Source organism: [Clostridium] ammoniilyticum (assembly GCF_025566905.1).
GTDB classification, from domain to species: Bacteria; Bacillota_I; Bacilli_A; order Erysipelotrichales; family Coprobacillaceae; genus Faecalibacillus; species Faecalibacillus intestinalis.
Window position 1 is genome coordinate 99,494 of record NZ_JAOQJR010000001.1, and the last position, 57,671, is coordinate 157,164.

General features: G+C 28.8%; 66 protein-coding genes and 2 riboswitches (1 of these 68 cut by a window edge). Of the genes, 61 read left to right on the forward strand and 5 right to left on the reverse strand.

Going from position 1 to position 57,671, the window contains the following annotated elements; translation table 11 throughout:
* Positions 1–361: 361 nt before the first annotated feature.
* Positions 362–961 (reverse strand): YigZ family protein, encoded by a 600-nt coding sequence (locus tag OCV55_RS00455; RefSeq protein ID WP_032090574.1) that lies wholly within the window; start codon positions 959–961, stop codon positions 362–364.
* A gap of 86 nt (positions 962–1,047) precedes the next feature.
* Between OCV55_RS00455 and OCV55_RS00460 the strand changes: the two genes are divergently transcribed.
* The 47 genes from OCV55_RS00460 to pyk all read left to right on the forward strand — a co-directional run bounded on the left by OCV55_RS00460 (position 1,048) and on the right by pyk (position 44,556).
* Positions 1,048–1,914: a DegV family protein gene (locus OCV55_RS00460; RefSeq protein ID WP_032090573.1), complete on the forward strand. Its 867-nt coding sequence runs from the start codon at positions 1,048–1,050 to the stop codon at positions 1,912–1,914.
* A gap of 13 nt (positions 1,915–1,927) precedes the next feature.
* The gene (locus tag OCV55_RS00465) at positions 1,928–2,398 is read left to right on the forward strand and encodes a MarR family winged helix-turn-helix transcriptional regulator (RefSeq protein WP_147579489.1); all 471 of its coding nucleotides are present in this window, start codon (positions 1,928–1,930) and stop codon (positions 2,396–2,398) included.
* A 103-nt stretch (positions 2,399–2,501) separates the two neighbouring features.
* On the forward strand, positions 2,502–2,693 hold the full coding sequence (locus OCV55_RS00470; RefSeq protein WP_022002966.1) for a YabP/YqfC family sporulation protein: 192 nt from the start codon (positions 2,502–2,504) through the stop codon (positions 2,691–2,693).
* Entirely contained in the window at positions 2,690–3,598 is a 909-nt protein-coding gene (locus OCV55_RS00475; RefSeq protein WP_147579490.1) for a sporulation protein YqfD, read from the forward strand. Before OCV55_RS00470 ends, OCV55_RS00475 begins: the two co-directional genes overlap by 4 nt.
* Complete coding sequence (locus tag OCV55_RS00480) at positions 3,595–4,548, forward strand: PhoH family protein (RefSeq protein ID WP_022002964.1); 954 nt, start codon at positions 3,595–3,597, stop codon at positions 4,546–4,548. Before OCV55_RS00475 ends, OCV55_RS00480 begins: the two co-directional genes overlap by 4 nt.
* Positions 4,541–5,215, forward strand: coding sequence for a response regulator transcription factor (locus OCV55_RS00485; protein ID WP_147579491.1), 675 nt, complete (start codon positions 4,541–4,543; stop codon positions 5,213–5,215). The genes OCV55_RS00480 and OCV55_RS00485 overlap by 8 nt, the downstream gene beginning before the upstream one ends.
* A complete protein-coding gene (locus OCV55_RS00490) occupies positions 5,208–6,461 on the forward strand; it encodes a sensor histidine kinase (protein WP_147579492.1) in 1,254 nt (417 codons plus the stop codon). Before OCV55_RS00485 ends, OCV55_RS00490 begins: the two co-directional genes overlap by 8 nt.
* Positions 6,462–6,506: 45 nt before the next feature.
* A complete protein-coding gene (locus OCV55_RS00495; protein ID WP_052010913.1) occupies positions 6,507–7,715 on the forward strand; it encodes a S1C family serine protease in 1,209 nt (402 codons plus the stop codon).
* Positions 7,716–7,776: 61 nt separating this feature from the next.
* Positions 7,777–8,544: a glutamate racemase gene (gene murI, locus OCV55_RS00500; protein ID WP_022002960.1), complete on the forward strand. Its 768-nt coding sequence runs from the start codon at positions 7,777–7,779 to the stop codon at positions 8,542–8,544.
* A gap of 1 nt (position 8,545) precedes the next feature.
* Complete coding sequence (locus tag OCV55_RS00505; protein WP_147579493.1) at positions 8,546–9,316, forward strand: Cof-type HAD-IIB family hydrolase; 771 nt, start codon at positions 8,546–8,548, stop codon at positions 9,314–9,316.
* Between the two features lie 121 nt (positions 9,317–9,437).
* Positions 9,438–10,052 (forward strand): hypothetical protein, encoded by a 615-nt coding sequence (locus OCV55_RS00510; RefSeq protein WP_107028877.1) that lies wholly within the window; start codon positions 9,438–9,440, stop codon positions 10,050–10,052.
* Entirely contained in the window at positions 10,053–10,643 is a 591-nt protein-coding gene (locus OCV55_RS00515) for a thioredoxin domain-containing protein (RefSeq protein ID WP_147579494.1), read from the forward strand.
* Between the two features lie 95 nt (positions 10,644–10,738).
* Positions 10,739–11,377, forward strand: coding sequence for a hypothetical protein (locus tag OCV55_RS00520; RefSeq protein ID WP_147579495.1), 639 nt, complete (start codon positions 10,739–10,741; stop codon positions 11,375–11,377).
* A gap of 324 nt (positions 11,378–11,701) precedes the next feature.
* Positions 11,702–12,628 (forward strand): hypothetical protein, encoded by a 927-nt coding sequence (locus OCV55_RS00525; protein WP_147579496.1) that lies wholly within the window; start codon positions 11,702–11,704, stop codon positions 12,626–12,628.
* A 205-nt stretch (positions 12,629–12,833) separates the two neighbouring features.
* A complete protein-coding gene (locus tag OCV55_RS00530; RefSeq protein WP_107028881.1) occupies positions 12,834–13,604 on the forward strand; it encodes a hypothetical protein in 771 nt (256 codons plus the stop codon).
* A 278-nt stretch (positions 13,605–13,882) separates the two neighbouring features.
* Positions 13,883–13,999, forward strand: a riboswitch (FMN riboswitch).
* Positions 14,000–14,077: 78 nt separating this feature from the next.
* On the forward strand, positions 14,078–14,719 hold the full coding sequence (locus OCV55_RS00535; protein ID WP_147579497.1) for an ECF transporter S component: 642 nt from the start codon (positions 14,078–14,080) through the stop codon (positions 14,717–14,719).
* Positions 14,720–14,731: 12 nt separating this feature from the next.
* Complete coding sequence (locus tag OCV55_RS00540) at positions 14,732–15,187, forward strand: pyridoxamine 5'-phosphate oxidase family protein (RefSeq protein WP_147579498.1); 456 nt, start codon at positions 14,732–14,734, stop codon at positions 15,185–15,187.
* A gap of 54 nt (positions 15,188–15,241) precedes the next feature.
* A riboswitch (FMN riboswitch) is annotated at positions 15,242–15,356 on the forward strand.
* A 70-nt stretch (positions 15,357–15,426) separates the two neighbouring features.
* A complete protein-coding gene (locus OCV55_RS00545) occupies positions 15,427–16,086 on the forward strand; it encodes an ECF transporter S component (protein WP_022002956.1) in 660 nt (219 codons plus the stop codon).
* Positions 16,087–16,144: 58 nt separating this feature from the next.
* Entirely contained in the window at positions 16,145–16,888 is a 744-nt protein-coding gene (locus OCV55_RS00550) for a hypothetical protein (protein ID WP_032090565.1), read from the forward strand.
* 40 nt (positions 16,889–16,928) lie between these two features.
* A complete protein-coding gene (gene cmk / locus OCV55_RS00555; protein WP_147579499.1) occupies positions 16,929–17,597 on the forward strand; it encodes a (d)CMP kinase in 669 nt (222 codons plus the stop codon).
* A gap of 1 nt (position 17,598) precedes the next feature.
* Positions 17,599–18,903: a ribosome biogenesis GTPase Der gene (gene der, locus OCV55_RS00560; protein ID WP_022002953.1), complete on the forward strand. Its 1,305-nt coding sequence runs from the start codon at positions 17,599–17,601 to the stop codon at positions 18,901–18,903.
* A gap of 53 nt (positions 18,904–18,956) precedes the next feature.
* On the forward strand, positions 18,957–19,199 hold the full coding sequence (locus OCV55_RS00565) for a stage VI sporulation protein F (protein ID WP_117346626.1): 243 nt from the start codon (positions 18,957–18,959) through the stop codon (positions 19,197–19,199).
* Positions 19,200–19,345: 146 nt separating this feature from the next.
* A complete protein-coding gene (locus OCV55_RS00570; RefSeq protein WP_022002951.1) occupies positions 19,346–19,846 on the forward strand; it encodes a YceD family protein in 501 nt (166 codons plus the stop codon).
* 12 nt (positions 19,847–19,858) lie between these two features.
* The gene (gene rpmF, locus OCV55_RS00575; RefSeq protein WP_022002950.1) at positions 19,859–20,026 is read left to right on the forward strand and encodes a 50S ribosomal protein L32; all 168 of its coding nucleotides are present in this window, start codon (positions 19,859–19,861) and stop codon (positions 20,024–20,026) included.
* Positions 20,027–20,201: 175 nt separating this feature from the next.
* On the forward strand, positions 20,202–20,627 hold the full coding sequence (gene mraZ, locus OCV55_RS00580; RefSeq protein ID WP_022002949.1) for a division/cell wall cluster transcriptional repressor MraZ: 426 nt from the start codon (positions 20,202–20,204) through the stop codon (positions 20,625–20,627).
* A gap of 11 nt (positions 20,628–20,638) precedes the next feature.
* The gene (gene rsmH, locus OCV55_RS00585) at positions 20,639–21,574 is read left to right on the forward strand and encodes a 16S rRNA (cytosine(1402)-N(4))-methyltransferase RsmH (RefSeq protein ID WP_032090541.1); all 936 of its coding nucleotides are present in this window, start codon (positions 20,639–20,641) and stop codon (positions 21,572–21,574) included.
* Positions 21,571–21,858 (forward strand): hypothetical protein, encoded by a 288-nt coding sequence (locus OCV55_RS00590; RefSeq protein WP_022002947.1) that lies wholly within the window; start codon positions 21,571–21,573, stop codon positions 21,856–21,858. The genes rsmH and OCV55_RS00590 overlap by 4 nt, the downstream gene beginning before the upstream one ends.
* The gene (locus OCV55_RS00595) at positions 21,858–24,008 is read left to right on the forward strand and encodes a penicillin-binding protein (RefSeq protein ID WP_032090540.1); all 2,151 of its coding nucleotides are present in this window, start codon (positions 21,858–21,860) and stop codon (positions 24,006–24,008) included. The genes OCV55_RS00590 and OCV55_RS00595 overlap by 1 nt, the downstream gene beginning before the upstream one ends.
* Before the next feature lie 48 nt (positions 24,009–24,056).
* Positions 24,057–25,961 (forward strand): penicillin-binding transpeptidase domain-containing protein, encoded by a 1,905-nt coding sequence (locus OCV55_RS00600; protein ID WP_147579500.1) that lies wholly within the window; start codon positions 24,057–24,059, stop codon positions 25,959–25,961.
* A 141-nt stretch (positions 25,962–26,102) separates the two neighbouring features.
* Positions 26,103–26,507: a hypothetical protein gene (locus OCV55_RS00605; protein WP_267309748.1), complete on the forward strand. Its 405-nt coding sequence runs from the start codon at positions 26,103–26,105 to the stop codon at positions 26,505–26,507.
* A 6-nt stretch (positions 26,508–26,513) separates the two neighbouring features.
* Positions 26,514–26,900: a hypothetical protein gene (locus tag OCV55_RS00610; protein ID WP_267309749.1), complete on the forward strand. Its 387-nt coding sequence runs from the start codon at positions 26,514–26,516 to the stop codon at positions 26,898–26,900.
* 30 nt (positions 26,901–26,930) lie between these two features.
* Positions 26,931–27,092, forward strand: a complete 162-nt coding sequence (locus OCV55_RS00615) for a hypothetical protein (protein WP_267309750.1) — start codon at positions 26,931–26,933, stop codon at positions 27,090–27,092.
* 59 nt (positions 27,093–27,151) lie between these two features.
* Complete coding sequence (locus OCV55_RS00620) at positions 27,152–27,751, forward strand: class I mannose-6-phosphate isomerase (RefSeq protein WP_267309751.1); 600 nt, start codon at positions 27,152–27,154, stop codon at positions 27,749–27,751.
* Between the two features lie 95 nt (positions 27,752–27,846).
* Complete coding sequence (locus tag OCV55_RS00625) at positions 27,847–28,167, forward strand: PadR family transcriptional regulator (RefSeq protein WP_147579501.1); 321 nt, start codon at positions 27,847–27,849, stop codon at positions 28,165–28,167.
* The gene (locus tag OCV55_RS00630; protein ID WP_267309752.1) at positions 28,157–29,443 is read left to right on the forward strand and encodes a DUF2812 domain-containing protein; all 1,287 of its coding nucleotides are present in this window, start codon (positions 28,157–28,159) and stop codon (positions 29,441–29,443) included. The genes OCV55_RS00625 and OCV55_RS00630 overlap by 11 nt, the downstream gene beginning before the upstream one ends.
* A 90-nt stretch (positions 29,444–29,533) precedes the next feature.
* Entirely contained in the window at positions 29,534–30,805 is a 1,272-nt protein-coding gene (locus OCV55_RS00635; protein WP_032090536.1) for a hemolysin family protein, read from the forward strand.
* Positions 30,806–30,833: 28 nt separating this feature from the next.
* On the forward strand, positions 30,834–32,141 hold the full coding sequence (locus tag OCV55_RS00640; RefSeq protein WP_147579503.1) for a TRAM domain-containing protein: 1,308 nt from the start codon (positions 30,834–30,836) through the stop codon (positions 32,139–32,141).
* A 15-nt stretch (positions 32,142–32,156) separates the two neighbouring features.
* Positions 32,157–32,402 (forward strand): TIGR03905 family TSCPD domain-containing protein, encoded by a 246-nt coding sequence (locus OCV55_RS00645; protein ID WP_022002938.1) that lies wholly within the window; start codon positions 32,157–32,159, stop codon positions 32,400–32,402.
* A gap of 43 nt (positions 32,403–32,445) precedes the next feature.
* Positions 32,446–32,751, forward strand: a complete 306-nt coding sequence (locus OCV55_RS00650) for a hypothetical protein (protein WP_032090534.1) — start codon at positions 32,446–32,448, stop codon at positions 32,749–32,751.
* Between the two features lie 53 nt (positions 32,752–32,804).
* A complete protein-coding gene (gene dnaE, locus OCV55_RS00655; protein WP_147579504.1) occupies positions 32,805–35,870 on the forward strand; it encodes a DNA polymerase III subunit alpha in 3,066 nt (1,021 codons plus the stop codon).
* A 1-nt stretch (position 35,871) separates the two neighbouring features.
* Positions 35,872–38,484 carry a DNA polymerase I gene (polA, locus tag OCV55_RS00660; RefSeq protein ID WP_032090532.1) on the forward strand — a complete coding sequence of 871 codons (2,613 nt, stop codon included), beginning with the start codon at positions 35,872–35,874 and terminating at the stop codon, positions 38,482–38,484.
* A gap of 8 nt (positions 38,485–38,492) precedes the next feature.
* Positions 38,493–39,302 carry a DNA-formamidopyrimidine glycosylase gene (gene mutM / locus OCV55_RS00665; protein WP_032090531.1) on the forward strand — a complete coding sequence of 270 codons (810 nt, stop codon included), beginning with the start codon at positions 38,493–38,495 and terminating at the stop codon, positions 39,300–39,302.
* Positions 39,299–39,895 (forward strand): dephospho-CoA kinase, encoded by a 597-nt coding sequence (coaE, locus tag OCV55_RS00670; RefSeq protein ID WP_117347849.1) that lies wholly within the window; start codon positions 39,299–39,301, stop codon positions 39,893–39,895. The genes mutM and coaE overlap by 4 nt, the downstream gene beginning before the upstream one ends.
* Positions 39,873–41,126 (forward strand): DnaD domain protein, encoded by a 1,254-nt coding sequence (locus tag OCV55_RS00675; RefSeq protein ID WP_147579505.1) that lies wholly within the window; start codon positions 39,873–39,875, stop codon positions 41,124–41,126. Before coaE ends, OCV55_RS00675 begins: the two co-directional genes overlap by 23 nt.
* Positions 41,127–41,137: 11 nt before the next feature.
* Entirely contained in the window at positions 41,138–42,025 is an 888-nt protein-coding gene (locus OCV55_RS00680; protein ID WP_119363707.1) for an ATP-binding protein, read from the forward strand.
* Positions 42,026–42,123: 98 nt separating this feature from the next.
* Positions 42,124–43,083, forward strand: a complete 960-nt coding sequence (gene pfkA / locus OCV55_RS00685) for a 6-phosphofructokinase (RefSeq protein WP_022002930.1) — start codon at positions 42,124–42,126, stop codon at positions 43,081–43,083.
* Positions 43,084–43,122: 39 nt separating this feature from the next.
* Positions 43,123–44,556 (forward strand): pyruvate kinase, encoded by a 1,434-nt coding sequence (gene pyk / locus OCV55_RS00690; protein ID WP_032090528.1) that lies wholly within the window; start codon positions 43,123–43,125, stop codon positions 44,554–44,556.
* Positions 44,557–44,605: 49 nt separating this feature from the next.
* Here pyk and OCV55_RS00695 read toward each other — a convergent pair whose 3' ends face one another.
* Positions 44,606–45,229, reverse strand: a complete 624-nt coding sequence (locus OCV55_RS00695) for a LexA family protein (protein ID WP_022002928.1) — start codon at positions 45,227–45,229, stop codon at positions 44,606–44,608.
* A 377-nt stretch (positions 45,230–45,606) separates the two neighbouring features.
* Here OCV55_RS00695 and OCV55_RS00700 point away from each other — a divergent pair, with 377 nt between their 5' ends.
* Positions 45,607–46,470: a DegV family protein gene (locus OCV55_RS00700; protein WP_119363705.1), complete on the forward strand. Its 864-nt coding sequence runs from the start codon at positions 45,607–45,609 to the stop codon at positions 46,468–46,470.
* Between the two features lie 33 nt (positions 46,471–46,503).
* Here the strand turns inward: OCV55_RS00700 and OCV55_RS00705 are convergent, their stop codons facing one another.
* A complete protein-coding gene (locus tag OCV55_RS00705) occupies positions 46,504–47,097 on the reverse strand; it encodes a cytidylate kinase-like family protein (RefSeq protein WP_032090526.1) in 594 nt (197 codons plus the stop codon).
* 102 nt (positions 47,098–47,199) lie between these two features.
* Between OCV55_RS00705 and OCV55_RS00710 the strand changes: the two genes are divergently transcribed.
* Positions 47,200–48,489 carry an alpha-amylase family glycosyl hydrolase gene (locus tag OCV55_RS00710; protein WP_147579506.1) on the forward strand — a complete coding sequence of 430 codons (1,290 nt, stop codon included), beginning with the start codon at positions 47,200–47,202 and terminating at the stop codon, positions 48,487–48,489.
* Positions 48,490–48,511: 22 nt separating this feature from the next.
* Here the strand turns inward: OCV55_RS00710 and def are convergent, their stop codons facing one another.
* Complete coding sequence (gene def / locus OCV55_RS00715) at positions 48,512–49,081, reverse strand: peptide deformylase (RefSeq protein ID WP_117480217.1); 570 nt, start codon at positions 49,079–49,081, stop codon at positions 48,512–48,514.
* A 53-nt stretch (positions 49,082–49,134) separates the two neighbouring features.
* Entirely contained in the window at positions 49,135–49,323 is a 189-nt protein-coding gene (locus tag OCV55_RS00720) for a hypothetical protein (RefSeq protein ID WP_022002922.1), read from the reverse strand.
* Between the two features lie 124 nt (positions 49,324–49,447).
* Here OCV55_RS00720 and OCV55_RS00725 point away from each other — a divergent pair, with 124 nt between their 5' ends.
* The 12 genes from OCV55_RS00725 to secA form a co-directional block, all read left to right on the forward strand.
* Positions 49,448–49,708 (forward strand): UPF0223 family protein, encoded by a 261-nt coding sequence (locus tag OCV55_RS00725; protein WP_032090522.1) that lies wholly within the window; start codon positions 49,448–49,450, stop codon positions 49,706–49,708.
* A complete protein-coding gene (locus tag OCV55_RS00730; protein ID WP_227408287.1) occupies positions 49,708–50,934 on the forward strand; it encodes an FtsW/RodA/SpoVE family cell cycle protein in 1,227 nt (408 codons plus the stop codon). Before OCV55_RS00725 ends, OCV55_RS00730 begins: the two co-directional genes overlap by 1 nt.
* 29 nt (positions 50,935–50,963) lie before the next feature.
* Positions 50,964–51,251: a spore coat protein YlbD gene (gene ylbD / locus OCV55_RS00735; RefSeq protein WP_022002919.1), complete on the forward strand. Its 288-nt coding sequence runs from the start codon at positions 50,964–50,966 to the stop codon at positions 51,249–51,251.
* Positions 51,251–51,430 (forward strand): YlbE-like family protein, encoded by a 180-nt coding sequence (locus OCV55_RS00740; RefSeq protein WP_022002918.1) that lies wholly within the window; start codon positions 51,251–51,253, stop codon positions 51,428–51,430. Before ylbD ends, OCV55_RS00740 begins: the two co-directional genes overlap by 1 nt.
* On the forward strand, positions 51,427–51,774 hold the full coding sequence (locus OCV55_RS00745; protein WP_022002917.1) for a YlbF family regulator: 348 nt from the start codon (positions 51,427–51,429) through the stop codon (positions 51,772–51,774). Before OCV55_RS00740 ends, OCV55_RS00745 begins: the two co-directional genes overlap by 4 nt.
* Entirely contained in the window at positions 51,771–52,319 is a 549-nt protein-coding gene (gene rsmD, locus OCV55_RS00750; protein WP_022002916.1) for a 16S rRNA (guanine(966)-N(2))-methyltransferase RsmD, read from the forward strand. The genes OCV55_RS00745 and rsmD overlap by 4 nt, the downstream gene beginning before the upstream one ends.
* A gap of 3 nt (positions 52,320–52,322) precedes the next feature.
* Positions 52,323–52,808, forward strand: coding sequence for a pantetheine-phosphate adenylyltransferase (coaD, locus tag OCV55_RS00755; RefSeq protein ID WP_022002915.1), 486 nt, complete (start codon positions 52,323–52,325; stop codon positions 52,806–52,808).
* 87 nt (positions 52,809–52,895) lie between these two features.
* Complete coding sequence (locus tag OCV55_RS00760) at positions 52,896–53,579, forward strand: LytR/AlgR family response regulator transcription factor (RefSeq protein ID WP_147579507.1); 684 nt, start codon at positions 52,896–52,898, stop codon at positions 53,577–53,579.
* 91 nt (positions 53,580–53,670) lie between these two features.
* Positions 53,671–54,786: a DEAD/DEAH box helicase gene (locus OCV55_RS00765; RefSeq protein ID WP_147579508.1), complete on the forward strand. Its 1,116-nt coding sequence runs from the start codon at positions 53,671–53,673 to the stop codon at positions 54,784–54,786.
* On the forward strand, positions 54,735–55,364 hold the full coding sequence (locus OCV55_RS00770) for a ComF family protein (RefSeq protein WP_147579509.1): 630 nt from the start codon (positions 54,735–54,737) through the stop codon (positions 55,362–55,364). Before OCV55_RS00765 ends, OCV55_RS00770 begins: the two co-directional genes overlap by 52 nt.
* Positions 55,365–55,605: 241 nt before the next feature.
* A complete protein-coding gene (locus tag OCV55_RS00775; protein WP_032090560.1) occupies positions 55,606–55,803 on the forward strand; it encodes a cold-shock protein in 198 nt (65 codons plus the stop codon).
* Between the two features lie 112 nt (positions 55,804–55,915).
* Positions 55,916–57,671 carry the 5' portion of a preprotein translocase subunit SecA gene (gene secA / locus OCV55_RS00780; RefSeq protein WP_032090518.1) on the forward strand. The gene runs 878 nt beyond the window's last position, so 1,756 of the gene's 2,634 nt are visible here — the first part of the coding sequence; the start codon lies at positions 55,916–55,918; the stop codon falls past the right edge of the window.

A 57,671-nucleotide genomic window follows, 5' to 3' on the forward strand; every position in this document is an offset into this window, starting at 1 on the left:
ATTCTTTTAATTCTTCTGGTATATCCAAATAGTCACTTAATGTTAAAGGTCCTTTCCATTTCTTTGGCCCTGTATAAAAGACAATCATAACTTGAGAAACTAATCTTTTAAGTTTTTTGTTTTTTAATTATTTTAAATACTCCGTCATTTCATAGTTGCCACATCGTATCACCATGTTCTTATCGATCGTACTTTGGTGTTCGATACTGAAGATACAACAGACACCATAGACACCATCAACATCTGTTTTTACGACAATGTCCCTTTTTCTTTCAATGGACGGATAGTCCATTGAATAATTGTTTCTTATACAATAAAGGCCTGTCAACAAAATTGTTTTGTCAACAGGCTAAATACATATTTATTTTACAGGAACATATTCTTTTTTTATAAATTCTTTACTGTAACGATTACTTGTTAAATCTTGAATTGTATCAAAGAAAGACAAATCATCAATATAAAGACGATAAGTGACTTGTTCATCGTATTCTTTATTTATACAATCAATGTCATTTACTTTTAATAGATGCTCAAATTTTTTAGTAAAACTATAATCAAGAGAAACATCATAGACATCGATTAAATGTTTTTCAACAATATTAGCTTCTTTTAAAGCATCAGCCACAGCTTGACTATAGGCGCGTGTTAAACCTCCAGCTCCTAATTTAATGCCTCCAAAATATCTTGTAACAATTGCAATGATATTACTGAGTTCTTGTTTTTTTAAAACATTGAGCATTGGAAGACCTGCAGTACCTGATGGTTCTCCATCATCATTGGCTCTTTCTTTTGTACCTACAAGATAGGCAACACAATTATGTGTAGCATCTTTATATTTTTCTTTATAATAATCAATAGTTTCATTGATTTTTTCTTCATCATTTAAAGGAATGAGCGTACAAATAAACTCTGATTTTTTAATGACTAATGTGTGTTCAGTTATTTTTTCAATAGATTTCATTTTTTCACCTTCCGACTTTTATGATAACATAAAACTTTAAAAATAATCCATAATTTGTTATATTATATGAGGAAGAGGTGGAGAGTATGGAAAAAATTGCTATATTAGCGGATAGTGGATGTCAAATTCCTGTAGATTCAAGAGAAAATGAAGGAATATTTATTGCACCACTAACAATCACTATGGAAGGTAAAAGTTATTTAGATGATATTGAAATTCATAGTATAGATGTTTTTAAACGTATGGAAAAAGACGATATTATGGTGATGACTTCTCAACCATCAACAGGTTCACTGCAAGAAGCAGTTCAAAAAATCAAAGATCAAGGATATAGTCATGTTATTGGGTTACCTATCGCTACAGGACTTTCTTCAACCATGAATGGAATGAAGCTTGCGTGTGATATGTTAGAAATGCCAGTAACATTAGTGGATACAAAAGGAACAGCGAGTAATCAAAAATATCTTGTAGAAGTTGCAGCAAAACTTGCTCGTGAGGGAAAATCACCAGAAGAAATAAAAGATATTCTAGAAAAACTTGTAGAAGATTCAGCAACGATTATTATGGTTCCTAATTTAGAGCATTTAAAAAAGGGAGGACGTATTACTCCTGCTGTTGCAGCGTTAGCTGGGCTTTTAAAAATTGTACCAATTATGAAATTAAACTATAGTTTAGGTGGTAAAATTGATAGTTTTGGTAAAGTAAGAACGACTAAAAAAGCAAATTTAAAAATTATTGATCACATGGTCAATGAATGTAAGGTTAACAATAAGGATTATGTTTTTGCAATCGAACATGTTTTAAATGAAGAACTAGCATTAGAAATGAAACAAAAATTGATTGAACAAATTGGAGAATGTGAAATACTTGTAAGAGAATTACCAGCTGTAGTTGGAGCTCATATGGGTATTGGTGGTATCGGTTATCAGTATATTAGAAAATACGAAGAGTAATAAGGAGAAAAAGATGACACAAAGAGTAGATACGATAGAAACAGTTGTTGATGTTTTTAATATTGCGATGGATATACAGGAATTATATTTAAAACAAGGACCTTTTAAACAACTTTCGATGTCTGAAATGCATGTTTTAGAAGCTGTTGATAAAGAATCAAGTCCCTCAATGTCAGCTGTTGCGAATCATTTGAATGTAACACTTGGAACTCTTACGACAGCTGTTAAAAAAATTGTAGAAAAAGGTTTTCTTATTAAAGAAAAATCTACTCAAGATCAACGTATTTATTACTTAAGATTAACAGATCAAGGGAAAGAAGCTTTGAAAGTTCATGAACAATTTCATCATGAATTAGACTCTATTTATAGAAATCGTATTCCTGATGAAAGAGTAGAATGGTTTTTTTCAACATTAAGTGATATTTATAAAGATCTCGTTGTTTATCGAAATGAATTATTAAGAAGAAAAGATCAAAATAAGTAAAGTCAACATTACAAGTTGACTTTTTTGATGTTATAAAAAGATCGAATCATAAAATTCTATACATAATGAAAAGGAAATATCATAGCTTATAATAGGTGATAGAATGCTTTGTATACAAAAAAATAGAATTTTAATTAAACATTATCAGTTGATTATTACATTAGAATCAACGATTTTTGAATGTAAAATGAATCAACAAATTATTTCAATAAAAGGAAAAAATATTGAAATACGTTACTATAGTCAAGATGAAATTATGTTAATGGGTGAGTTTACATCAATTATATTTTCATGAATTTAGGCTATGATTATATTGTTATTGAAACAAATGATATTGTTTCATTTTTAAAAGAAACCAAAAAACATCAGCTCACACTTTTTCATTTACATCAACTTGATGCATTACGTTATTCATTTTACGTTCCTATTTATCAAAGATATATCACATCTTCTATGCATTTACCTATTCAAAAAAGTATAGGCCTACTTCATTATTTATTTCTTATCTTTAAATTTCCACAAATCATTTTTACACTTGCTTTTATAAGCACACTTTTTATTTTACCACATTATATTTATGACTATAAAATAACAGGCTCTCTTTCTATCGTGAACAATCAACTTCAAAAAGACCTCAATAAACAAATACAAATGATGCATCCTAAATTGACTTATCCTCAAATCAATAAACTTTATGATCATTTAAAAAGAAAATATCAAAGCAAAATTGATTATTTAAATGTTTATCAAAAGGGAAGTGTTTTACATGTTGAATATACACCCGCTAGTCATAATCAAAAGACGGTCTTAAAATATCAAGATTATATCGCTAAAAAAGATGGGGTTATTCGTCAATTGGATGTCAAACAAGGAAATGTTTTAGTTAAAGTGAATCAGTATGTAAAAAAAGGAGATGTTTTGATTTCACATCAAATTGAAGATACGAAACAACAAATAAAAATGATTCCTACTTTAGGAAGTGTAGAAGCTTATACTTATCAATATATAGAGGCTTCGTCATCAAATGTTAAAGATAAAGATATATTTGCGTATTTGCTTTTTAAAATAAGAAGTCAATTACCAAAGGATGTAAAAATTGACAGGGAAAAAGTACTATCATATGATATAATAGAGAAGAAATATGTATTAAAGATGCAATATGTTTTTATAGAGGATATTGCAATTAGGGAGGATTCATGAAAGAAATTGTTAAGTTAGAAGCTTATAACATTGAACAACTTGTTAATTTATCTGGAGTAAAAGATGAAAATTTAGAAGTTTTAGAAGATCATTTTCAAGTTGAAATTTCTTTAAGAGGAGATGAAATGTCAATTGTTGGAAGTCAACAACAAATTGAAAAAACTAAAAAAGTCATTTATTCTTTGTTAAAACTGATTGTTTCAGGGGTTTCTATTTCAAGAAGAGATGTTATTTATGCTCAAAAACTTGTAGAAAAAGATAAGTTGGATCAATTATCTGAACTTTATCATATAAAAATAGCTAGAACATATAATGGAAAACTTATTTATCCTAAAACATTAGGACAAAAGAGTTATTATTATGCTTTAAAAAATAATGATGTGGTTTTTGGAATAGGACCTGCGGGAACAGGAAAAACTTATTTAGCTGTTGTTTTTGCAGTAGCAGCTTTAAAAAATAATGAAGTTAAAAAAATAATTTTAACAAGACCAGCTGTTGAGGCAGGAGAAAATTTGGGATTTTTACCAGGAGATTTAAAAGAAAAAGTAGATCCTTATTTACGCCCTTTATATGATGCTTTATACGATATGTTAGGTGTTGAACAAACTGAAAAGCTTATGGAAAAAGGTGTTATTGAAATTGCACCTCTTGCTTATATGAGAGGTCGTACTTTAGAAGATGCTTATGTTATTTTAGATGAAGCGCAAAATACAACAGATAATCAAATGAAAATGTTTTTAACACGTTTAGGATTCAGATCAAAAATGATTGTAACAGGAGATATTTCACAAATCGATTTACCAAGAAATACAACTTCTGGACTTATTCGTGCATTAGATATTTTAGAAGGGGTCAAAGGAATTTCATTTATTCATTTATCAGCGATGGATGTCGTAAGACACCCTGTTGTTCAAAGAATAATAGAAAGATACGATGGGAATAATGAATAATATATTATTAATTGAAGATGATATGTCCATCAATAAGATACTTGCCTATGAACTTAGAAAAAAAGGTTATTTAGTAGATAGTTTATATGATGGAAAAGAGGCTGTTTCGAAGATTTTAGAAAATGATTATGATCTTGTTTTGATTGATTGGATGCTTCCATATAAAGATGGTGTCTCTATTATTAAAGAAGTAAGACAAAATGATTATGTTAAACCACTTATTTTATTAACGGCACGCAGTGAACAAGAAGATATTATTAAAGGATTAGAAGCAGGGGCAGATGATTATTTAACAAAACCATTTCAATCAGCAGTTTTAATAGCGCGAATTGAAGCTCATTTAAGAAGACATCATAAACATTTTTTAGATGAAATTAAATTTGAAGATGTTATGATGAATACTAAAAATCGAGAAGTGACAATTGATAATCATGTTATTGTTCTAACAAAAGTAGAATATGATTTATTAAAAATGTTTATGGAACATCCTAAAGAAGCTGTTTCTCGAGAAACTTTATTACAGTCTATATGGGGATTTCAATATGATGGAGATACACGTATTGTTGATGTTCATGTTTTTAAATTAAAAGGAAAGTTAAAAGAAAGTCGAGTTTCTTTTAAATCTGTAAGGGGAGTTGGATATAAGTTGGTGAAAAAAGATGACTAAAAGTTATTTGAAAGTTGTATTGATGGGAGTTGTTGCTTTATTACTTTGTTATTTTAATAAGGCTTACAGTCTTTATATCATGCTTCTTTTTATCTTTGTATGTGCAATCAATGCTTATCAATTAGAAAGTCATTATCAACGAATGGGACGTTTTTTTCAAAGAGAAAAGGATAATGAAATAAAGGAAGTAGAAATTGAAAATAAATATCATGAAAAGATATTAAGTCAATTGATTCGATCAATGAATTTACCGATGTTATTTATTGATAAAGAAGGGAAAATAGCTTTTACCAATCAAAGTTTTAGAAAAGGCTTTGAAATACCACATTTAAAAGGAAGATATTATAAAGATATATTTGTAGGTGAGATGCTTGATTTAGTAGATCAATGCTATGTTTTTGAAAGACCGTTATCGTCGGTTGTAAAAATACAGTCGAGATATTATCAAGTAGAATCTTCACCTGTTTTTTCTGATAAAGAACATCTTATTTTTGATGGAACGATTGTTTTATTTACAGACGTTTCTAAAATGAAAGAAATTGAAGATATGCAAAAACAATTTTTGTCAGATGTTTCTCATGAACTTAAAACACCGATGTCAGCTATTATTGGAAGTGTAGAAATATTAAAAAGGGATGGTTTAGATTCACCAGAAATATTTCAAGAGTTTATGGATATCTTGTTGAAAGAAAGTTATCGTATGCAAAATATCATTAATGATATTTTAGAATTATCACGATTAGATCAAACAAGAGTTAAATTGGATTTTAAAGAATTAGATGTCAAAGCTGTTGTTAAAGAAAGTATTGATTTATTTGAGCCAATGGCTAAAGAAAAACATATTTCTCTTATTTATCATAATAAAATAGAAAAACCTGTTATTTTAGATTATTCAACGGTTAAAACAATTTTAAGTAATTTTATTTCTAATGCAATTAAATACTCTAATGAGGGTGTTATTACAATTAAAACTAAAAAAGAAAATAATATGTTTGTTTTAAGTGTACAAGATGAAGGAATGGGTATACCTAAAAATAAGTTGAATTATATTTATGATCGTTTTTATCAAGTAGATAAATCAAGAAGTTCAAAGATATCAACGGGACTTGGTTTAAGTATTGTTAAAAAAATCGTCGAATTGAATCAAGGAACGATCGATGTTGAAAGTACTTTAGGGATAGGTTCGACTTTTACTGTCAAGTTGCCTATAAATCCCAAAGTTTCCCACAATGAGGATATAATTTAGACATATTTATTTTTTATGATAATAGCATCAAAAGGAGGAAATATTATGAACGAAGATAATAACAATAATTTTATATTAGTTGATGAAGATAAACCTAAAGAAAAGAAATGGAAAAAAATAGTAAAAATTTTATTAGTAGTTGCTATTGTCTGTTCCTTTGTAATGAATGGCTATGTTTTTTATAATATGATGTCATCATCGAATGATAGTACAACGACCGTTACAAATAAAGGAACTGTAAAACAAGTCAATTATGATGTTAAAACAGATACAACAAGTGTTGTAGAAAAGGCGAGTGATAGTGTTGTAGGAGTTGTTGTTTATAAAAATACAACAAATAATGCTTTTGGATTTGGTGATAATTCAAGTTCTTCGAGTGAAACACAATCTGGAAGTGGTAGTGGGGTCGTTTATGATCAAACTGGTAAATATACCTATATTATTACGAATCACCATGTTATTGATGGTGCAAACAAAGTACAAGTTGTATTTTCAAATAATGAATATGTAGATGCAGAAGTTGTAGGTAGTGATGAATATAGTGATGTCGCTATTTTGAGATGTCAACCAAGCTTTGATGTAAGTGTTATTGATTTAGGAGATTCTGATTTATTAGATAAAGGAGAAACAGTTTTAGCGATTGGTTCACCATTAGGAATTCAATATTCAGGAACTGTTACTCAAGGTATTGTTTCAGCAACAGATCGTACAGTTTCTGTTGATTTAAATGATGATAATGTTGATGATTGGGATATGAATGTTATCCAAACAGATGCAGCTATCAACCCAGGTAATAGTGGTGGAGCGCTTGTTAATATGAAAGGTGAACTTGTAGGTATTACGAACATGAAGTTCTCTGATGAAAGCGTTGAAGGTATGGGATTTGCGATTCCTATTAATGATGTTATTACAGTTGCAGAACAAATTCGTACAAATGGTAAAGTATCTCATCCAGTTATCGGTATTTCAGGTGTTTCTTTAAATGATTATTCTTCATATGAACTTCAAAGATATGGTGTTAAAGTATCTGTTGATGAAGGTATCTATGTTGTTAAAGTAACAAGTGATGGTGCTGCAAGTAAAGCTGGAATCCAACAAGGTGATGTTATTGTTAAATTAGATGGTAAAGATATTACTACTTATAAATCGTTCTTAACAGCACTTTACTCACATAAAGCAGGAGATAAAGTAAAAGTTGTTGTTAATCGTAGTGGCACAGAAAAAACAATTGAAGTTACGCTTCAAGAAAAATAGATATTGCTTAACGCAATATCTTTTTTTATAATTAATGTAGAATGATTGAAAGAGGAATTATATGAAAATAGGTATTTTTGATTCAGGAATAGGTGGCTTATCAGTATTATATGAAGCAATGCAACTTTTACCTCATGAACAATTTATATATTATGCTGATGAAAAACATGTTCCTTATGGGGAAAAAACAAGAGAAGAGATCATTGGCTATGTAGATGAAATTATTCAATTTATGATTGATCATGATTGTAAGGCCATTGTCATTGCTTGTAATACAGCAACCAGTGCAGCAGTTGCTTTGATGAGAAAAAAATATGATATTCCTATCATTGGAATGGAACCCGCAGTAAAAAAAGCAGTTGATTTATATGGAAATCAAAAGGTATTGGTGTGTGCGACACCAATTACAGTTAAAGGTAAAAAGATGTTGGACTTGGTAGAAAGAGTTGATAAAGATCATTTAGTTGATTTGGTTGCTTTACCAAAACTTGTCCGCTTTGCTGAAAAACAAGAGTTTAATAGTGATGAAGTACTTGCTTATTTAAAAGAGGCACTTTCGAAATTTGATTTTAAAGAGTATGGTTCTCTTGTTTTAGGATGTACACATTTTAATTATTTTAAAGATAGTTTTCATCAATTATTACCGCATGTCCATTTATTAGATGGTAATAGAGGAACAATTAATTATTTAATGAAAAATATTGAATTAGAAAATTTGGAAAGTTCTGTTGAATATTATTATTCTGCTAAAAGAGTAAGCGGTGAAGAATTAAAACGTATTGAACGCTATTTAGAACGTTTAAAAAATATGAAAGATATAGGTATATAATATGGTAAAAGCAATTTTTTTTGATATCGATGGAACACTTGTCAGTTTTAAAAATCATCAGATTCCTAAATCTACATTTGATGCTTTATATAAGTTAAAAGAAAAGGGAATCAAGCTTTTTATAGCAACAGGAAGAGGAAAAGATGGATTAGATGTTTTAAATGATTTTCCTTTTGATGGTTATATTACGTTAAATGGACAATATTGTTATACAAATAATCAAATTATTTATTCAAATACAATCAAAAAAGAAGATCTACAAGCTTTATTAGATTATTTAAAAGATCATCAAGTTCCTTGTGGCTTTACAGAAGAAAATACAAAATACTTCAACTATCGTGATGAGCGTGTTGATGCAATTCATGCTATTACTCATAATGATGATCATCCTGCCGGAGATTGTAGTCATGTCATTGATAAATCGATTTATCAAATTATGTGTTTTGTTGATGAAAATGAAGAAAAAGAAATCTTAAGTCATATGCCTCATTGTATTTCAGCAAGATGGCATCCAACTTTTTGTGATATTTCACCAATAGGTGGAACAAAACAGTTAGGAATTGATAAATTTTTAGAATATTATGGTCTTGATTTAAAAGATACGATGGCTTTTGGTGATGGGGGAAATGACATGCAAATGTTGCAACATGTCTCTCTTGCCGTAGCTATGGGAAATGCGGGAGATGAGTTAAAAAGCATTGCTGATTTTGTGACAAAAGATGTGGATGATGAAGGTATTGCCTATGCATTAAAACATTATGGTTTGATCTAGGAAGACTTGGCTAACAAGTCTTTTTTTATAAATGGATATTTTTTCATTATTTTTTTGAAAAAATAAAATTCAGTGATAAAGTAATAGTATAGATAGTAAAAAATAAATAGAGGTGATTTATATGCAAGTGTATTCAATTTTTTTAGATAAAGATGTTTATTTTTTTAATGGACCATGTTACTTGAATGGGATTCCATTTAAAAATTTGGCAGAATTTGTTAATGCATATTTAACATGTAATAAAGAAATAAATAACATCTATATAGCTGGGGCGTGTTATAGTTCATCAAAGGACACAGCAGAGAAAATAGTAAGCGCATGCTTTGGTACAGTAAGAAAATATAATATTGGGACTATAAGCGAATATACAAAAGGCGGAAGAAGTGCAGTTGATGATGCAATAAAAAAATATCAAACATCTATAAATTTGAATCCAAAGGATAAAAAAGACCATAGAAAGATGGTATATTTTTTAGTTGATGAAGAAGTTGTTGCAATTTTAATTGGTTCAAGTAATTTTTCTAAAAATACATACTTAACGAAATATTCATCAGAAGCAGATTTAATGTTGTTAAAATATGAAAAAGGGAATAGCAATGAAAAACTTGTTAAATCGTTAGAAAATGATATTCAAGCAAATCCAAATGGTTTGTTAGTATCAAAATCTCTTAGAACGGTTGATGCTTCTTTTTTACAAAAAATTTTTGAAGAAAATATGGGACAATTGAAGAAATAAATGAAAAAAAGTGAAAGATATATAAAAAAGATTAAATTATTTGTATTAGTAATCTTATGTTGTTTTATTATATTTAGTATGTTTCAAAAAAAGAATGATTATGTCAATATAAATATATTAAATAACATAAACATGAAAGTTCCAAATAGAGCTAATATGAATGAGTATAAAAGATTAAATGATAAAAAACCTGCTTTTTCAAAAATGAAATTATTAGATTTTATCAATATGACAAAGAATAACAAAGTAAAAAATGGAGTGTATTATATAGGAAATCCCACATGCTATAGTTGTCAAAATGTTGTTCCAATTCTTAATTATGTATTAAAAGAAAAGAAACTATATGCATATTACATAAATGTACATGATTCAAAATATAATGGCAAAGACAATTTAAATGATGAACTTAAATATTATTTAAGGAATTTTTTAGAAGATAAAACAGTAATGTATATACCTGTAGTTTTTATTATTGATAATAACAAAGTTGTAAAATATTGTGATAATATAGATCAAAGATTATTACAAGGAAAAATTACACAACAAACTTTAAATTCATATAGGGACATAGTAAGTATAAAAAATGATTAGAATAAAGCAAATATTTGATAAATGTAGAATTATAAATAAATATGTTTTATAATAGTTATACGTTTAAATATTAATAAAAAATGGGAGAGAAAATTATGCAATTAAAAAAAATAATTCCAGTATGTCTTGTCTTAGTAATGCTATGTGGATGTTCAAGTAGTTCTACAAGTTCTAAAAATGATAAAAAAGTAGATGATAATACAACTTCAACTTCTGAAACAGTAGATACTAAAGATTTAATTACTGTTAAGGGAACTATGAATGTTCCAGAAGATTTCAAAAGTTCTAATTTAGAAGGTACAACAATTGAGTATACTGTTGATAAAGAAGGATATGTTTATACACTTAATTTCCATAAAGTGAGTGGCGAAACACCTATTGATGGAGATAAAACAGCAGATGCTAATGATGGAAAAGTATACTACATAAGTGAATCTGAAATTCCTAATTGGAAAACAGAAAGAGAAAAAGAAGAAAAAATTTCTAAAAAAGGATATTCGGTTACTTTAACAATGGGAGACGAATTAACAAAAGAACAAGCTATGGCTGCAAACGGTGAAGAAACCGCATATTCTGCCATTTATGATTATTCTTTAGACTCATCTAAAGCAACCAACAAAACAATTAAGGATTGCGCTGATACATTAGATGTAAAAACTAAAAACAATAAAATTACAGAAAAATCTTTAAAGAAAATGTTAGAATATTATTATATGGTATACACAAACGAATAAGAAAAGATCTCTAAAGAGGCCTTTTCATTTGCAATCTTTTTTATAAAAATCTCTTATAACATAAAAAACAAACATTTTTAATAAAATTATAACTTTTTATTAATTTTTTTGTTTTTTCAAAACTCTATGATACAGTAATAGTGTAGAGGAGGAAATTTATGCTCCTCTTTTGTCTTTTTTAGAAAAAATTGATATATTAATGTATAGGAAGAACAGAAATGTGTGGCTAAATAACAAGGATGGTGTAAAAAAATAATCTTCGCTCATTGAGTAGCCACTTATTAAAATGTTATGGAAAAGAAATTATTAACTATGATGTGTGTTATGTTTTTATTAGCAACTGCAACTGGATGCTCATCAAACTTAGATAAATCAGATTCAAATTCTAAAAATCCAATTTCATCTATCTTTTCAAAAAAAGAAGATAAATACTCTGTAGAATCAATTGAAAAAAAGAATTTCAAAGAAGCTAAAAATATTCCAAAAGATGACGATTTTAATATTAATGCTGATAAATTAACAGGAGAATTTTGCCAAGATATTGCAGAAACCTATTATAATAAATACAATTGGTTGAATAATATTCCTAATGAACATTCATTAGATAGTACGCCTTCTGGAATCCAAATCATTAATGATTATTATAAAAATAAAGACCAGACAGGTGGGATGTATGATGATTTACCAGCTTGTGCAAAAGTTTCGTTTATTAAAATTAAAGAAACCCTATCTTATAAAGAAGCTAAAGATGAATATGATTATTTAAAAAAGAATATAAAAAAATATTTTGGAAATGTTTTAATAGACCATTCAGCCGAAAAAAATTGGCATCCTCAATATGATAATGGAACGGAAGTATTTGGAATAAGGTTGAGTAAAGCTAATTCAACTCATTATAAAATAGAAGACGGTGACTACCAATTAGAGTTATCATTTAGTTTGTATGCACTAACCCAAACTAATAAAAATTTAAATACTAAAAATATAAAAAACGGTTTCATCTGGTTAGGTCTAGATAAATTTTATAATTCAGAATACAAATGTATCGATGCTTACAAAATGAATTTCAACATTCCTTTTTCTGAAGCAATTGAAAAATCTGAACACTTAGACCTTGATAATGAAGACGAGGCTAAAGAATATGATGCTATGATCCAACGAATTGATACATTACCTATTATTTCTATTTCAAAAATGCTAAAGCAAAAAGAAGATACATATTTTTCGACTGGGAAATGCGTGTTGTTATAACCTGAAAATTAGTTAACAAAGTGAAAATAGTTGAATTAGAAATAAGACCTAACCTATTTATTCAACAAATGTAGAATAATAAATATATGTTTAAATATTAACAAAAACAGTTATGATACGGAAATAATTTTTTGATCCATTACATAACAAATAAAATTTTAAAAATTCAAATAATATATTAGAAGAAAAAAGGAGAAAAAGGATAATGAATTATGCATATAAAGATACAGGAAGAACAAAAATAATTTATGCTGATAGTTCTGATATTATAAAATATAAAGGTGTACGTTGTTATTGTAAAAATCCAAGCTGCAATGCAAAAATGTTTATACATAATCCTGAACACCCGAATTTTGCGTATTTTCAAGCATCGGGTAAACCATCTCATAATGGAAGTTGCGGGTCTATTTATAATCATTTTGATAATAGCAAATATGATGAAAAATTATTTAGTTTTCCAGAAGTGTTAATGAATTTAGAATCAAAACCGTCAGGTACAAAGCCAACTGGAAAATCTTCGCCAAAAAAAGGGAAAAGCACGAGTGGTGGAGAAAAAGCATTAAAAACTATTAAAGAAATATATAAAATGGCTACAAATACTCCACCAAATGACAGCTATAATGGAGTAAAAATAAAAAATATATTGGCAGATGTAAGAAGTTATTCAGATTATAAAGATGGTATTGATGGGTATCATCTAGTTGAATGTAATTTCTACTGCTTTGATAAAAAAGAAAAGACAATAATAATGAATTTTCCATTTTTACCTAATAATAAGTACTATTTGCGTTTATGTTTTAAAGATGAGGATTTATTTAAAAAAGAGTATAGTAGGTTTTATGATACGGGACATACAGGAATAATTGTTATATCTGGTTTATGGGAGAAAAAAGATGAAGAGTATAGAACAAAAACGATTAAGGCAGAATGTACAATCAAATCTGAAAAACAGATAGCAATTATAAAAAAGAAATAAGAAAAGAATAATAAAGAGTAACTAAATAATTCAGGGAACAATCATGATGATATGGTTGTTCTCATTTATTTTTGATTTGAAGACTACTAGTTTTGATTTTAAAATTAGATAGAATAGGTTTGTTTTTTTCTATTGGACTCAATTTTTTATAATTTCTTTTAAAGTCTTCAGTAGTTTTGTTATATTTCGCTAGATGGCATCACCTATGCATTAAAACATTATGGTTTGATAGACCTTTAAAAATAAGAAAAATTATTATATAATAAAGAAGCAATAAAATAATACTTCAGGGCAGAGTGAAATTCTCTACTGGCGGTAAACTCCGCGAGCTAAAGATGGCCGAACTGGTGAAATTCCAGTAGCAACAGTTATAGTCTGGATGAAAGAAGTGTTTTTTGTAATACTTTTATATACAAAAACGTACCTAGAAGATTATTTTAGGTGCGTTTTCTTTGTTAAAGGAGGTATATAAAATGAGTACAAAGAAAATAACAACAGTAGGGATGCTTTGTGCCATGGCAATGATCGTTAATGTATTTATTTCATTTCCAATTGTTCCAGCGGTATCTTTTTTAAGGTATGATCCCAAGGATATTTTAATTGTTATTGGGGGATTTATTTATGGACCAATGACATCATTATTAATGAGTTTTATTTGTTCAATTTTTGAAATCATGTTAAAGGGAGGCAATATTTTAGATGTCTTGATGAATATGGTTTCAACGTGTTCTTTTGCTTGTATGGCTGCTTTTGTATATAAAAAAGTACATAATCAAAAAGGAGCTATTTTAGGACTTGTTCTAGGTGTTATGTGTACAACAATATCTATGCTTATTTGGAATTATATCATTACACCTATTTATTATGGAATGCCAAGAAGTGCTATTGTACCAATGTTGCTTCCAGGAATATTACCTTTTAATTTAATTAAAGCAACGATGAATGCTGCCATTGTCTTTTTCTTATATAAACCAGTGGTTCAAATATTAAGAAGAAGTCATTTGGTTGAAAAATCAAATCGACAAGGAAGTGTTTATAAAGGTTATGTCTTTGTCGTAGGTGTTGTTTTAGTGACAATGATTTTATTTGTTTTAGGATATCAAGGAATTATATAGGGAGGAAATAAGATGGAATTTTTAGAAGCTAAAAAAATTATGGAACAAAAAATGGGAGATTGGAAAATTATGGCACTTGCCAGTTGCGAGGATAATTATCCGATGGTGAGAAATGTCAGTTGTCTTTTTTATAATGATAAAATCTATTTTAAGACAGATAAGAACTTTAGAAAGACACAGCAGTTGTTTAAAAATAATCGTGTTGCAATGTGTTTTAATGGGACACAAGTTGAAGGGATTGCTGTTAATAAAGGATTGGTCGTTGATGAACCAGGAAGAGTTTTTGAAAAGAAATATAAAGAGTATTTATGGCAAAGTTATAATGCTTATTCTCACGTTGATAGTGAAATTTTGATCGAAGTGACTCCTGAGTTTGTGGAAATTTGGGATGAAGATGAAGATCGAAAGGCTTTTCAATTGTTTATTGATTTTAAAAAGAAAACAGTTGAATATAAACCTTACGATTAAAGAAATCATATGATTTGATTTCTTTTTTTTGAAGTGCTAATATATATATGAAAAGAAAGTCTTCAGGGCAGGGTGAAATTCCCGACCGGTGGTGATAGTCCACGAGCAGATGCAGAAAAGGTGCAATTCCTTTACCGATAGTGAGAGTCTAGATGGAAGAAAGACATTTTTTTAGATAATGTTTTTAGTCATGGAGATTAGTATTTTCATGATATTTTTTATTTTAAAGGAGAACTATTATGGAAAGTACTAAGACACAAAAAATGGTTTTAGCAGCAATGCTGGCTGCACTTGGGATGATTTTAAATCTCATTGAGATTCCTTATCCCTTTGCTCCTTGGTTAAATCTTGATTTATCAGAAATTGTTGTTCTTGTAGCAATTTCTACTTTAGGATTTATACCAGCATTGTTTGTCTGTATTTGTAAATTTGTTGTTTCTATTTTGTTTAAAGGACCTGTAGGACCAATGGCTATTGGGCAAATTGCAGCATTGATTGCATCGTTATCAATTTGTGTAACATATTCATTGCTTGCTCGAAAAATTGATCCAGAAAAGAATTTAAAGAATTATTTTTTAGATATGGTTTTAACGATGCTTGTTTTTGCTTTTATTATGTTTGTCATCAATTATTTCTTTGTGACACCTACTTATTTAATGCAAAAACCGACATGGTATACAAATCTACCTTTTGCAGTTGATATTCAAGCATTTAATCAACAATATGGTTCAAATATTTCAATTCCGAAATTTTTATCTTTTTTATCACCTTATGGACAAGCTATTTTTATTATTTATTTTCCTTTTAATTTTATTAAAGGAATTATTACAGGAATTGTTTATTATCTTGTAAGACCGGTTGAAAAAAGATTTAAAAGTAAATATATTAAAGAAGCTTAGGCTTCTTTTATTTTTTTATAGTGATTATTATGTTATAATGGCGAGGGATGGTGGGAAAATGACGTATTCAAGAGTAAAAAAATACCAAGAATTAAGAGATGGACTTAAGGAAGAAGTTGGCATTTCTAAAGAAAAGTATGTAGAACCAGTTCAAAATGATGGTGACGATGATGATTTTTTGTCATTTATGAAAAAGGATAAAGAAGAAAAAGAAGTAAATTTAGAAGATACTTTAACAGAAACTAAAACATTTGAACAAATGAGAGAAGAAGGTTCAGCTGAACTTGATAAAGCTCTTAAAAGTGCGAAAGAAAGTGTTGGTAAACAAGATCAATATAATACAAGAATGGATATTTTAAGTAAAATTAGAGAACCTGAAAAAAATACAATTAAGATAGATTCAGTTGAAAGCTATGCCACACAAGAATTTGCTAAAGGAATGTTTGTAAATAATAAAGTTGAAGAAGAGCCAAAAGAAAAAATGACTTTTATGGAAAAATTAGCTGCGATGTCACCAGAAGAAGATGTGAAAAAAGCAGAAGAATTTTTACAACAAGAATCTGAAGAAGTAGAAGAAAAACAAGCTGAAAAAATAACAGAAACGAAAGAAATCGTTGAAACGATAGAAGAAAATCCAGTAGAAGATATTGAAGAAAATGATACTTTTATTGAAGATGAAGAAGAGATTATTGAAAATAAAGGTGAAAGTAAAGTTGTTAAAGTTATGAATGTCATTATTGTTATTTTAGTCATTATTTTCATTGCTTTACTTGGAGTTATCTTATATCAAAGTTTTTTTTAACTAAGGAAGACCTTAGTTTTTTTAGGAGGGTGTTTATTTTATGAAGAAAAAAATTTCAATTGCAATAGATGGGCCTAGTGCTGCAGGAAAAAGTACAATTGCAAAAATGGTTGCTAAAAAGGAAAATTTCATTTATATTGATACGGGTGCAATGTATCGATCTGTTGCATTTTATTGTATAAAAAATCACATTGACTTAAATGATGAACAAGCTGTTGAACAAGCAATTTCAAATATTCAAATACGTCTTACAGCTGATAATAAAGTTTATTTAAATAATGAAGATGTTAGCCTTCAAATTAGAACAGATGAAGTTTCACTTGGAGCTAGCTGTGTTTCTAAATATCAAGCGGTAAGAACATTTTTAGTTGATGAGCAAAGAAAAATGGCTGAAACTGGGAATGTTATTTTGGATGGAAGAGATATTGGAACAGTTGTTTTACCACATGCAGATTTAAAAATTTATCAAATAGCAAGTGTAGAAACACGTGCGAAGAGACGTTATTTAGAAAATAAAGAAAGAGGCTTAGAGGCTGATTTAGAAACAATCAAAAAAGAAATTGAACAAAGAGATTATCAAGATATGCATCGTGCTATTTCGCCACTTAAAAAAGCGGATGATGCAATTGAACTTGATACGTCGAATATGACGTTAGAAGAAGTTGTTGATCAAGTGTTAACTTTAATTAATAAAACAAGGGAGGAATAATATGGCAGGTGTAGTTGCAATTGTTGGTCGTGCTAATGTTGGAAAATCAACAATCTTTAACCGTATGGTTGGAGAAAGAATTTCAATTGTTGAAGATGTTGCAGGTGTAACAAGAGACCGTATCTATGCTAAAGCTTCATGGCTTACAAAAGAGTTTAGTGTAATTGATACAGGAGGTATTGAATTAGAAAATGCTTCTTTTACAACACAAATTAAAATGCAAGCAGAAATTGCAATTGAAGAAGCAGATGTTATTGTATTTGTTGTTAATGGTCGAGAAGGTATTACTAAAGAAGATGAGTATGTAGCACGTCTTTTACAAAAATCAAGAAAACCAATTATTTTAGTTGTTAATAAAATTGATGATAATCAATTTAGAGATTATATATATGAATTTTATGCATTAGGTGTTGGTGATCCTATTCCTGTTTCTGGTTCACATGGGATTGGAATTGGAGATTTATTAGATCAAATTATTAATCAATTAGATTTACAAGATGAAGAAACTAATGAAGATGAAATCAGTTTTTCAATTATTGGAAGACCAAATGTTGGTAAATCATCTCTTACAAATGCTATTTTAGGGGAAGAACGTGTTATTGTTTCTAATATTGAAGGAACAACACGTGATGCCATTGATACACCTTTTGTGAAAGATGGACAAAAATATCGTGTTGTAGATACAGCGGGAATGAGAAAAAAAGGTAAAGTTTATGAAAATATTGAAAAATATTCAATTTTAAGAGCTTTGACATCAATTGAAAAAAGTGATGTTATTCTTGTTGTTATTGATGGTGAAACAGGAATTAGAGAACAAGATAAGCATGTTGCTGGATATGCCCATGAAGCAGGTAAAGGCGTTGTCATTGTTTATAATAAGTGGGACCTAGTTGATAAAGATGAAAAAACAATGCAAAAGAAACAAAAAGAAATCTATGAACAATTTAAATATTTAGATTATGCACGTATTGTTTTTACTTCAGCTAAAACAGGTCAAAGAGTGGATCAAATTTTCCCATTAATTCAAGAATCTTATGAAAATTCAAGAAAACGAGTGCAAACGAGCGTTTTAAATGATGTTTTAGTGGATGCACAATTAATGAATCCAACAACGACATTTAATGGTGGAAGATTAAAAATCTTCTATGCTAATCAAGTAGCAGTTTGCCCACCGACATTTGTTTTATTTTCAAATGATCCACAATATTTACACTTTAGTTATAAACGTTACTTAGAAAATAGATTAAGAGAAGCATTTGGGTTTGAAGGAACACCAATTCATATCATTTGTAGAAAAAGAGACTAAGTCTCTTTTTTTAACATTTATTTATTTTTTTCATAGTATATAGTGGTGATATTATGAAAGATAAAGATTTACTTGTAGATCGTGTATCTAAAAAAACAAATGTGAAAAAAGAAGATATTTTTAAATTAGCAAACGATTTACAAAAGAAAGATTTGAATAATGAAAAAGATATGAGAGATTTTATTCAAACGGTTGCAAAAGTAACAAATCAATCTTTAGATCAAAGAAAGATTGATAAATTGATTAAAATTATGCAAAATAAAGATGTTTTAAATGATGTTGAAAAAATGATTTAAAATAGTGTTGATTTAGTTAAAGTTTTTGTTATAATGGAGAAGAACTTCATTAAAAAGTGAAAAATGTTGTTTTAGGCCATTTTTAGATTGACTTATGATGTGAGTTTCTATATAATAGATTTTGCGGTTATGGAAAGGTGATTAATATGAAGTATAGTTTGCAGTGGATTATTAAACACAAAGGAACATTTGATTTTGAAGAAGAAATAACTTTTCCATGTGAAATGTTTGAAAAGTATGCCCATATTAACGGCCTTAAAGACGTCATCGTCTCAGGTACCGGGAATCTTGATACAAGAGATAAACGATTATATGTTGATTTAAATATTAAGGGAACAATGATTCTTCCGTGTGCGTTAACGTTGGAAGATGTTGATTATCCATTTGATATCGATTCGACGGAAGTATTTTCATTTGAAAAGCCTGATCCGCTTGAAGACGTTCATGAAGCAAAGAAAGATGTTGTTGATTTTACGCCTGTCGTATTTTCAAATATCATGTTAGAAGTGCCCATGAGGGTCGTAAAAGATGATGCTAACATCAAGGAATCAGGTAAGGGTTGGAAGATACTCGATGGTCAAGAGGATAATGATGAAGAATACATTGATCCAAGGTTAGCAAAATTGAAAGATTATTTTAAACAATAGGAGGATATAAAGATGGCAGTACCATTTAGAAGAGTTTCTAGTACAAGAAGAAATAAAAGAAGAACACATGATAAATTATCTGCACCAACTTTAGTTGTATGTCCAGAATGTGGAGAATACAAAATGTCTCATAGAGTTTGTAAACATTGTGGAACTTACAAAGGTGTAAAAGTAAAATAAGAAGATCACCCAAAGGGTGATTTTTTTTTACCTTTTTTTAGTTCACAAGAAATGTGAACTTCTATATTTTATTCACATCTATTTATTGAACAAGTGATTTAAAAAGTATATAATGGTGGTATAAAGTGGTAAAAGTGAATATAAAAGTGGTAAAAAGTGGGTGATAGTGATGTTCATGGGTGAATTTAAGCATTCAATTGATGCAAAAGGACGCTTGACGATTCCATCTAAAATTAGGAATCAATGTCAAGGTTCTGTTTATGTTGCCCGTGGATTTGATGGATGCCTTGCTTTTTATACAAAAGAAGAATGGGATCCGTTTTGTGCGAAACTCCTTTCTTTACCTTCTAATAAAAAAGAAGTTCGAAAAGCGATTCGTTTTACCATTTCAAGTGCATGTGAGTGCGAATTTGATAAATTAGGAAGAATTAACATTCCTACAAATTTACGCACTTTAGCACACTTAGAAAAAGAATGTGTCATTATTGGGGCAGGAAACCATGGTGAAATATGGTCGCAAGAAAAATGGAATCAATACTATAATGACAATCAAGATAGTTATGATGATATTTTAGAATCTTTAGATGATTTTAGTTTATAGGAGGATTTTGAATGTTCAACCATGTTACAGTTTTATTAAATGAAGCAGTTGAAGGATTGAATATCAAACCAGATGGTATCTATGTAGACTGTACACTTGGAGGAGCTGGTCATTCAAGTTTGATTTTAAAACAGTTAACAACCGGCCATTTATATTGTTTTGATCAAGATATTCATGCGATTGAAGCTGCAAGAGAAAGGTTGGAGAAAATTGGTAATCAATTTACAATTATCCAATCCAATTTTAAAAATTTAAAAAGTGAACTCCATCTTCGTGGTGTAGAACATGTAGATGGAATTTTATTTGATTTGGGTGTTTCATCACCTCAATTTGATGATGGGGCTCGAGGTTTTAGTTATAACTATGATGCTCGATTAGATATGAGAATGAACCAAGAGGCATCTTTGGATGCACATTATATTGTTAATCATTATAGTTATGAACAACTTGTAGAAATTTTATATAAATATGCAGATGAAAAATTTGCAAAACAAATTGCTCGAAAAATTGAAAAGGAAAGAGAAGTACATCCTATTGATACAACTTTTCAACTTGTAGATATTATTAAAGAAGCAATTCCTGCTTATGCTAGAAGAAAAGGCGGACATCCAGCAAAACGTACTTTTCAAGCACTTCGAATTGCGGTTAATGATGAATTAAATGTTTTTGATATTGCTTTAAAAGATGCATTGGATCTTTTAAATTTAAATGGAAGAATCTCGGTTATTACTTTCCATAGTTTAGAAGATAAAATATGTAAATATACATTTAATGAAGTTTCAAAATTAAAAGATGTTCCTAAAGGATTACCAGTTATTCCTTTAGAAATGCAACCTAAATTTAAATTGGTTAATAGAAAACCGATTATAGCGTCGGATGATGAATTGACTCATAATCATCGTGCACATTCAGCTAAATTGAGAGTTATAGAGAGGGTTATTTTATGAAAAAGAGAAAGACAGGATTTGAATCTTTTGCACAAGTGTTTTTAATTGTAACAATTGTTGTTTTTGTTTTTGGAATTATTATGGTTAAATCAGTTGAATCTTCATATAATAGAACCATTCAAAAATTACAAAATGAAATAGACACACTTGAATCAGATATAGATAGTTTACAAATGCAAAAACAAGAATTAGTTTCATTCAATCGTGTTGCTGAAGTTGCAACTTCTAAAGGATATACTTATCAAAATGATGCAACAGCATCAACAACAGGAGCTCAGCAATAATGAAGAAATACAAAAGTGCAAAGATAACGGGTATTATTTTTGCAGTTCTTATTTTTTCATTGGTAGTTAATATTTTATACTTGGGGGCAACGGGAAAACACTTGATCAGTGAAGAGAACATTGCCTCTTTTGCGAAAAATAGAAGTAAGAAAGAAGTTGTTGAATATGCTCAAAGAGGGCAAATTTATACAAGTGACCATGAAAAAGTAGCTGTTAATGTTAAAAAGTATAAAATTATTTTGGTACTTTCATCTCAAAGAACAGGCTATGGTAAAAATCTTGCTTATGTTAAAGATGTTAATAAAACAGCTAGTCAACTAGGTCCTATTTTAGGAATAGATGTCAATGAATTAACATCTAAATTACAAACAGCAAAGGATGAAGGACGTTATCAAATTGAACTTGGGACAAAAGGAAATAATTTATCAGCGTCAGTAAAAAAACAAATAGAAGATTGTAATCTTACGGGAATAGAGTTTGTAGAGTCTAATTCGAGATATTATCCATTGGGTGATTTTTGTAGCTATGTTGTAGGGTATGCAAAAAGTTATAATGATCAAAGTGTTAAGAAAATGGTTGGAGAAATGGGACTTGAACTTTCTTATGATAAACAATTAAAAGGTAAAAATGGTTATAAGGTTTATCAAACAGACGCTAATGGATATGCTTTAGTAGATGGAACTTTAAGAGAGAAAGATCCAACCAATGGAAATGATCTTTATTTAACGATTGATAGTGGTCTTCAAAGAAATTTAGATTATTTGATGTCTAATGCTTATAGTGAAAGTGGTGCTGAAGTTGTGACTGCTGGAGTGATGGAAATTAAAACAGGAAAGATTCTAGCAATGTCAACCTATCCATCTTTTAATCCTAATGAAAGAAATATATCAACATTCAATAATTATTTTTTAGAAGGAACAATTGAATGTGGATCTGTTTTTAAACCATTTATTTATGCTGATTCTATTGAAGAAGGTAAATATGATCATAATGCTTATTATAATTCAGGAAGTTATAATGTTTATTATGGAAATAAATTAGTAGCCACAATTAAAGATCATAATGGTGGTCAAGGTTGGGGTACAATTACTTATGATCAAGGATTGTATCATTCAAGTAACGTAGCTATTTGTAATTTATTGGATCAAGGTTATGTTACAAAAGATGTTTTAACAGAGAAATTAAATGATTTAGGCTTTTTCCAAGGTGATACAATGGATGGACTTACATGTTCATCATCAATCAATGCTTATACAAGAAAAAATGCTGGAAGACTTGAATATTTAACGACAGGATTTGGTCAAGGTTCTACGGTCACTCCTTATCAACTTTTAAAAGCATATAGTGTTTTTGGAAATGATGGGAAAACGGTTCAACCACATATTGTAGATAAAGTTGTCAATCCTGAAACAAATAAAGTTGTCTATCAAGCAACACCGAAATATTCAAAACAAATCTTTTCAACAAATACAATCAGTCAAGTAAAAGATTTAATGTTAGGTGTTATTGAAGATGAACAAGGTACAGGGAAGACTTATCGTTTGGATAATGATGTTCGTATGATTGGTAAAACAGGGACAGGACAAGTTGTTGAAAATGGTGGTTATAGTACAACTTTATATATGCATTCATTTGTAGGGATTGCTCCTTATGATGATCCTCAAGTCGTGATGTTTTTAACTTTTAAATCAGGAGATTCATATGCTCAATATATGCCAAATATTGTTAAACAAACAATGAATGAAGCACTTCAAGTAGTAAATCGCTATAATGCTAAAAATACGACAGCAGTTGATCAAAGCTGTACTTTAGATTCCTATACAAATCAATCTGTTAATTATGTAAAATCTAAATTAGAATCAAAATCATTAAGTGTTCAAATTATCGGTAATGGAAGTTCTGTTATTGAACAATATCCACTTGCTAAAAGCAAAGTGACAAGTGGTGATAAAGTATTTATCAAAACAGAAGGAAAAGATATAACACTTCCTAATTTAATAGGATGGTCTAAAAAAGAAGTACAAACTTATGCTTCGCTTGCTGGTATTCAATTAACGATTGATGGCACAAGTGGACATGTAACTGCTCAAAGTGTTGGCGAGAATACAGTTGTTCATAGCGGTGATAGTTTAACAGTAGCAATATCTTAAAAGAGGAATGATTCCTCTTTTTTTTCATAGTTTATAATGGTGAGATTTATGTTGTTTCAACAATCTGTTAATAAGATCAAAATCATTAAAATGTGTATTTATCTCATTGTTTTGGCGCTTATTTTTAAAGTGGGGTATATTCAAATCATTGATCGTAAAAATATTTATGATAAAGCATTAGAGTCTTGGCAAAGGTCTTTTCCTGTACAAGCTAATAGAGGGAAAATATATGATCGAAGTGAAAATGTACTGGCAACAGATCTTACAACGGCTTCTTTGGTTGTTGTACCGAGTCAAATAAAGGATCAAGCAACAACAGCTTTAGAATTAAGTAAAATTTTAAATTTAGATGTCAATGTTTTAAAAGAAAAATTAAATAAAAAGGTGTCGATTCAAAGAATTTCTCCAGAAGGAAGACAACTTGATAATCAAGTTGCAAGTAAAATACAAAGATTGCATTTATCAGGTGTTTATTTGATTAAAGATACAAAAAGATATTATCCGGGAAATAATTATTTAAGTCATTGTTTGGGTTTTGTTGGAATTGATAATCAAGGATTATTAGGATTGGAGTTAGAATATGATTCGTTTTTAAAAGGAAAAAACGGTTCGATTGATTATTATATGGATGCTAAAAGTCATAATTTAAAAATGTATCCAAGTCATTATACGTATAGTCAAAGTGGAATGAATATCACTTTGACCATAGATAAAAGAGTTCAAGATGTCATTGAAAGAGAATTATCAAATGCTTATGATACGTATCATCCAGATGGTATTTGGGCACTAGCGATGAATCCTAAAAATGGAGAGATTTTAGGAATCGCCAGTTATCCTAACTTTAATCCTAATGATTATCAAAATGAGGATAAAGATATTTATAATCAAAATATTCCTATTTGGAAAACTTATGAACCAGGATCAACCTTTAAAATCATAACTTTTTCAAGTGCTTTAAATGAAAATTTATTTGATATGGATAAAGATACTTATTATGATAAAGGGTATGAATATGTTTCAGGCGCAAGAATCAAATCATGGAAAAAAGGAGGGCATGGCTTGCAGACTTTTAGAGAAGTTTTACAAAATTCATCCAATCCAGGATTTGTAGAAATTGGTAGGAGATTAGGAAAAAAGAGATTGTATCAATATGTTCAAAATTTTGGCTTAACTGAAAAAACGGGAATTGATTTACCTGGAGAATCATGTGGGATTATGTTTGATTATAAAAACTTTCATGAACTTGAACAAGCGACCGTTGCTTTTGGACAAGGCATATCTGTAACGCCCTTACAATTGGTAACTGCTATTTGTGCTTGTGTCAATGGTGGCTATTTGTTACAACCGCATATTTTAAAAGAAATCAGTAACAGTTCAAATAATGAAATTGTTGAACAAGTTAAAAAGAAAGTAAAAAGACAGGTTATTAAAGAAGAAACATCTAAAAAAGTAAGAGATGCGCTAGAAAGTGTCGTGACTGATGGTGGAGGTAGAAATGCTTATATAGATGGTTATCGTATTGGTGGTAAAACAGGAACGGCGCAAAAGGCGGTTAATGGAAGCTATGTTGGAAGTGGTTATATTCTCTCTTTTGTTGGCGTTGCTCCTATTGATGATCCACAAATTGTTTTGTATGTAGCAATGGATAATCCTAAAAACTGTATTCAATATGGTGGAACAACAGTTGCTCCTATCGCTAGAAAGATGTTTGTTGATATTTTACCTGCTTTAAATGTCAAAAAGGTAAAATCTCAAAGACAAAAATCATATTCTATAATGGATAAAAGAACAATCAAAGTAGAAAATTATATTGGTAAAAAAAGAAGTGAAGTTCAAAATATTTCTTTACGCTTTACTTTTGTTGGTAAAGGAAATAAGGTCATTGATCAATTGCCAAGAAAAGGTGAGTATGTTGAAGAAGGAGATACGATTGTTATTATGTTAGGGGAATAATATGTTTTGAGATTTGTAGATTCATATGATGATATGGGATATAATTTAAATATAAAATAACAAGTGTAAAGGAATTTAGGTGATAGTAACGAATTATGATAAATTTCCAAAAATAAATATAAGTGGATATGAAAATGAAGCTTGTACAGGCAAAACAGAAATAAAAAATATTTAGAAAATCTAGGACAAGAAGAAAATTATTGTTTAACTGTAGATTGTTATCCTGGCGTCGATGACGAAATCTTTGATTTAATTAAAGAAATTTATAAACCTGATTTCGTGATTAAAAGTGAAGATGTATTTTATGAAAAAGATGAGCTTAATAAAATGATGAACCCTTTTTTAACAGAAAATCGTGTAAGAGGAGTCATGTATTATAGAAAGATGGATGATTTTATTGATGACATAAAATTGGCTCAATATCAATCACTTGCTAGTCATAAAGGTAGAGTTTTGGTTTATGGTGTTGGAGCGAGTTACATTCATAAAGGTGATACTTTGATTTATTGTGATCTTGCTCGTTGGGAAATTCAATTGAGATATTGAAAAGGTATGCCTAATTTTAAACAAGATAATGATGATGAAGATGTTTTAAAGAAGATAAAGAGAAATTTCTTTATTGAATGGAGAATTGCTGATAAGCATAAAATGGATATTTTTGAAAATATTGATTATTTTCTTGATAGTAATCAAGAAGGAAACCCTAAAATTGTTACTGGAAATGCCTTAAGAAGTGCATTAAAAAAGACAACTCAACGACCATTTAGACTTGTTCCTTACTTTGATCCAGGAGTTTGGGGTGGACAATGGATGAAAAAGAATTGTGACCTTGATGAAAAACAAAATAACTATGCTTGGAGTTTTGATGGTGTTCCAGAAGAAAATAGTCTTTATTTTAGATTTGGAGATACACGTATAGAAATTCCAGCGATGGATTAGGTTTTGTATCAACCAGTAGAGTTGATGGGAATGAAAAATTATTGTCGCTTTGGTGCTGAATTTCCTATTCGTTTTGATTTTCTAGATACAATTGATGGAGAAAATTTAGGTTTACAAGTGCAGCCTTTAACTGAATATATTAAACCTCATTTTGGAATGACTTATACTCAAGATGAAAGTTATTATTATTAGATTGTAAAGATGATGGTGGTGTCTATTTAGGTTTAAAAGAAGGTATTGATAAAAATCAAATGTTAACAGATTTAAAATGTGCTCAAGAAGGTCGTATTTCATTTGATGCTGAAAAGTATGTCAATAAGTTTCATGCTAAAAAACATGATCATTTCTTAATACCTGCAGGAACAATTCATTGTTCTTCTAAGAATTGTATGGTTTTAGAAATTAGTGCTACACCTTATATTTTTACTTTTAAATTATGGGATTGGGATCGTCTAGTGTTAGATGGTTTACCTAGACCGATTCATATTGAAGATGGTGAAAAAAATATTCAATGGAATAGAACAACATCTTGGGTTAAAGATAATTTAGTAAATCATGTTGAAATGATTCATGATGGAGATGATTATCTTGAAGAAAGAACAGGCTTACATGAATTAGAATTTATAGAAACACGTCGTTTTACAAGTAAGCATCAAACAGACCATGGATTTAATATGTTAAATTTAGTTGAAGGGCAAACAGCACTTATTGAAAGTCCTAAAAATGAATTTGAACCTTATACAGTACATTATGCAGAAACATTTATTGTTCCTGCAAATGTTAAAGAATATACAATTAGACCTTTAAATGATGAAATAATAAAAGTTATTAAAGCATATGTTAGAAATTAAGTGGGCAAAAGTCCGCTTTTATATTGTTTTTATTATCGAATATCGATATAATGAGATTGAAATATTTATCGATATTCGATAAAAGAGGTGAGAAAATGGCGAGAAAAGAATTTGAAACATTAACTCCACAAATGTTTTATATTTTACTTTCATTATATGAGCCCTTATGTGGTTTAGAAATTATGGAAAAAGTAAATGAAATGACGGAAGGTGATGTTAGCGTTGGTGCTGGAACACTTTATGCATTGTTGCCACGTTTTGAAAATATAGGATATATTCAATTATTAAAAGAAGAAAATAAAAGAAAAATATACATAATTACTCAAAAAGGAAAAGAAAGACTTGAATTAGAAAAGGAAAGGATGCAAAAACAAATTATTTTGTTTATGAAAAAGGATTATGAAGATGAAATATAAGTATACATTTTTGAAAAATAGATTGTTTTATGATGAAATATTAATTCCTTATCTAGATAAAATGTCTAAAAAAGGATGGAATCTTGTATCAGTTAATTCATTTTTTAAGTTTGAAAAATCCTCACAAGTTTATAAATATCAAGTTGACTATAATCCATTAACGGATGACTATTTAGAAACTTTAGACCATTTAGGATATGAACATGTTTGTTGTATGCAAGATATGCATATTTATCGAAATGTTAATTTAGATGCGGAAGATTTATCAAGTGATGAAGATGTTTTATGTGAGGCAAAATTAAAAATGTTTAAACCATGGGCAATTGCTATGTGCATTCTTGCGGCTATGATCTTTTATGGTTTTACAAGTTTCTTTTCTTGGTTGTACCGTTTTTCTTGGGGGTCGATATTTTTAAATTTGAATGTTTGTTTTAGTTTGTTTCTTATTTATGTAGGCTGTTTTTTATGGCTATTTGCAGCATTGTTTATTTATTTAAAGAGACGTGCTTTAAAGAAAAGAACGTATTCTTATCAAAAGTTTAAATATTTAGATGGGTTTGTTCGCATTGTTATAGATATTTTAGCTATTTTGATGATTGGAATGTTATTTGTCTTGAAAATGAATAACTTAAGTTCGCTTTTAAGCTTTTCGGGTTATTTTATATTAATTACATTATTTGCGACAATTATTAATACAAAAATTCCTTTAATTAAAAATCCAATCAAAAAGAAAATAGCAGTGATTGTTTCTGTTGCTGTTTTTGTAGGAGTCAACTTTTTGTATAATGAAATTGATTTTTCGAAATTAGATAAACAAGAAATGACGATCACTTTGCCAAAAAATAAAAGGATAGATGAAAATAATTCAAATTTACTTGTTGATACGACAACTTTTATTCAAAAAATCGGTAAAGATAAAGATGATGGAGAAGCAATTTATTCTTTTGAAGGTTATTATCAATGTTTAAATACTTTTGTTTCAAAAAATATTTTTAAAGAATTGGTTCTTGAACGTGAAAGACAAACAAGAATGCCAAGTGATAAAGAGATTGACCAAATCGTTGAAGAAAAAGGTTCATGGCGTAGCGATGAAATTGGGTATAATACGTATCCAAATGTTTTAAAGAAATTTAAAAAAAGAAAATCAATGTATTTTGATCAAGTTGTTGAAATTGGTCATTATCAATTAGGAATCAAAGGTAAAAAAGTGTTAGTTGTATATGATGAAGATATTGATGATTTTTATCATCATTACATAAACTTTATACAAAAATAATGGAATATTGACAAATTTTTGTAATTATACTATTATAATTTTCAATAATAGAATCAAAGGAGAAATGTAAAAGTGGATTCTGCCCAGATAATGAATATCATATCATTAATCATTTTATTAATTTTATCATCGTTGTTTTCTTGTAGTGAAACAGCTTTTTTATCGGTAAGTAAAATTAAAATACGTACACTTGCTGAAGAAGGAAATAAAAAAGCAAAATTAGTAGAGTCTTTATTAGATGATCAAGATCGTTTATTAAGTGCTATTTTAGTAGGAAACAACCTAGTAAATATCGGTGCTTCGTCACTTACAACAGCAACGATTATGGCTATTTTTGGAGATGGTGCACAAACAGTTGCAATCGCAACAGGTGTTGTAACATTGTGTATTTTGATTTTTGGTGAAATCACGCCTAAATCTCTTGCTACTCAAAACGCTGATAAATTAGTTTTTGCTTTAGCACCATTTATTCGTTTTGTTTGTGTAATTACTAAACCAGTTGTTTTTGTATTGAATATTATTACAGGATTTATTATTAAACTTTTAGGTGGTAATCAAGAACATGGCCCTAGTTTAACTGAAGAAGAATTGAAAACAATTGTAACAGTTGGACATGAAGAAGGTGTTCTAGAAAAAGAAGAAAAAGAAATGATACATAATGTTTTTGAATTTGGTGAAACTGAAATCAAAGAGATTATGACACCACGTATTCATGTTGAAAGTTTACCGGATGATTGTACGTATGATGAATTAATGAATGTTTATCATGATGCACAGTATTCTAGATATCCTATTCATGATGAGTCTTTTGATGAAATTATTGGTGTTTTAAATATGAAAGATTTGTTGTTTATCGATATTGATAAAGAACATTTTGATGTTAAAAAGTATATGAGAGAGACTTTTGTGGTCTATGAATTTAATCAAGTCAATGATGTTTTTGCTTCAATGAGAAAGGAACATGCAACACTTGCTATTGTATTAGATGAATATGGTGTTATGAGTGGAATTGTTACTTTTGAGGATATTGTCGAAGAAATCGTTGGTGAAATTGATGATGAATATGATGATGCAAGTGATGATATTGTTAAAATCAATGATCATGAGTATTTAGTAGATGGTAGTTTAAATTTAAATGAGGTCAATGATGAAATTGATACTCATTTTGAATCGGAAGATTTTGAATCAATCGGTGGTCTTGTTTTAGGAGAGTTTAGTGGTGTTCCTAAAATAAAAGATAAAATTGAATTTCCAGGAGTTACAATTATTATCGAAAAGATGCATAAGAATCGAATTGAACTTCTTAGATTAATAATACATGAAATGAAAGAAGAGGAAGAAGGAGAGGAAAAACATCAATAAGATGCTTTTCCTTTTTTAAGGAGGCTATATGAAAACAACAGTTGAAATAAAAAAAATGGGAATCAATGGAGAAGGTATTGGTTACATTAATCGTAAAATTGTCTTTATTAAAGGGGCATTATTAAATGAAGAAGTAGAAATTGATGCCAAACAATACAATAATAAAAATTATTATTTTGGTGATTTAATTAGAGTCATTAAACCTTCACCAATGCGTGTTAAAAATCCATGTCGTGCGAATAAAGAATGTATGGGATGTAATTTATTACATTATGCTTACCCAGCACAATTAAAACATAAAAAAGATTTAATTAAAGAATCTTTAAAGAAGTATACAGAATTAGATCGTTCACAAATTAAGATTGATCAAATTATTGGGATGAATCAAAAAAATGGTTTCCTTACACAAGCCAATTTACCTATTGTAGATTTTAAAGGAAAAGTTACTTTTGGAATTTATCAAAGAGAAACAAAATATTTAACAGTGATGACAGGGTGTATGAAACAACATCCATTAATTAATCAAACATTATTACAATTAGAAGAAGTTTTTAATAATCATCAATGTAAAACATATAATGATAAATTTAGAACAGGTTTAAGATTTATTAAATTACGTGTTTTCCAAGATAAAGTACAAGTCATCATTATTACAGGGAAAGACGGTTTAAAAGATGAAGTGGTAAGTGATATTAAAAAATTAAAACAAGTCAATGGTTTATTTATGTCAATTAATACTTCTAAATATCAAGATTTTGAAAGTCAAGGTTATAAGAAAATTTTTGGAAATACGAAAGAAGAATTTATTTGTGATGGTAAAAAATATATTATGTCTGTTAAAACAACTTTACCAGATCATTTAGAATCTTTTGAAATTAGAAATAAGATTGTTAAAACAATGGTTAAAGGAAGTAAAAAGATTATTTCTATTAATTGTGAAAATGGTATTTTAGAAATGAATTTAGATCAAGAAGTTGTTGCTATTGATGAAAAGAAAGATAATATTGAAAGTGCTACTTATAATGCTAAATTATTAGGAAAAGAAAATATTAAATTTGTTTATGGTCAACCAATTAAGAAAATGGTTACTTTTGCAAAAAAGAAAGTGTATGATACAGTGATTATTCAAGGAGTCAATGGGATTTCTAATGAATTAAAGGATACTTTAAGACTTGGAAAAGTACAAACAGTCATTTATATGAATTCTTCAACATCTATGCTTGCAAAAGATTTGCAAGAATTATCAAAATATTATAAAGTAGAAGAGATCAAAGCAGTAGATAGTCATATGTATCAATCATATGTGACATCAATTGCTAAACTTACAAGAAAATAGGAAGAAGGAATAAAAATGGAATACGATTATACACCAAGAGGTGTCTGTTCAAGAAATATCCATGTAGAAGTTGAAGATGGGATTGTTAAAAATGTTATCTTTACAGGTGGATGTTCAGGAAATACTCAAGGAGTTGCTGCACTAGCAAAGGGTATGAAAGTTGATGAAGTTATTGAACGTTTAAAAGACATCAAATGTGGAGCAAAACCAACAAGTTGTCCAGCACAGCTTGCAAAAAGTTTACAAGAGCATGCTAAATAAGTGCTCTTTTTTTGTTTTTTTCATAAAATAAAATGGTGGTGTTATGTTAATTAGAATCAAAAAAATGCAGTTTCTAGTAGGGATTTGTTTGATTTTGCAAATTATTTTGTCTTCGTTATTTTTACCTTTTCATTTTATAGCGATGTTTTTATCTATTGTCATTATCATTTGGCAAAGAAGATTTTGTGTTTTACAGATTCGTTATCATTACTATGCAGTTATTTTATATATCTATAGGTTGTTTGTTATGCTTGTTTTAACGTATTCTTTTTTTGAAATGTTGTATTTATTTTTAACTTTATATGTTGGTTTGATTTTAATTTTATTATCTTTGAAAACATTTTTGTAATTCTTTTAATCAAGGATGATTTAGCGTATAATATGGAAAAAGGTGGTGGCAACATGATTGGTGAATTGAATATCTATAGTTGTTATAGTTTTCAAAATAGTACGATTTTGATTCAAGATTTATGTAAAAGAGCGAAAGAATTGCATATGGAAGCATTGGCTTTAACAGATATCAATAATATGTATGGTGCGATTGAATTTTCTAATGCTTGTCATCATTATGACATCAAACCTATTTTTGGAATGCAAGGGGATGTACTTATTGATCAAGAAGTTTATCCTTTTTTATTCTATGCAAAAGATCAAATTGGTTATCATGATTTAATGAAAATATGTAGTGATATTAATTTAAGTGAACGTAAAGCGATTGAATTAGAAAGATTATCTTTATATCGTGAACATCTTTTTATTCTTTCTGGATGTAAAGAAGGAATTGTTGAAAGGCTTGTTTTAAAAGAGTTAGAATCTGAGGCTTTAAAATATATTGCGTTGTTTAAAAAGATGTTTAAAGATAATTATTATATTTGTATTCAAGATCATCATTTAAAAATGCAATCATTTTTAAATGAACGTTTAAAAGCACTTGCCACTTTACAAGAAGTGAAGGTTTGTGCTTCGAATGAAGTACGTTATTTATATCCACAAGATGCTATAGCGGTTGATTTAATGCAAGCAAGTATCCATGGCGAAAAAATTGATCGAAATTATAAAGTACAAACAAATCAGATGTATTTAAAAGATGCTTATGAGATGTCTTTATTGTTTGATCGCGAAATTATAGAAAATACAAATGATTTGTTAAGAAGATGCAATGTCACTATTGAAACCAATCAAATGCATTTACCACACTATCCTTTACCTGAAAATGTGACGAGCCAAAATTATTTACAGCAACTTTGTATTGTTGGTTTAAAGAAAAGATTTAAAGGAAAAGAAGTTCCTAGAACTTATATAGAACGTTTAAAAAAAGAATTAAAAGTCATTGCTAAAATGGGATTCAATGATTATTTTTTGATTGTTTTTGATTATGTAAGATTTGCGAAAACACATGATATTCAAGTCGGTCCAGGAAGAGGAAGTGCTGCTGGAAGTTTAGTGAGTTATGTTTTAGGAATCACGAATATTGATCCTTTAAAATATGATTTATTATTTGAACGTTTTTTAAATGAAGAGCGTGTTTCAATGCCTGATATTGATATTGATTTTCAAGATGATAAAAGAGATGAAGTTGTTAAATATGTTACAGAAAAGTATGGACAAGAACATGTTGGACAAATTGTTACTTTTGCTACCTATGGGCCTAAGGTTGCTTTAAGAGATTTAGGAAAAGTCGTTTCAGTTCCTTTACCTAAATTAGAAATGATGTCAAAGTATATTCCAACACAAGGAAAAAATCGAAAAACAGTAAAAGAAGTTTATGAATCTTCCTATGCTTTTGCAAGTATGGTCAATCAAGAAGAAATGTTACGAAAGATTTTACCGGCAATCTATCTTGTAGAACATTTACCACGTAATATTTCAATGCATGCTGCAGGGGTCGTTTTATCAGGAGATTGTTTAAATGAAGTGGTTCCTCTAACAAAAGGTCCTAATCAAAATGTATTGACACAGTATTCTAAAAATTATATTGAAAGTGTTGGTTTATTAAAAATGGATTTTTTAGGATTGAAGAATTTAACTGTAATTTCTGATATTTTAAAAAATATTGAAAAGTATGAAGGTGTTCATTTAAATTTAAATACGATTCCTTTAAATGATGAAAAAACATTTAAGATGTTATCAAATGGAGATACGTTAGGTGTTTTTCAATTAGAATCACCAGGGATGAAGAATTTATTTAGAAAATTAAAGCCAAGCAGTATTGAAGATATTGGAGCTGCCAATGCTTTATATAGACCAGGACCTATGTCACAAATTCCTCATTATATTGCTCGAAAATTTCATCAAGAAAAAGTGGAATACCCACATGATGATTTAAAAGACATTTTAAAATCAACGTATGGTATTATTATTTATCAAGAACAATTAATGCAAGTAGCACAAAAAATTGCTGGTTTTTCACTTGCTAAAGCAGATATATTAAGACAAGCAACTTCTAAAAAGACACTTGGGTTAATGGAATCAATGAAAGAGGAATTTATAAGTGGTGCTTTAAAAAATGGTTATGAAAAAAATCAGGCGGAATATATCTTTGGATTAATTGAAAAGTTTGCAGATTATGGCTTTAATAAAGCTCATGCAATTGCGTATGGTTTAATTGGTTATCAACTTGCGTATTTAAAAGCTAATTATCCCTTATCTTTTTATGGAGCAATTCTTTCTAATGAACAAAATAGTGATGTTCATAAAATGGAATATATTGCAGAAGCTAAAAAATATCAAATTAGAATTTTACCGCCATCCATTAATTATTCTGAACATTATTTTAAACAAGTAGAAGGTGATTTACGTTTTTCTTTATTAGCTATTAAAAATGTAGGACAGGCAGGTTATCTAGCAATTGTTGAAGAAAGACAAAAGAATGGCTTGTTTAAAGATATTTTTGATTTTGTTTCACGAATGGAAGGAAAGAAAATCACGAGTTTAATGTTAGAAAGTTTAATTGATGCGGGTGCTTTTGATGAATTTGGACTTAATCGTGCGACTTTAAAAGCTAATTTAGAAAAGATTACAGAGTATGCACATTTAAAAAATATGATTGGTATTGATGAACCACCTATTTTAGAAATTATTAAAGAAAATAAAATGGTGCGTTTAGAATTAGAAAAGAAAGCGATAGGTGTGTATTTAACACAACATCCTTTAGCTTATATGAAACAAAAAATCAATCAACCAATTCTTGCAGTCGCAAATTTAAATGAGTATGTCTCAAAAAATGTGAGAGTATTATTATCTTTATTAAGGGTCAAAGTGATCGTTGATAAAAAAGGAAATGAAATGTGTTTTATTGAAGGATTTGATGAAACAGGAAATGTTGAGGGAGTCGTTTTTTCTTCAACGTATCAAAGATATAAGACATTATTAGAAAAAAATAAGATTGTATGTATTGAAGGAAAGATGAATTATCGAGATAAGCTTTCTTTAGTGGTACAAAATGTTAAAGAAGTAAATGAGGTATAAAATGGAAAAATTAGTTGTAATAGATGGGAATTTTTGGTTATTTAGTTGTTATTATGCAACAGCTGCTATGGGAAATTTAATGGTCAATAAAGATGGTGTACCAACCAATGCAGTTTATGGTTTTGCTAATAGATTAGAAAGTTTATTGAAACAAAATCCTGAGTATATTGTGGTTGCTTTTGATGCAAAAGGGAAGACTTTTAGAAGTGAGCTATTGGAAGAATATAAAGGGACAAGAAAGCCAACACCGGATGAACTTGTTTGTCAGTTTTCAATGATTAGAGAATATTTAGAAGCTCATCATATTCCTTATATTGAAAAAGAAGGATATGAAGGTGATGATATTATTGGAACGATTTCTAAAAAAGCGTCAAGTCAAGGCATGGAAGTAGCTGTTTATACAAATGATAAAGATATGATGCAATTGATCGATTCAAATGTTAAACAATACAAAAAGCCTCAAAAGACCAATGATTATGAAGTTATTACAGTTGAAAGTTTTAAAGAAAAATATAATTTAGAACCTGATCAAATGAGAGATCTTTTAGGTCTTATGGGAGACAGTGCTGATAATATTCCAGGAATTCCAGGAATTGGTGAAAAAACGGCTTTGAAGTTATTAAATCAATATGGGACAATAGAAAATCTAAAGGAACATATGGATGAATTAAAAGGTAAAATGGGTGAGAAAGTTAGAACGAATATTGAATTGGGCCTTTTATCTAAAAAGATTGCCACAATTATAACAGATGCACCTGTTGAATTAGATTTAGATGCTTGGAAATATGAAGGACAAGAATATAATGATGATCTTGCAGAGTTTTACAGACGTTATGATATGAACTCTTTACTTAAAAGAATGTCTCTTTCTACAGAAACAAAACAAAGTAAACCTTTAGAATATAAAATTGTTGAAACTTTGCCAAATATTAAAAAGAATACAGCTTTAATTGTAGGAGTCTATGATACGAATTATCATAAATCGGCTATTTTGGGATTTGGTCTTTATAATAAAGATGAAGCCTATTATATTTCTTTAGAAAATGCTATGCATGATGAAAACTTTAAGTCTTTCTTAAAAGATGAAAAGATTGAAAAATATGGTTATGATATAAAAAAATGTATCAATGCTTGTCGTTGGCATGGATTAGAAGTTAAAGGGTATACTTTTGATTTACAGCTTGCTTCTTATATTTTAAATCCTTCTTTAAAAGATGAAATTAAAATCGTTTGTGATTATTATCAATATTTTGATTTACAATTTGATGAGGAAGTTTTTGGAAAAGGTGCTAAAAAACATGTTCCTGAAGAAGATGTCTTATCGAAACATTATGTTTTACAAGCTAAAGCAATTTATGAATTAAAAAATGAAGCAGAACAAAGATTGAAAAAAGATCAACAATTTGATTTATACAAAAATGTTGAAATGCCGGTAGCGTATATTTTAGCGGATATGGAATTTCAAGGAGCTAAAATGGATAAAGATGTTTTAAAACAATTAGGAGATACTTTTAAAGGACAAATTGATCAATTAGAAAAAGAAATTTATTTATTGGCACATAAAGAATTTAATATTTCATCTCCTAAACAATTAGGAGAAGTTCTTTTTGAGGATTTAGGATTACCTAATGGTAAGAAAACAAAAACAGGTTATTCCACATCAGTAGATGTTTTAAATAAATTAAAAAATGTTCATCCAATTATTGATAAAGTTCTAAATTATCGTACATTAAGTAAACTTTATTCAACTTATATTATTGGGTTACAAGAACAAATCTTTATTGATGGAAAGACACATACTATTTATAATCAAGCTTTAACTCAAACAGGACGTTTATCATCAACAGATCCTAACTTACAAAATATACCAGTCAAAACAGAAGCAGGAAAACTTATTAGAAAAGCGTTTGTTCCTGAATATGATTATTTAATATCTTTTGATTATTCGCAAATTGAATTACGTGTACTTGCTCATCTAGCCAATGTCGCAAGTTTAATAGATGCCTTTAATCATGATAAAGATATTCATCGTCATACCGCAAGTGTTGTTTTTGGTGTAAGTGAAGAAGAGGTTACATCAACAATGAGACGAAATGCAAAAGCTGTTAACTTTGGAATTATTTATGGAATGTCTGATTATGGCTTGGCTGAACAATTAGGTGTCACTGTTAAAGAAGCTAAATCATTTATTGAAAAATATTTTGAAAAATATGCTGAGATTAAAGACTATATGAATAAAAGCATTGCTTTTGGAAAAGAAAATGGTTATGTTTCAACTGTCTTAAATAGAAAAAGATATATTCCAGAAATCAATGAAAAGAATTATATGAGACAAGAATTTGGGAAAAGATTAGCGATGAATTCTCCAATTCAAGGATCAGCCGCTGATATTATCAAGCTTGCAATGATCAAAGTGGATCAATTATTAAAAGAAAATCATATGAAATCAAAAATGATTTTACAAGTACACGATGAGTTGATTTTTGATGTTTATCAAGATGAATTGGATAAAATGATGAAACTTGTAAAAGAAGGAATGGAAAGTGCTTATCAAATGAAAGTGGAATTAAAAGCGGAAGGAACTTACGCTAAAAATTGGTATGAGTTAAAGTAGGTGAAAAAATGCCAGAATTACCAGAAGTTGAAACGGTTCGACGAACATTAGAAAATTTTATTTTAAATAAAAAAATTGAAGATATAAAAATTTTATATCCTAAAATCATTGATGATGATCAAGAAGAATTTGTGCAAACTTTAAAAAATAAGACTTTTAAAGAGATTGATCGTGTAGGGAAATATTTGATTTTTAAATTGGAGGATGTTGCCTTTATTTCTCATCTTAGAATGGAAGGAAAGTATCAAATATGTAAAAAAGGGGATATACTTTCTAAACATGACCATGTTATCTTTGTATTAGATGAGGGCATGGAGTTAAGATATAATGATGTTAGAAAGTTTGGAAGAATGAAGTTGGTGGATCATGATGATTATAAAAATCAACTGCCTTTAAGTAAATTAGGCCCTGAACCTTTTGAAATAGATTACTTAGAGCTTTATCAAAAACTTAAAAAGAAAAATAAAGCGATTAAAACAGTTCTTCTAGATCAAAGTATTATGACAGGGATAGGAAATATTTATGCAAATGAAATTTGTTATCAAATGCATTTAAATCCTTATACTAAAGCCAATGTTTTAAGTAAAAAGAGAGTTAAAGAATTAGTGGATGTTGCTTGTGAGATTTTAAATAAGGCTATTTTACAAGGTGGAACGACAATTCATTCTTTTAGTGCTAATGGAATTGATGGTTTGTTTCAAGTGCAATTAAAAGTGCATATGCAAAAGCATTGTCCATTAGGACATGAGATAAAAAAAGTAATGATTAATGAAAGAGGAACATATTATTGTCCAATATGTCAAAAGGCAAAACGATGAAAGTATACGGAATAACAGGAAGTATTGCATGTGGGAAATCGACAGTCACACATTATTTAATAGAAAGAGGTTATCTTGTTGTTGATGCGGATTTGATTTCAAGAAATGCTCTAACAATTGATCAAGAATGTATTTTGAAGGTTCAAGAGTTATTTGGATGTGTTAAAGATGGAATTGTTGATCGAAAGGCATTAGGAAGAATTGTTTTTCATGATAAAAATGCTAAAAAACAGTTAGAGGCTATTATACATCCTTATGTGATTTTAAAAATGAAGGAAGAAATTGAAAAAAATAAAGAGAGAGATTGTATCTTTTTAGATATTCCTTTATTATATGAGTCTCATTTAGAATATTTGTGTGATGAAATTATTGTTGTTTATTTAGATGAACAAAGACAAGTTCAAAGATTGATGGCAAGAGATCATATTGATGAAAGTTATGCTTATACAATTATCAATAACCAAATTTCTTCTTTAAAGAAAAGAGAAATGGCCGATATTGTTTTTGATAACAATCAAGGGATAGAAGAGTTATATAAACAAATTGATGAATTTATAGAAAGGATCAGTCATGAAGAAATTATTAACGAGTGATGTTTATCAAGTAAGAAGTAGTTATATGCTTGATTTAACAGGTTATAAAACAGTTTTACAACTTTATCAACCATTGATTGGGATGGAAGCTACTGCTCTTTATCTAACACTCAATAGTGAATTGGATCAAATGACACTTACAAAAAGTCCTTCTTTGATTTCTAGATTATGTAAATTATCAGGATTTTCATTAAATTCTTTACAGGAATCTTTTGATAAGTTAGAAGCTGTAGGACTTGTATGTTCATATGTTAAACAAACGAATGATAATCGTTATCTTTTTGATTTGAAAATGCCGTTATCACCTCAAGAATTTATTAATCATCAAATTCTTAATCGTTTATTGAAAGATAGATTGAAAGATGAATATGAAAAAACAATAGCGATTTTTCAAACGTATAATGTTAATTTAAATGATTATCAAGAAATGACAGCATCGTTTACAGATGTTTTTGAAATTCATCATCATGAAAAAAATATATTAAAAGAAAAAAAATATAAACAAAAAATACATAATTCTATTGAAAATAGTTATGATCTAACGTTGTTTTATCAAGGTATTGAAAATTTACAATTATCTAAGAAAATGTTTGATCAAGAAGATGAAAAAATAATTCAACAATTAGGAATCTTATATCATATCAATGCTTTAGATATGCAAGATCTTGTCAAACAATCAATGATTGAAAATCATTTAAATAGTCGGTTATTGGCTCAAAACTGCCGAAACTATTATGATTTAAAAATGCCGGAAAAATTTACAGAGGTATTTCATAAGCAATCCCCTTTGCTTCAAAGTGAAAAACAGGGAGAATCTTCTTTACAAAAACATATTTATTATTTAGAAAATATTTCACCTTATGATTTATTAAAAGATAAAATGGGTGGTAAAGAACCATTAAAAAGAGATCTTCAAGTTGTCGAATCTGTTTTAACAACGTTACAATTAGAGCCAGGAGTTGTCAATGTTTTAATAGAAACAACACTTCAAAAGTGTAATCAATCATTACCTAAAAATTTTATAGAAGCTTTAGGAAGTCAATGGAAAAGAAAAAAAATAAAAACAGTTCAAGAAGCGATAGAAGAAGGAAAAGCTTATTTGAAATATCAAAATCAACAACATCATGACTGGGATGATTTTACAAAAGATATTCAAATTGTTTCTCAAGAAAAATCAACAGCTGATAATATTGATGAAGATGCTCTTGCAATGTTAGAAAAATATGACTAGGAGGAGAAAAAATGCAAAGTTTACAAGATTTACATTTATTTGATGATGATCAAAATTTTCAAAAACAAAAAGAAGAAAGTATCAATGAACTTATAAAGGATCCTTACATAATGAAAGTTTTATCTGATGGACAAGTAGGACGAGATTTTATAGAAGAAAATTGGGTTGAATTTTTAGATTTTCAAGAAGATGTGCAAAAATGTAAAGATTGTATGGGGCTTTATCAATGTCATAAAGTTTCTAAAGGAATGAAGCAAGCGGTTCATGTTGAAAATCATCATTTAAAAACAGTACTTGTCCCTTGTAAGTATGGAAAAGAAATATTAGAAAAGCAAAATATTTTAAGTCATATTACTGTTTCAAATGTGAGTGATGATTTATTATTATCTGATTTAAAATCAATTAAAGATATTATGAACAAAGAACTTGCAAGTACAATTGATCATTTTTTATCGAATACGTCAAAAAAAGGTTTATTTATTTGTGGGCCATCTGGTTGTGGAAAATCAACATTAGCTGGTTTTTTAACAAGATCACTTGCTAAACAAGGATATCATTTAGGATATGTGCATTTTCCTACATATTTAATCGATTTAAAGAATTCTTTTAATGAATTTGGAAATGATAATAATATAGAGGAACTTCGTAATGTAGATTATTTAGTGATTGATGATCTAGGTGGAGAAAATGTAACAGGCTGGTCAAGAGATGAAGTTTTAGCAGCTGTATTGACATATCGTAATCAAAATAAAAAGATAACGTTATTTACCAGTCAATACACCCAAGATGATTTAATTAAAATCTATACTTTGAAAAAAGATGCCCGCGAAAAAATAAAAGTAGAGCGCTTACTTAACACAATATTTACAATGAGTATGCCAATTATGATAAAACAATAAGATTTAGCATAATAAATGTGTAAAAATTCTTGTAGAAAAGTCATGATTTGTGCTAAAATCACTATGTATGAAATGTTATGAAATAGGGAGTGAACATTATGGTTAAATGTATAGGAGTTTTAACTTCTGGAGGAGATGCTCCAGGAATGAACGCTGCTGTAAGAGCAGTAGCGCGTACATGCTTAAATAAAGGAATTGAAGTATATGGTGTAAAACTTGGTTATAAAGGATTACACGATGGAGAATTTATTAAGTTTGATCGTCATAGCACACGTAACATTATTAATATTGGTGGTACTATGTTAAAATCAGCAAGATTCCCTGAATTCAAAGATCCTGAAGTAAGAAAAGAAGCAATTGAAAAAATGAAAGAAGTAGGAATGGAAGCTTTAGTTGTTATCGGTGGTGACGGAAGTTACAATGGTGCATTAAAGTTAACTGAAATGGGTATCAACTGTATCGGTATTCCAGGAACAATTGATAATGATATTCCTGATACTGATCATACAATTGGATTTGATACTGCATTAAATACAATTGTTGATGCATTAGACAAATTAAGAGATACATCAAGTTCTCATCAAAGATGTACTATTCTTGAAGTTATGGGACGTAGATGTGGAGATTTAGCTATCAATGCTGGTATTGCTGATGGTGCTGAAATGGTAATCACTAGTGAAATTGGTTTTGATGAAAATAAAGTAATTGAAGTATTAAAAGCTTCAAAAGCATCTGATAAAAAACATGCAATCGTTGTTATTACAGAACATATTACAGATGTACATGAATTAGCTAAAAAAGTTGAAGCTGCAACTGGTTTTGAAACTCGTGCAAACGTTTTAGGACATATGCAACGTGGTGGTAGACCATCAGCAAGAGATAGAGTTCTTGCTTCAAGAATGGGTGTTTATGCCGTTGAATTACTTGAAGCTGGAAAAGGTGGTTTATGTGTAAGTGAAGTAAATGGTCAAATCAAAGGATTACCAATTACTGAAGTATTAGGACATAAACGTGAAACTGACTTTAGTATTTACGAAGATGCTATTAAACTTCGTTAATATAAACTTAAATGAAAATATGATTGTGAGGATATTAGGATGGTATTAGAAAAAGAAAGAAAAAAGAAAACACGTATTGTGTGTACAATTGGGCCAGCTTCTGAAGATAAAAAAGTCTTAACTAAATTAGTTCAAGCTGGTATGAACGTAATGAGATTAAACTTCTCTCATGGTGATTTCGAAGAACATGGGGGAAGAATTAAAACTTTAAGAGAAATCAACAAAGAATTAAACAAAAACGTAGCTATCTTATTAGATACTAAAGGACCTGAAATTAGAACTGGTGATTTCGTTGGTGGAAAAACTGAATTCAAAAAAGGTCAAGTATCTACTATCTGTGTAGAAGATATTGAAGGAACAAGTGAAAGATTTACAATCACTTATAAAGATTTATATAAAGATGTTAAACCAGGTGGTTTCATCTTAGTAAACGATGGTCAAGTAGAATTATTAGTTGATCATGTTGATGGTACTGATATCGTATGTATCTGTGCTAACGATGGTGTTGTTAAAAACAAACGTGGAATCAACGTTCCAGGAATCAAATTAGGATTCGATTACTTATCAGAAAAAGATATCGGAGATTTAACTTTTGGTTGTCAACAAGGTGTTGATTTCATCGCTGCATCATTCGTAAGACGTCCACAAGATGTTTTAGATGTTAAAAAATTATTAATTGAAAACGGTCGTCCTGAAATTCAAATCATCGCTAAAATCGAAAACAGCGAAGGTGTTGAAAACATGGATGAAATCTTAAAAGTTGCTGATGGTATCATGGTTGCTCGTGGTGACTTAGGTGTAGAAATTCCTGCTGAAGATGTACCATTAATTCAAAAAGAATTAATCAATAAATGTCGTGCTGCAGGTAAAATCGTTATCACTGCTACTCAAATGTTAGATAGTATGCAAGAAAACCCAAGACCAACACGTGCTGAAGTATCTGACGTTGCTAACGCAATCTATGATGGTACTGATGCAATCATGTTATCTGGTGAATCTGCTCAAGGTAAATATCCAGTAGAAGCTGTTGAAACTATGACTAAAATTGCTTTAAAAACTGAAGGAACTTTAGATTATGCTTCATTACAAAGAAAAGCAATCAGAACTGCTTCATTAGATCAAAGTGAAGCTATCTGTATGTCAGTTGCTGAAATCGCATCTAAATTCAACGTTGCTGCAATCGTTGCATTCACTGATTCAGGATTTACAGCTAGAAAAATGTCTAGATATCGTACTAAATCTATGATTATTGCTGCTACTCCAAATGAACAAACTACAAGAGCATTAGCTATTAACTGGGGTGTTAAATCAGTATTATGTAAACAAATGGATACAAGAGCTGCTATGATTGAATATGCTCAAGTTATCGCTAAAGAAAACTTAGTTGAACCAGGTGAACAAATCATTGTTACTGCTGGTACACCAGGTGTTGCTGGAACTACTTCTTACTTAGAATTAATTACAGTAAAATAATTAAAATTAATAAAAAAAGCTCCGTTTCATTTGAAACGGAGTTTTAATTTTAGTTTCTTTTAGAAATAACAAGGGCAAGTTTTCCAATGATTTTAAATTCATGATAATTATATTCATTAATAATAATTGGAGAATATTTATCATTTGCAGGTTGTAAAATAATACAATTTTGTTTAGAATCATTAAAATATTTTTTACATGTTGCAATATTATCTTCAATGCCAAAACATCCCACATCACCATTATTAAGTTGCTGTGTCTTTTCAAAAATAATAAGATCCCCAGATTGAATATTTTCATCAATCATACTATCTCCATCAGCATATTGACAAAAGTAATCCTTTCGAGAACTTAATAGAGATTCAGGTAAAGAAATATATTCTTCAATATTGTCTTCAACAAAAATACCATCTCCACAACAAACATCACTATATAAGGGAATATCTATATTATGACTATGTCCATGATAGGCTGGCTCATCAATACCTAATAAATAATTAGGAGTAACATTAAATATTTCTGCAAGTCGGGAAAGTGTTTCCTTTTTTAAATTTGGAACACGTCCGTTTTCATATTTTGCAATTGCTGATTTTTGAACACCGAGCATTTCTCCTAGTTGTTGTTGAGTTAAACCCTTTTCTTTTCTTAATTTTTTAATACGTTCACCTGTCATCTAATCACTCCTTGTGTCTTAATATTACCATATTATAGACTATGTAGTAAACAAAATATCTAAAAAAGACACAAAAGTATTGACGAAACTTAGAGATGGAGTTATATTATAAGTGTCTTAAAAAGATACATTAATAAAAATAAATTTTAAAAGTTGAAATTAAAGAAACAAAAGGAGGAACTATTATGGAAAAATTATCAAATAAGGGATTAGTTACAATCATTTTAGGAGCATTAATGATGGGATCGGTAGTAGTTCAATGTGTTTCGCATATCATTGATGCGATACTTATTTTTTAAAAATCTTGCTTTTTATATACAAATAGTTATAATAAGTTCCATTAGTATGAAGTTCAAAATAATTTTAAGGAGATATAAATGGAAAAAATTGCAATTATAACAGATTCATGTAGTGATATAAAAAAAGAATATAGAGAGTTATATGATATACATGTTTTACCCATACAAATTCAATATGATGGAAAGAGTTATAGAGATGGTGTAGATATTACTTCTAATGATATTTATGCGATTCAAGATGAAAAAGTAATTAAAACTTCTTCACCAGTTGGAGAAGATTTGTTTAATTTATTAGATCAACTAAAAGATAAAGGATATACTCATGTTATTGGTTTATTTTTATCTAGTGGTATATCTGGGACAGGTAATCAAATGAGGTTATTTTGTCAAACTTATGAGAAATTAAAATGTCATATTGTTGATAGTCAAAGTGCATCAGTGGGATTAGGAGTTATTGCTGTTAGTCTTGCTAAATATAGAGAAGAAGGAAAGTCTTTTGATGAATTAATTGAAATTGCAGATTTCTTGTGCCATCAAAATTATGCTTATTTTTCAATAGATGATTTAAATTATTTACAAAAAGGTGGACGTATTGGTAAGGCTTCGGCATTTTTAGGAACAACACTAAAGATTAAACCAATTCTTTCTTTTGAAAAAGAAAATGGAGAAATTTATGTTCCAGCTAAAGTGAGAGGTTCAAAGAAAGTAAAATCAAAATTGATAGATTTAATAGAAAGTCATCTTGAAGAAAATCCACATCAAAAATTTGCATTGGCTATTGCAGATGCTAATAATTTGGAAGAAAGAAATATTTTGGAAGGAATGTTAAAAGAAAGGTTTCCTCAATTTACATATATAATCGATGGTCATGTTGGTGCTGCTTTATCTTGTTATCTTGGTTCAGGACTTTTAGGAGTAGCAATTCAATTTTTACCAGAATAAAAAATATTCAGGGTGTCCTGAATATTTTTTATATTATTTCCATAATTTTCCGTTTTGATAAACTTTAACAATTAATTGAGCGATTTCATCAATTCCCATATCACTATTAATACATAAATCATAGTCTTTCATATTTGCCCATGTATTTGTTGTGTAATAATTATAATAACTCTTTCTTTGTTTATCTCTTTTTTGAACATATTTTTTAGTATTTTCGTGTTCTTCTTTATAATCTTTTTCAACACGTTCAATTCTAGATTCTAAAGGAGCATACACAAATATTCTTAAAACATGAGGATAGTCTTCTAAAATATAGTTTGCACATCCATTAACAATAATACAATCTTCTTTTTCAGCAAGATGTTTAATGATTTTGGCTTGTGTAGCATAAACTTGGTCATTAATTGGTAAAACAAGAGGACCATTATTAAGTGAATAAGCAAAACTTGATGATTTTTCTTGAGATGCTTTACGAATTGTATCAATATCAATACCTAATTGGCGCGCTGTTTCATCAATAAGTTCATTATCATAGAAAGCAATATTTAAAGCTTCAGCTACTTTTTTAGCAATCAATCTTCCTCCAGAACCATATTCTCTTGTAATAGTAATAATTTTTTGAGTCATAATAAGAACCTCCTTATATATAGTATATTATATCATATTTTTTAAATAACTCTAACTAAATAGTGTATAATAATAGATAGATGTATAAGGAGGCTTTTTATAATGTGGTTTAATGAAAGTGTATTTTATCAAATTTATACTCTTAATTTTTGTGGGGCTCCTCGTGATAATGATGGAATTGTGGAACACCGTATTTTAAGATTGAATGATTTTATGGATTATTTTGAAGATTTAGGAATAAATGCTATTTATTTTAATCCTGTGTTTTCAAGTGATCATCATGGTTATGATACAAGAGATTATTGTAAAATTGATGAACGTTTAGGAACAAATGAAGATTTTATTGAAATTTGTAAAAATTTACATGATAGAGGGATGCGTGTTGTTTTAGATGGTGTTTTTAATCATGTAGGAAGAGGCTTCTTTGCTTTTCAAGATGTTTTAAATAATAGAGAAAATAGTCAATATAAAGATTGGTTTAGAATTGATTTTAACGGCAATTCACCTTATGATGATGGTTTTTATTATGAGGGATGGGAAGGACATTATGAATTAGTTAAATTAAATTTAGATCATCCAGATGTTCAAAATTATTTATTAAGTGCTGTTGATTATTGGATTGATGCCTTTGATATTGATGGTATTCGTTTAGATGTTGCTTATAGTTTACCAAGATGGTTTATGGCAATGTTAAAAGATCATTGTAGACAAAAAAAGGCGGATTTTTTCTTGTTAGGTGAAGTTTTAGGTGATAATGCAGGATATATGTTTAGTGAAGCACATTTAGATAGTATTACAGATTATCCTGGTTTTAAAGGACTTTGGTCTTCGTTTAATTCATTAAATATGTTTGAAATGGCTCATACAATAAAACGTAATTATGGAGAAATGTATAGAGGACAAACATTATTTAGTTTTGTTGATAATCATGATGTAGAAAGAATAGCATCTAAATTAACAGATTTAGAAAAATTACCACTTATTTACGGTATGTTATTTTCTTTACCAGGAATACCATGTATCTATTATGGAAGTGAATGGGGACAAACCGGAAAGAAAGAACAGGGAAGTGATGATTCTTTAAGACCAGAGTTTACCAAACCAATGCCTAACGATTTAACAAAATATATAAAAAAATTGATTTCTATTAGAAATCAATCATCTGCTTTACAAAAAGGTGAGTTTAAAGAATTGGTTTTAACAAATAAACAATTTGTTTTTGAAAGAAATGATCAACAAGAAAGAATTATTGTAGCATTAAATTTAGATGATCAAGAATTTACCATTTCTTTAAATGAAAATCTTATTTCTTTAATTGATCAACAAGAAATTGAAAATCAAGGACAAATAGTATTAAAGCCCAAAACAATTCATTATTTTAAAGTAAAATAAAAGGTTCGAAAGAACCTTTTATTTATTCAATAACCATAGCATTTTCGATTGGTACTAATGGATATTCTTTATTAATATGATCATAGTATAAAACACCATCAAAATGATCAAGTTCATGTTGTAAACAAATAGCTAAAAATCCTCGAGCAACAATTTTTACATCTTTGTTTGTAAGTACGTCAAATCCTTCAACAGTGATTTTAGCATGGCGTGGAACATAACCTTTTACATCTTCAGGAACTGATAAACATGCTTCTCCAGTTTTTAAATAAGATTGTTTAGGTGTATAAGAAACAATCTTAGGATTCGCTAAAGCATAATCAGTAGATTTTGTTACATTTCCTTCTTCATCATAATCTAAAACATGGATGGCACACATTCTTTTTGGAATACCAAGTTGAATAGCTGCAATACCTACTGCAGGTCTTAAATCATATTTTTCAGAAAGTTCTTCATCTTGGCTTGCAACTAAAAATTCATGCATTTTCATGAGTAAATCATGATTTTCTTTGGATAGAGGAAGTTCAACCTCTTTTGACACTGTTCTAATTAATTCGTTTGAATCATCTATAATATCTTTCATTAATAACATTTTTTTCACCTCATTCGTGGTTATTATAACATATTTTGAGGTGATTGAAATATCTAAGGTCTAATTCTTGAATTACCACAAATGATTAATAATAAGAAAACAACTAAAACAATTGCAAACCAACTACATCCTGTATTGTTGCAACCAAAGCCACCCATAATAGGTGTATAGCCGCATGTGTTACATCCACCACAGCCAAATGGATTATTGACATATCCATTGCAGTTATAATCACAGTTCATTGTTTATCCCTCCTTTACTATTACCATATTATGATTTCAAATAATTGTATGGGGGATTTATCATAAGTCATTTATTTTTATACTTTTTTAAGTTATAATATTTTACTGAAATGAGGTGTAAATGATGGACTATAATTATCCACTAGACTATACATGGTCAACAGAAGATATTATTGATGTTATGTCTTTATATAATGCAGTAGAAAAAGCATATGAAGAAGGAATAAGTAAAACGGATTTTTTAAATGCTTATAGAAAATTTAAAAATGTTGTTGGGACAAAGAGTGAAGAAAAGCAAATTGATAAAGAATTCCAAGATGTTTCTGGATATTCTATTTATAAAGTTTTTAAAGCAAGTCAAGAAAATGATTGGATCAAATTATAATGACAAAAAGAATAAAAGCTTTTTTTAGAAAAAAAGGGGCAGATAAGCCTATCTTTTTTGCAGTTTTTGTATTGATTTGTTTAGGAATTGTAATGATTGGTTCAGCATCAATTGGAGCGGTCTCTTCAAAAGGAACGGCATTTGCAATAAAAAATATGATTACACAATCTATTTATGTAGCAATAGGTGTTTTTATTATGATGGTTCTTACAAAGGGTTTTAAATTAAAAATGATTAATTACAGAAGTTCAATGGCTGTATATATTATGGGAATCATCTCAATGTGTGGCTGTGTTTTTTGGACGACCAAAGGTTCACATGCTTGGATTCATTTAGGTCCTTTTACAGTACAGCCAGCAGAATTTATGAAAATTGGTATGGTTCTTATTTTATCTTATATGCTTACTGAAACTGATTCAGCATTTGTAGTAAAAGGAAAATTTAGAACAGCTGAATTAAAAAGTAAATTTTATAAAGATAAATTTAACAAATGTGTTTTGTTCCCTTTAGCTCTTATGGTTTTTGCATTTGGAATAGGAGTTATTGTACAAAAGGATTTAGGAAGTTCTCTTATTCTAGCAGCAATTTGTTTTATTTGTTTTATGTCAACACCAAGAGATTATTATAAAAAATATAAAAAACTCGTTTGGATTGCTTTAGCTGTAGCGGTTATTATTTTAGGATTCTTAATTACAGCTGTTTTACAGGGATATCAATTACAACGTATTGATTCTTGGTTAAAACCATTAAAAATAGAAAATATTTATGATAGTTCATGGCAACTTGTCAATTCTTTGATTGCTTTTACAGATGGTGGTATTTTTGGACTTGGATTAGGAAATTCTATTCAAAAATATGATTATATTCCAGAGGCACATAATGATTTTATAGGGGCCATTATTTATGAAGAACTTGGTATTTTTGGGTTGGCTTTAATGATTATTCCAACAGCTATTATTATTTTTAGATTATTAAAATATGCAGATCAAATTCAAAATAATAAATCAAGAGTTATTTTGATAGGAATAGCTTCTTATTTTATGTTACATTTATTTGTTAATTTAGGTGGCGTTTCAGGATTGATTCCAATGACAGGTGTTCCATTATTATTGGTATCATCTGGGGGATCTTCAACGATTGCTGCTTTAATAGCAATAGGTATTGCCCAAGCAATTATTTCCAAGTTCAACAAAGAACAACTAGAAAAAACAGACACACAATTATAAATGTTTCATATGATATATTAGGTGATTTGATGGATAATTTAAAAGAGTTTAAAGCTTTTTTAAAGACAATACCAAGTATTAAAGAAGATGTATTAAATCATCGCTATACTTGGCAAGAAATATATGAAATCTATACAATGTATGGAGAAGATGATCATTTTTTCAAACCGTATAAGGAACATCCAATAGAAAATATGAATGTTTTAGAAATTATCAAAAATGTCGATTTGGAAGCATTATCTTCTTCTTTGCAATCAATCGAAAAAGTTTTAGGAATTGTTTCTAATCTTTTAGATAAAAATAAAGAAGGTAAATAATGAAAGAAGATGTTTTAGATTATATACGTAAGCATCCTGTTTGGTATGTTACATTATGTCATTATCCAGAAAAATATGATGATTTATTAGATGAAATACATCAAAAAAAACAAAGTACAGTTTTAGAAAAGCTAGAAAGAATATCAATACTAATGAGTATGTTGGAGATGTTACAATGAATGAAACAATATATGATTTAATAGATGCTATCAAAGAAGATAAGCGCTATCTACAATTTAAAGAGCAATCTTTAAAATTATTAAATCAAGAAACAAAAGAATTATTAGATAATTATCAAAATCTTTTACAAGAATTAGATGATTTGAAAAAGTTTGAAAAATATATTGATTTGACACAGAAAAGACAAGAATTAAATGAAGTAAGAAAAAGAATGTCACAAAATGAAAACATTCAAAAATATTATCAAAGTTATTATAAAATCAATGAATTACTCGATGAAGTAACAAAAATTGTTTTTAAAGATATTAGTGATTCATTAGATACATCAGGGTATAAATTATGAGAGTGATTGCAGGAAAGTATAAAAAAAGACAATTAAAAGTTCCTAAGAGTCAATTAACAAGACCGACAACAGATAAAAATAAGGAAAACCTTTTTAATATGATTGGACCATATTTTCAAGGAGGAACGGTATTAGATTTATTTGGAGGTAGTGGTGGACTTGGAATAGAAGCGATTTCTAGAGGGTGTGATACACTTTATAGTGTGGATCATCAATACGAAGCTTTTAAAACAATTAAAGAAAATTTTTCTCTTTTAAAATTGGAAAATTGTTTTCCCTTGAAAATGGATTATAAAAAAGCTTTAAAATATTTGTATGAAAAAGGTATAAAGTTTGATTATGTTTTTTTAGATCCACCTTATGGAAAAGGACTTGTTGATGATATTCTTCAATATTTAGTTGATCATCAAATGTTGAATCCACAAGCGTGTATTGTAGTAGAAGAATTAAAAGAAGTTGAGTTTAAAGAAATAGAAGGAATTGAGTTGAATAAAAGAAAAGAGTATGGAATTACAGCTCTTAATATTTTTTATTATGAGGATTAAATCATGAAGAAAATTGCTGTATATAATGGATCGTTTGATCCAGTTACAAATGGACATTTAGATATTATTGAACGTGCTGCAAAGATATTTGACATATTATATGTAACGGTAGCTATTCATCCAACAAAAGTAGGCTTGTTTACGATTGAACAAAGAAAAGAACTTTTAAAAAAAGCAACAGCTCATTTAAAAAATGTAATTGTTGATTCAACAGATGAACTTTTTATGGATTATGTCAAAAAAGTCAATGGACAAGTGCTTATCCGTGGCTTACGTTCAACAACAGATTTCGATTATGAATTACAATATGCACAATCTAATCAATATTTAAATAGTCAAATAGAAATAATGTATTTAATGACAAAGCCATCACATTCTTTTATTTCATCATCTGTCGTTAAAGAAATAGCTAGTTATCATAAGCCACTTACAGGCTTAGTGCCAGAGTGTGTTGAAGATGCATTAAAAAAAGTATATCAAGATCAATAAATCGCTTCGGCGATTTTTTTTAGTCCAATTTGTTCTAAAATCATAGAGTAGATTGTAAATCATATACACTGATAAAGAGGTGATCAAATGAATATTTTTATTGGAGAAAATAATTTAAAAGATTATGTTTTTTTAAAATCGATTATTGAAAAATGGGGTATAGAAAGACAACAAGAAATCTATTTTCATTGGTATAAACAGCTTTATTATCAATTACCAAAATGTTTAAAAAACTGTGATCTTGTATTTTTAGAATTAGATATGAAACATATCAATGGTTTTGAATTTGCAAAGATCTTAAGAAAAAAAGATTTATCAATACCGATTGTTTTTCAAACAAAAAATACACATTATGGGATATTAAGTTATCAAGTACAAGCGATGCACTACTTATTAAAGCCACTTGATCAACAAGAAATATATAAAATACTTGATCGCGTTTTATTACATCAACATTCTAAGACATTTATTTATCAGTTTAAAAAAGAAGTTCACAAAATACCTTATGAAGACATTATTTATATAGAAGCTTATCAACACCATGTTATGATTCATCAAAATGATATGACAAAAAGAAATTATCTCAGTTTAAAAGAAATAGCTTTACAATTAGATGATTCTTTTTGTCGTTGTCATCGAAGCTATATTGTTAATTTAAAATATGTTGAGAGGATAGAAGGAATGAATTGTATCACTAAAAATAAACAAGTTATTCCTATTTCTAAGAAATACAAAAATGATTTTATTGAAAAAATCGTGAGACAAATGTGAAACAAATTTGAGACAAAAATGAGACAAATGTGAAACAAATTCGAGACGAATTATTTTGTAAAATATATTAAAATAGATGTGGGTGAAGAAGATGAAATGTTCGAGATGTCAAAATGAAGATGTTCAATATTTTTTTGAAAACAATGGGCGTATTTATTGTAGAAAATGTATTGCTTTTTCTACAAAGACAGTTAACTTAAAACCTGTTAAAAATGAAAAGAAAATATACTATCATTTAAATTATTCATTAAACTTAGAACAAGAAAGAACTTCAAGATTATTGATAGAAAGATATCAAAATCATCAAAATACAGTATTAAAAGCAGTAACAGGAGCAGGAAAGACGGAAATGATTTATGGTGTCATTGAATATGCATTGAATTTAGGACATCATGTTTGTTTGACGATGCCAAGAAAAGAATTGGTTATAGAATTAGCAAAGAGAATTCAAAAACAATTTTTTAATATTCAGCCCATTCTTGTTTATGGAGGACATACAGAGTGTTTAGAAGGACAATTTATTATTTGTACAACACATCAGCTGTACCGGTATCCACGAATGTTTGATTTATTGATTTTAGATGAGTATGATGCTTTTCCATATCGTGATAATGAAGTTTTGGAAAATATATTAATGAATAGTATAAAGGGAAATTATGTGTTTATGTCTGCAACGATTGAAAGTGGAGATGTACAAGTCTTACAAAGGTTTCATCATCAACCATTACCAATTCCTACTTGTAAGGTAATGGGAAACTTTATGATGTTGTGTCATCTTGTTTATCAATTAAAAAAGTATCAAAAAGATAAAAAACCGGTGTTTCTTTTTGTACCACGTATTGAAATGACAAGACAAGTACAAAAATTTCTTAAATTCTTTTCTATTAAAAGTCACTGTGCTACGTCAAAAGAACAAAATATTCATCAATCATTAGAAATGATTAAATCCCATGAAATAGATGTTATTGTATGTACAACAGTTTTAGAAAGAGGAATGACTGTTGAAAATGTACAAGTTATTATTTTACATGGTGAACATCCCCTTTTTGATAAAGAAATACTTATTCAAATAGCAGGGCGAACAGGGCGAAAAGTACCCTATACAAATGGAGATATTATCATTTATACAAATAGACAAACGAAGGCTATTAAAGAATGTATCAAGGATCTTCAACAAAGCAATGCCTTATCTGCCATAAAGAGTTAAATCAACAACAAGATCTTTTTCACTTGGTGAATAATTCTTCTCTTTGTTTAAGCTGTATAAGAAAATTTAAAATAATAAATAGTGATATAAGGATTCAAGGATATCATGTCAAGGTTTTATATGAATATAATGATTTTTTTAGACAACTCCTTTTTCAATATAAAGCATTAGATGATTATGCTTTAAAGGATTGTTTTATAGAATCATTTCAAGAATTAAAAAGGATCTACAAAAATTATATCATTGTTGTTATTCCTAGTAGTCAAAAAGATAATAAAAGACGTGGCTTTTGTCCTAATGTTGAAATTGTTAAGACATTTTCTCAACATATTTTTACAGGTTTGTATAAAAAAGAAGACTACAAACAGACAAAACAAAAAGATCGAAGCCAAGTAAAGAAAATATTATCTATTAAAGAGGGAAATCTTCTTTATAAGAAGAATGTTTTAATATTTGATGATGTGATGACTTCATCAAATACTTTACAAGCAGCATTTCAGCAAGTAGAAAAATATCACCCTAAACAAATAAAAGCATTAGTATTGGCTTGCCCTCATATTGATTATTTTAAAAAATAATCAATTCTATTGTAGACACTAAGAAAACCACTAACCAATAGTAAGGGTAAGCTTTATGCTTTTGCTAGAAATGCTTTTTATTACTTTTTCAACAAATATGTAAAATAGTGTGAACTATTTGACAATAGAGATGACATTTTTTTGTTATAAATGACACGTAAAATTTTTTTGTCGAATGAAAATGATAACTTTTTTATAAAATATTAAATATACTGAAATAGACAAGGAAAGGATGATGAAAGTGCAAGGAAGAGTCAAATGGTTTAATGCCGAAAAGGGATTTGGATTTATTGATCGAGGAGAAGGAAAAGATGTCTTTGTTCATTATAGCCAAATTGTTCAAAATGGATATAAAACACTTAATGAAGGCGAATTAGTTGAGTTTGAATTATATCAAAGCGAACGCGGTATGCAGGCAAAACATGTCGTAAAAATCTAGAGATAATCTCTAGATTTTTATTTTAAGTAGGGATATTTAAATTTTGCTTTTAATAATCACAATTATTTGATATAATTAAACTCGATTACAAGCGTAAAAGGAGCGTGTATGTATGGCTAGTAGAAAGCAAGAAATAAGAAAAGAAATTAAAAAGAAAAACGCTAAATTAGGAATCGATGTTGAAGCAGCTAAAAATATTGTTGATTTACAAGATCAACAAGGTGAAGATATACATGTAGAAGATTTTAAAAATGAAGAATATAATGGAGAAGTTATTCCATTTTCTACAACACCTCAAAAAACAAAAAAAGGCTTTGTTTCAAAAATTAAAGGTGTTTTCGATGATGAAAGAAAACAACTTAAAAAATTAGATAAGATTGCTCAAGAAATTATTTCTTTAGAAGATAAGTATAGTGCTTTGTCTGATGAAGAATTAGCAAATCAAACAAATGTATTAAAAGAAAAATTAAATAACGGTAGTGAATTAGATGATATTTTAATTGATGCTTTTGCAGTTGCAAGAGAAGCTGCATGGCGTCAAATTCATTTAAAAGCTTTTAAAGTTCAATTAATGGGTGGTATTGCATTACATAATGGTGATATTGCTGAAATGAAAACAGGTGAAGGTAAAACATTAACTTCTATTTTCCCAGTTTATTTAAATGCATTAACTGGAAAAGGAGTTCACGTTATTACTGTTAATGACTATTTGGCTGAACGTGATGCTAGAAATAATGGTAAAGTATTAGAATTTTTAGGATTAACAGTTGGATTAAATAAAAGAGAATTAACACCTCAACAAAAACAAGAAGCACATGGTTGTGATGTTACTTATACAACAAATGCTGAATTAGGTTTTGACTATTTAAGAGATAATATGGTTACTTCAATGGAAGATAAAGTATTAGTTAAAGGACTTAACTATGCTTTGATCGACGAAGTTGACTCTATTTTAATTGATGAATCAAGAACACCATTGATTATTTCAGGTGGTAAGAAAAATACAGCTGCTTTATATTTACAAGCAGATCGTTTTGTTAAATCATTAATTGCTGAAAAAGATTATGAAGTTGATATTGAAACAAAAACTGTTTCATTAACTCCAAAAGGAATCGAAAAAGCAGAAAAAGGATTTAAGATTGATAACTTATATGATATTCAACATACTTCATTAGTTCATCATATCAATCAAGCATTAAAAGCAAACTATGCGATGACTCGTGATGTTGAATATATGATTGCGACAGAAGATGGTACAAGAGATATTCGTAATGCAAAAATTATGATCATTGATCAATTTACTGGACGTGTTATGCCAGGACGTGCTTATTCTGATGGGTTACATCAAGCAATTGAAGCTAAAGAAGGTGTTCCAATTAAAGAAGAAACAGAAACAAGAGCAACAATCACATATCAAAATTTCTTCAGACTATTTAATAAATTAGCAGGGATGACTGGTACTGCAAAAACAGAAGAAGAAGAATTTATGATGATCTATAACATGCGTGTTATTGAAATTCCAACAAATAAACCAGTTATTCGTGATGACCGTAATGATAAGATCTATTCTACAAAAACAAATAAATTTAAAGCATTATGTGATGAAGTTGTTGCAAGACATGCTTATGGTCAACCAATTCTAATTGGGACTGTATCGGTTGAAACTTCAGAAATTTTATCAAAAATGTTAGATAAAAGAGGAATTAAACATAATACATTAAATGCGAAAAACCATGCTAAAGAAGCTGAAATCATTGCAAGAGCAGGTCAAAAAGGTGCGGTGACAATCGCTACAAACATGGCTGGTCGTGGTACTGACATTAAACTTGGTAAAGGTGTACCTGAAATTGGTGGTTTAGCAGTTATTG

Coding starts and splice junctions, on each gene's coding strand:
- OCV55_RS00455 (WP_032090574.1), bottom strand. CDS start 961: ATGAAATCTATTGAAAAAATAACTGAACACACATTAGTCATTAAAAAA.
- OCV55_RS00460 (WP_032090573.1), top strand. CDS start 1,048: ATGGAAAAAATTGCTATATTAGCGGATAGTGGATGTCAAATTCCTGTA.
- OCV55_RS00465 (WP_147579489.1), top strand. CDS start 1,928: ATGACACAAAGAGTAGATACGATAGAAACAGTTGTTGATGTTTTTAAT.
- OCV55_RS00470 (WP_022002966.1), top strand. CDS start 2,502: ATGCTTTGTATACAAAAAAATAGAATTTTAATTAAACATTATCAGTTG.
- OCV55_RS00475 (WP_147579490.1), top strand. CDS start 2,690: ATGAATTTAGGCTATGATTATATTGTTATTGAAACAAATGATATTGTT.
- OCV55_RS00480 (WP_022002964.1), top strand. CDS start 3,595: ATGAAAGAAATTGTTAAGTTAGAAGCTTATAACATTGAACAACTTGTT.
- OCV55_RS00485 (WP_147579491.1), top strand. CDS start 4,541: ATGAATAATATATTATTAATTGAAGATGATATGTCCATCAATAAGATA.
- OCV55_RS00490 (WP_147579492.1), top strand. CDS start 5,208: ATGACTAAAAGTTATTTGAAAGTTGTATTGATGGGAGTTGTTGCTTTA.
- OCV55_RS00495 (WP_052010913.1), top strand. CDS start 6,507: ATGAACGAAGATAATAACAATAATTTTATATTAGTTGATGAAGATAAA.
- murI (WP_022002960.1), top strand. CDS start 7,777: ATGAAAATAGGTATTTTTGATTCAGGAATAGGTGGCTTATCAGTATTA.
- OCV55_RS00505 (WP_147579493.1), top strand. CDS start 8,546: ATGGTAAAAGCAATTTTTTTTGATATCGATGGAACACTTGTCAGTTTT.
- OCV55_RS00510 (WP_107028877.1), top strand. CDS start 9,438: ATGCAAGTGTATTCAATTTTTTTAGATAAAGATGTTTATTTTTTTAAT.
- OCV55_RS00515 (WP_147579494.1), top strand. CDS start 10,053: ATGAAAAAAAGTGAAAGATATATAAAAAAGATTAAATTATTTGTATTA.
- OCV55_RS00520 (WP_147579495.1), top strand. CDS start 10,739: ATGCAATTAAAAAAAATAATTCCAGTATGTCTTGTCTTAGTAATGCTA.
- OCV55_RS00525 (WP_147579496.1), top strand. CDS start 11,702: ATGTTTTTATTAGCAACTGCAACTGGATGCTCATCAAACTTAGATAAA.
- OCV55_RS00530 (WP_107028881.1), top strand. CDS start 12,834: ATGAATTATGCATATAAAGATACAGGAAGAACAAAAATAATTTATGCT.
- OCV55_RS00535 (WP_147579497.1), top strand. CDS start 14,078: ATGAGTACAAAGAAAATAACAACAGTAGGGATGCTTTGTGCCATGGCA.
- OCV55_RS00540 (WP_147579498.1), top strand. CDS start 14,732: ATGGAATTTTTAGAAGCTAAAAAAATTATGGAACAAAAAATGGGAGAT.
- OCV55_RS00545 (WP_022002956.1), top strand. CDS start 15,427: ATGGAAAGTACTAAGACACAAAAAATGGTTTTAGCAGCAATGCTGGCT.
- OCV55_RS00550 (WP_032090565.1), top strand. CDS start 16,145: ATGACGTATTCAAGAGTAAAAAAATACCAAGAATTAAGAGATGGACTT.
- cmk (WP_147579499.1), top strand. CDS start 16,929: ATGAAGAAAAAAATTTCAATTGCAATAGATGGGCCTAGTGCTGCAGGA.
- der (WP_022002953.1), top strand. CDS start 17,599: ATGGCAGGTGTAGTTGCAATTGTTGGTCGTGCTAATGTTGGAAAATCA.
- OCV55_RS00565 (WP_117346626.1), top strand. CDS start 18,957: ATGAAAGATAAAGATTTACTTGTAGATCGTGTATCTAAAAAAACAAAT.
- OCV55_RS00570 (WP_022002951.1), top strand. CDS start 19,346: ATGAAGTATAGTTTGCAGTGGATTATTAAACACAAAGGAACATTTGAT.
- rpmF (WP_022002950.1), top strand. CDS start 19,859: ATGGCAGTACCATTTAGAAGAGTTTCTAGTACAAGAAGAAATAAAAGA.
- mraZ (WP_022002949.1), top strand. CDS start 20,202: ATGGGTGAATTTAAGCATTCAATTGATGCAAAAGGACGCTTGACGATT.
- rsmH (WP_032090541.1), top strand. CDS start 20,639: ATGTTCAACCATGTTACAGTTTTATTAAATGAAGCAGTTGAAGGATTG.
- OCV55_RS00590 (WP_022002947.1), top strand. CDS start 21,571: ATGAAAAAGAGAAAGACAGGATTTGAATCTTTTGCACAAGTGTTTTTA.
- OCV55_RS00595 (WP_032090540.1), top strand. CDS start 21,858: ATGAAGAAATACAAAAGTGCAAAGATAACGGGTATTATTTTTGCAGTT.
- OCV55_RS00600 (WP_147579500.1), top strand. CDS start 24,057: ATGTTGTTTCAACAATCTGTTAATAAGATCAAAATCATTAAAATGTGT.
- OCV55_RS00610 (WP_267309749.1), top strand. CDS start 26,514: ATGCCTAATTTTAAACAAGATAATGATGATGAAGATGTTTTAAAGAAG.
- OCV55_RS00615 (WP_267309750.1), top strand. CDS start 26,931: ATGAAAAATTATTGTCGCTTTGGTGCTGAATTTCCTATTCGTTTTGAT.
- OCV55_RS00620 (WP_267309751.1), top strand. CDS start 27,152: ATGTTAACAGATTTAAAATGTGCTCAAGAAGGTCGTATTTCATTTGAT.
- OCV55_RS00625 (WP_147579501.1), top strand. CDS start 27,847: ATGGCGAGAAAAGAATTTGAAACATTAACTCCACAAATGTTTTATATT.
- OCV55_RS00630 (WP_267309752.1), top strand. CDS start 28,157: ATGAAATATAAGTATACATTTTTGAAAAATAGATTGTTTTATGATGAA.
- OCV55_RS00635 (WP_032090536.1), top strand. CDS start 29,534: ATGAATATCATATCATTAATCATTTTATTAATTTTATCATCGTTGTTT.
- OCV55_RS00640 (WP_147579503.1), top strand. CDS start 30,834: ATGAAAACAACAGTTGAAATAAAAAAAATGGGAATCAATGGAGAAGGT.
- OCV55_RS00645 (WP_022002938.1), top strand. CDS start 32,157: ATGGAATACGATTATACACCAAGAGGTGTCTGTTCAAGAAATATCCAT.
- OCV55_RS00650 (WP_032090534.1), top strand. CDS start 32,446: ATGTTAATTAGAATCAAAAAAATGCAGTTTCTAGTAGGGATTTGTTTG.
- dnaE (WP_147579504.1), top strand. CDS start 32,805: ATGATTGGTGAATTGAATATCTATAGTTGTTATAGTTTTCAAAATAGT.
- polA (WP_032090532.1), top strand. CDS start 35,872: ATGGAAAAATTAGTTGTAATAGATGGGAATTTTTGGTTATTTAGTTGT.
- mutM (WP_032090531.1), top strand. CDS start 38,493: ATGCCAGAATTACCAGAAGTTGAAACGGTTCGACGAACATTAGAAAAT.
- coaE (WP_117347849.1), top strand. CDS start 39,299: ATGAAAGTATACGGAATAACAGGAAGTATTGCATGTGGGAAATCGACA.
- OCV55_RS00675 (WP_147579505.1), top strand. CDS start 39,873: ATGAAGAAATTATTAACGAGTGATGTTTATCAAGTAAGAAGTAGTTAT.
- OCV55_RS00680 (WP_119363707.1), top strand. CDS start 41,138: ATGCAAAGTTTACAAGATTTACATTTATTTGATGATGATCAAAATTTT.
- pfkA (WP_022002930.1), top strand. CDS start 42,124: ATGGTTAAATGTATAGGAGTTTTAACTTCTGGAGGAGATGCTCCAGGA.
- pyk (WP_032090528.1), top strand. CDS start 43,123: ATGGTATTAGAAAAAGAAAGAAAAAAGAAAACACGTATTGTGTGTACA.
- OCV55_RS00695 (WP_022002928.1), bottom strand. CDS start 45,229: ATGACAGGTGAACGTATTAAAAAATTAAGAAAAGAAAAGGGTTTAACT.
- OCV55_RS00700 (WP_119363705.1), top strand. CDS start 45,607: ATGGAAAAAATTGCAATTATAACAGATTCATGTAGTGATATAAAAAAA.
- OCV55_RS00705 (WP_032090526.1), bottom strand. CDS start 47,097: ATGACTCAAAAAATTATTACTATTACAAGAGAATATGGTTCTGGAGGA.
- OCV55_RS00710 (WP_147579506.1), top strand. CDS start 47,200: ATGTGGTTTAATGAAAGTGTATTTTATCAAATTTATACTCTTAATTTT.
- def (WP_117480217.1), bottom strand. CDS start 49,081: ATGTTATTAATGAAAGATATTATAGATGATTCAAACGAATTAATTAGA.
- OCV55_RS00720 (WP_022002922.1), bottom strand. CDS start 49,323: ATGAACTGTGATTATAACTGCAATGGATATGTCAATAATCCATTTGGC.
- OCV55_RS00725 (WP_032090522.1), top strand. CDS start 49,448: ATGGACTATAATTATCCACTAGACTATACATGGTCAACAGAAGATATT.
- OCV55_RS00730 (WP_227408287.1), top strand. CDS start 49,708: ATGACAAAAAGAATAAAAGCTTTTTTTAGAAAAAAAGGGGCAGATAAG.
- ylbD (WP_022002919.1), top strand. CDS start 50,964: ATGGATAATTTAAAAGAGTTTAAAGCTTTTTTAAAGACAATACCAAGT.
- OCV55_RS00740 (WP_022002918.1), top strand. CDS start 51,251: ATGAAAGAAGATGTTTTAGATTATATACGTAAGCATCCTGTTTGGTAT.
- OCV55_RS00745 (WP_022002917.1), top strand. CDS start 51,427: ATGAATGAAACAATATATGATTTAATAGATGCTATCAAAGAAGATAAG.
- rsmD (WP_022002916.1), top strand. CDS start 51,771: ATGAGAGTGATTGCAGGAAAGTATAAAAAAAGACAATTAAAAGTTCCT.
- coaD (WP_022002915.1), top strand. CDS start 52,323: ATGAAGAAAATTGCTGTATATAATGGATCGTTTGATCCAGTTACAAAT.
- OCV55_RS00760 (WP_147579507.1), top strand. CDS start 52,896: ATGAATATTTTTATTGGAGAAAATAATTTAAAAGATTATGTTTTTTTA.
- OCV55_RS00765 (WP_147579508.1), top strand. CDS start 53,671: ATGAAATGTTCGAGATGTCAAAATGAAGATGTTCAATATTTTTTTGAA.
- OCV55_RS00770 (WP_147579509.1), top strand. CDS start 54,735: ATGTATCAAGGATCTTCAACAAAGCAATGCCTTATCTGCCATAAAGAG.